The organism is Xanthomonas sp. WHRI 1810A (genome assembly GCF_040202885.1).
GTDB lineage: Bacteria > Pseudomonadota > Gammaproteobacteria > Pseudomonadales > Pseudomonadaceae > Aquipseudomonas.
Genome location: NZ_JBEGED010000012.1, coordinates 169,103 through 216,408, shown reverse-complemented (window position 1 = coordinate 216,408; position 47,306 = coordinate 169,103). Strand labels below are relative to the sequence as shown.

The 47,306-nt window shown below is 58.6% G+C and carries 41 protein-coding genes, 2 tRNA genes and 1 pseudogene (1 of these 44 cut by a window edge); 19 read left to right on the top strand and 25 right to left on the bottom strand.

From position 1 onward, the window contains the following. Positions 1–77 (top strand) — tRNA-Pro (locus tag ABQX22_RS18675). Between the two features lie 110 nt (positions 78–187). Here ABQX22_RS18675 and pstS read toward each other — a convergent pair. The 5 genes from pstS to ABQX22_RS18650 all read right to left on the bottom strand — a co-directional run bounded on the left by pstS (position 188) and on the right by ABQX22_RS18650 (position 6,248). Continuing rightward, complete coding sequence (gene pstS, locus ABQX22_RS18670) at positions 188–1,207, bottom strand: phosphate ABC transporter substrate-binding protein PstS (protein WP_349801353.1); 1,020 nt, start codon at positions 1,205–1,207, stop codon at positions 188–190. A gap of 242 nt (positions 1,208–1,449) precedes the next feature. Then, positions 1,450–2,883 (bottom strand): aldehyde dehydrogenase, encoded by a 1,434-nt coding sequence (aldA, locus tag ABQX22_RS18665; RefSeq protein ID WP_349801350.1) that lies wholly within the window; start codon positions 2,881–2,883, stop codon positions 1,450–1,452. A gap of 27 nt (positions 2,884–2,910) precedes the next feature. Further along, a complete protein-coding gene (locus tag ABQX22_RS18660; RefSeq protein ID WP_349801349.1) occupies positions 2,911–3,711 on the bottom strand; it encodes an HpcH/HpaI aldolase/citrate lyase family protein in 801 nt (266 codons plus the stop codon). Between the two features lie 25 nt (positions 3,712–3,736). Further along, complete coding sequence (rhmD, locus tag ABQX22_RS18655) at positions 3,737–4,921, bottom strand: L-rhamnonate dehydratase (RefSeq protein ID WP_349801348.1); 1,185 nt, start codon at positions 4,919–4,921, stop codon at positions 3,737–3,739. A 28-nt stretch (positions 4,922–4,949) separates the two neighbouring features. Further along, positions 4,950–6,248, bottom strand: coding sequence for an MFS transporter (locus ABQX22_RS18650; protein ID WP_349801347.1), 1,299 nt, complete (start codon positions 6,246–6,248; stop codon positions 4,950–4,952). 145 nt (positions 6,249–6,393) lie between these two features. Here ABQX22_RS18650 and ABQX22_RS18645 point away from each other — a divergent pair, with 145 nt between their 5' ends. Both ABQX22_RS18645 and ABQX22_RS18640 read left to right on the top strand, forming a co-directional pair. Continuing rightward, positions 6,394–7,341 carry a LysR family transcriptional regulator gene (locus ABQX22_RS18645; protein WP_349801346.1) on the top strand — a complete coding sequence of 316 codons (948 nt, stop codon included), beginning with the start codon at positions 6,394–6,396 and terminating at the stop codon, positions 7,339–7,341. A 161-nt stretch (positions 7,342–7,502) separates the two neighbouring features. Further along, a complete protein-coding gene (locus ABQX22_RS18640) occupies positions 7,503–8,903 on the top strand; it encodes a diguanylate cyclase domain-containing protein (RefSeq protein ID WP_349801345.1) in 1,401 nt (466 codons plus the stop codon). A 134-nt stretch (positions 8,904–9,037) separates the two neighbouring features. Here the strand turns inward: ABQX22_RS18640 and ABQX22_RS18635 are convergent, their stop codons facing one another. The 5 genes from ABQX22_RS18635 to ABQX22_RS18615 all read right to left on the bottom strand — a co-directional run bounded on the left by ABQX22_RS18635 (position 9,038) and on the right by ABQX22_RS18615 (position 12,817). Beyond that, positions 9,038–10,336, bottom strand: coding sequence for an NAD(P)/FAD-dependent oxidoreductase (locus tag ABQX22_RS18635; RefSeq protein WP_349801344.1), 1,299 nt, complete (start codon positions 10,334–10,336; stop codon positions 9,038–9,040). 63 nt (positions 10,337–10,399) lie between these two features. Then, the gene (locus tag ABQX22_RS18630) at positions 10,400–10,573 is read right to left on the bottom strand and encodes a DUF3094 family protein (RefSeq protein WP_349801343.1); all 174 of its coding nucleotides are present in this window, start codon (positions 10,571–10,573) and stop codon (positions 10,400–10,402) included. Positions 10,574–10,602: 29 nt separating this feature from the next. After that, positions 10,603–11,142, bottom strand: coding sequence for an MOSC domain-containing protein (locus ABQX22_RS18625; protein ID WP_349801342.1), 540 nt, complete (start codon positions 11,140–11,142; stop codon positions 10,603–10,605). Beyond that, positions 11,139–11,768: a DUF1780 domain-containing protein gene (locus tag ABQX22_RS18620; protein WP_349801341.1), complete on the bottom strand. Its 630-nt coding sequence runs from the start codon at positions 11,766–11,768 to the stop codon at positions 11,139–11,141. Before ABQX22_RS18620 ends, ABQX22_RS18625 begins: the two co-directional genes overlap by 4 nt. Positions 11,769–11,914: 146 nt before the next feature. Next, positions 11,915–12,817 (bottom strand): helix-turn-helix transcriptional regulator, encoded by a 903-nt coding sequence (locus ABQX22_RS18615; protein WP_349801340.1) that lies wholly within the window; start codon positions 12,815–12,817, stop codon positions 11,915–11,917. 380 nt (positions 12,818–13,197) lie between these two features. Between ABQX22_RS18615 and ABQX22_RS18610 the strand changes: the two genes are divergently transcribed. The 5 genes from ABQX22_RS18610 (at position 13,198) to ABQX22_RS18590 (ending at position 18,052) form a co-directional block, all read left to right on the top strand. Beyond that, positions 13,198–14,541 (top strand): MFS transporter, encoded by a 1,344-nt coding sequence (locus ABQX22_RS18610; RefSeq protein ID WP_349801339.1) that lies wholly within the window; start codon positions 13,198–13,200, stop codon positions 14,539–14,541. A 176-nt stretch (positions 14,542–14,717) separates the two neighbouring features. Then, positions 14,718–15,413 (top strand): fumarylacetoacetate hydrolase family protein, encoded by a 696-nt coding sequence (locus tag ABQX22_RS18605; protein WP_349801338.1) that lies wholly within the window; start codon positions 14,718–14,720, stop codon positions 15,411–15,413. Between the two features lie 42 nt (positions 15,414–15,455). Then, positions 15,456–16,220 (top strand): SDR family oxidoreductase, encoded by a 765-nt coding sequence (locus ABQX22_RS18600; RefSeq protein WP_349801337.1) that lies wholly within the window; start codon positions 15,456–15,458, stop codon positions 16,218–16,220. A 30-nt stretch (positions 16,221–16,250) separates the two neighbouring features. Continuing rightward, on the top strand, positions 16,251–17,204 hold the full coding sequence (locus ABQX22_RS18595; RefSeq protein ID WP_349801336.1) for a 2-hydroxyacid dehydrogenase: 954 nt from the start codon (positions 16,251–16,253) through the stop codon (positions 17,202–17,204). 161 nt (positions 17,205–17,365) lie between these two features. Further along, positions 17,366–18,052: an energy-coupling factor ABC transporter permease gene (locus ABQX22_RS18590; RefSeq protein ID WP_349801335.1), complete on the top strand. Its 687-nt coding sequence runs from the start codon at positions 17,366–17,368 to the stop codon at positions 18,050–18,052. Between the two features lie 26 nt (positions 18,053–18,078). Here the strand turns inward: ABQX22_RS18590 and yacG are convergent, their stop codons facing one another. From yacG to pilB, 5 genes are read right to left on the bottom strand one after another with little or no spacing between them, the layout of a single operon-like run. Beyond that, on the bottom strand, positions 18,079–18,282 hold the full coding sequence (gene yacG / locus ABQX22_RS18585) for a DNA gyrase inhibitor YacG (protein WP_349801334.1): 204 nt from the start codon (positions 18,280–18,282) through the stop codon (positions 18,079–18,081). Then, complete coding sequence (coaE, locus tag ABQX22_RS18580; protein WP_349801333.1) at positions 18,279–18,902, bottom strand: dephospho-CoA kinase; 624 nt, start codon at positions 18,900–18,902, stop codon at positions 18,279–18,281. Before coaE ends, yacG begins: the two co-directional genes overlap by 4 nt. Continuing rightward, positions 18,899–19,771, bottom strand: coding sequence for a prepilin peptidase (locus ABQX22_RS18575; RefSeq protein ID WP_349801332.1), 873 nt, complete (start codon positions 19,769–19,771; stop codon positions 18,899–18,901). Before ABQX22_RS18575 ends, coaE begins: the two co-directional genes overlap by 4 nt. 3 nt (positions 19,772–19,774) lie before the next feature. Next, positions 19,775–20,992, bottom strand: coding sequence for a type II secretion system F family protein (locus ABQX22_RS18570; protein ID WP_349801331.1), 1,218 nt, complete (start codon positions 20,990–20,992; stop codon positions 19,775–19,777). A 2-nt stretch (positions 20,993–20,994) separates the two neighbouring features. Next, positions 20,995–22,689, bottom strand: coding sequence for a type IV-A pilus assembly ATPase PilB (gene pilB, locus ABQX22_RS18565; RefSeq protein ID WP_349801330.1), 1,695 nt, complete (start codon positions 22,687–22,689; stop codon positions 20,995–20,997). A 227-nt stretch (positions 22,690–22,916) separates the two neighbouring features. Here pilB and ABQX22_RS18560 point away from each other — a divergent pair, with 227 nt between their 5' ends. From ABQX22_RS18560 to ABQX22_RS18545, 5 genes and pseudogenes are all read left to right on the top strand, one after another. Then, the gene (locus tag ABQX22_RS18560) at positions 22,917–23,342 is read left to right on the top strand and encodes a pilin (RefSeq protein WP_349801329.1); all 426 of its coding nucleotides are present in this window, start codon (positions 22,917–22,919) and stop codon (positions 23,340–23,342) included. 74 nt (positions 23,343–23,416) lie between these two features. Further along, positions 23,417–24,838, top strand: a complete 1,422-nt coding sequence (locus ABQX22_RS18555) for an O-antigen ligase family protein (protein ID WP_349801328.1) — start codon at positions 23,417–23,419, stop codon at positions 24,836–24,838. Positions 24,839–24,880: 42 nt separating this feature from the next. Further along, a tRNA-Thr gene (locus ABQX22_RS18550) sits at positions 24,881–24,956 on the top strand. Positions 24,957–25,160: 204 nt separating this feature from the next. Then, positions 25,161–25,421 (top strand): annotated as a pseudogene (locus ABQX22_RS26975) (Arm DNA-binding domain-containing protein); the annotation flags it as partial. Between the two features lie 17 nt (positions 25,422–25,438). Next, complete coding sequence (locus ABQX22_RS18545; protein WP_349801327.1) at positions 25,439–25,855, top strand: tyrosine-type recombinase/integrase; 417 nt, start codon at positions 25,439–25,441, stop codon at positions 25,853–25,855. 120 nt (positions 25,856–25,975) lie between these two features. On the opposite strand, the gene ABQX22_RS18540 is transcribed toward ABQX22_RS18545, so the two are convergent. Together ABQX22_RS18540 and nadC are read right to left on the bottom strand one after the other, a co-directional pair. Beyond that, positions 25,976–26,596 carry a hypothetical protein gene (locus ABQX22_RS18540; protein WP_349801326.1) on the bottom strand — a complete coding sequence of 207 codons (621 nt, stop codon included), beginning with the start codon at positions 26,594–26,596 and terminating at the stop codon, positions 25,976–25,978. Between the two features lie 2,636 nt (positions 26,597–29,232). Further along, positions 29,233–30,081, bottom strand: coding sequence for a carboxylating nicotinate-nucleotide diphosphorylase (gene nadC, locus ABQX22_RS18535; protein ID WP_349801325.1), 849 nt, complete (start codon positions 30,079–30,081; stop codon positions 29,233–29,235). Positions 30,082–30,456: 375 nt separating this feature from the next. Here nadC and ABQX22_RS18530 point away from each other — a divergent pair, with 375 nt between their 5' ends. The 5 genes from ABQX22_RS18530 to ABQX22_RS18510 all read left to right on the top strand — a co-directional run bounded on the left by ABQX22_RS18530 (position 30,457) and on the right by ABQX22_RS18510 (position 38,324). Next, positions 30,457–32,697, top strand: coding sequence for a DUF1631 domain-containing protein (locus ABQX22_RS18530; RefSeq protein ID WP_349801324.1), 2,241 nt, complete (start codon positions 30,457–30,459; stop codon positions 32,695–32,697). 167 nt (positions 32,698–32,864) lie between these two features. Next, positions 32,865–33,431: a 1,6-anhydro-N-acetylmuramyl-L-alanine amidase AmpD gene (gene ampD / locus ABQX22_RS18525; RefSeq protein ID WP_349801323.1), complete on the top strand. Its 567-nt coding sequence runs from the start codon at positions 32,865–32,867 to the stop codon at positions 33,429–33,431. Further along, positions 33,428–34,264: a regulatory signaling modulator protein AmpE gene (gene ampE, locus ABQX22_RS18520; RefSeq protein WP_349801322.1), complete on the top strand. Its 837-nt coding sequence runs from the start codon at positions 33,428–33,430 to the stop codon at positions 34,262–34,264. The genes ampD and ampE overlap by 4 nt, the downstream gene beginning before the upstream one ends. Positions 34,265–34,632: 368 nt before the next feature. Beyond that, positions 34,633–36,042 carry a putrescine-ornithine antiporter gene (potE, locus tag ABQX22_RS18515; RefSeq protein WP_349801321.1) on the top strand — a complete coding sequence of 470 codons (1,410 nt, stop codon included), beginning with the start codon at positions 34,633–34,635 and terminating at the stop codon, positions 36,040–36,042. After that, complete coding sequence (locus ABQX22_RS18510) at positions 36,039–38,324, top strand: Orn/Lys/Arg decarboxylase N-terminal domain-containing protein (RefSeq protein ID WP_349801320.1); 2,286 nt, start codon at positions 36,039–36,041, stop codon at positions 38,322–38,324. Before potE ends, ABQX22_RS18510 begins: the two co-directional genes overlap by 4 nt. 146 nt (positions 38,325–38,470) lie before the next feature. Here ABQX22_RS18510 and ABQX22_RS18505 read toward each other — a convergent pair whose 3' ends face one another. The 4 genes from ABQX22_RS18505 to copM form a co-directional block, all read right to left on the bottom strand. Next, positions 38,471–38,743 carry a hypothetical protein gene (locus tag ABQX22_RS18505; protein ID WP_349801319.1) on the bottom strand — a complete coding sequence of 91 codons (273 nt, stop codon included), beginning with the start codon at positions 38,741–38,743 and terminating at the stop codon, positions 38,471–38,473. A 166-nt stretch (positions 38,744–38,909) separates the two neighbouring features. Continuing rightward, complete coding sequence (locus tag ABQX22_RS18500) at positions 38,910–39,191, bottom strand: hypothetical protein (RefSeq protein ID WP_349801318.1); 282 nt, start codon at positions 39,189–39,191, stop codon at positions 38,910–38,912. A gap of 397 nt (positions 39,192–39,588) precedes the next feature. After that, positions 39,589–40,770, bottom strand: a complete 1,182-nt coding sequence (locus ABQX22_RS18495; protein ID WP_349801317.1) for a sugar transporter — start codon at positions 40,768–40,770, stop codon at positions 39,589–39,591. A 285-nt stretch (positions 40,771–41,055) separates the two neighbouring features. Continuing rightward, a complete protein-coding gene (copM, locus tag ABQX22_RS18490) occupies positions 41,056–41,400 on the bottom strand; it encodes a CopM family metallochaperone (RefSeq protein ID WP_349801316.1) in 345 nt (114 codons plus the stop codon). 69 nt (positions 41,401–41,469) lie between these two features. Between copM and ABQX22_RS18485 the strand changes: the two genes are divergently transcribed. Beyond that, complete coding sequence (locus ABQX22_RS18485) at positions 41,470–41,787, top strand: hypothetical protein (protein ID WP_349801315.1); 318 nt, start codon at positions 41,470–41,472, stop codon at positions 41,785–41,787. Positions 41,788–41,894: 107 nt separating this feature from the next. Here ABQX22_RS18485 and ABQX22_RS18480 read toward each other — a convergent pair whose 3' ends face one another. From ABQX22_RS18480 to hsdR, 4 genes are all read right to left on the bottom strand, one after another. Further along, entirely contained in the window at positions 41,895–42,107 is a 213-nt protein-coding gene (locus tag ABQX22_RS18480) for a DUF6124 family protein (RefSeq protein WP_349801314.1), read from the bottom strand. Positions 42,108–42,690: 583 nt separating this feature from the next. Beyond that, positions 42,691–44,979, bottom strand: a complete 2,289-nt coding sequence (locus ABQX22_RS18475) for a restriction endonuclease subunit S (RefSeq protein WP_349801313.1) — start codon at positions 44,977–44,979, stop codon at positions 42,691–42,693. Then, entirely contained in the window at positions 44,976–46,445 is a 1,470-nt protein-coding gene (locus ABQX22_RS18470) for a type I restriction-modification system subunit M (RefSeq protein WP_349801312.1), read from the bottom strand. The genes ABQX22_RS18475 and ABQX22_RS18470 overlap by 4 nt, the downstream gene beginning before the upstream one ends. A gap of 88 nt (positions 46,446–46,533) precedes the next feature. Beyond that, positions 46,534–47,306 carry the final stretch of an EcoAI/FtnUII family type I restriction enzme subunit R gene (hsdR, locus tag ABQX22_RS18465; protein ID WP_349801311.1) on the bottom strand. Its footprint extends 1,594 nt past the window's final position, so 773 of the gene's 2,367 nt are visible here — the last part of the coding sequence; the start codon falls outside the window, past its right edge — the gene reads right to left on this strand; it ends in the stop codon at positions 46,534–46,536.

Genomic DNA, 47,306 nt, shown 5'->3' with positions numbered 1-47,306 from the left:
CGGGGTATAGCGCAGTCCGGTAGCGCGCCTGCTTTGGGAGCAGGATGTCAGGAGTTCGAATCCCCTTACCCCGACCATTTTCCACCCTGCTGTTTTTGGGTTGAAGACTGGCTCCAACGTCAACCGCGTTGAAGCAAATGAAAAAGGCGTCCTTCGGGACGCCTTTTTTATTGCCTCGGTTTTTACACTACGGCGCTTTCGGCGCGTCAGCCCAAGACGCTTCGATCTGATTCTTCAAGTCCACTGGAATCGGCGCAAAATCCAGTGAGCGAGCCTGTTCCTGTCCGTTTTCCAGTGTCCAGCGAAAGAAATCCTGCACGGCTTTCTGTCGATCCGCGTCCTTGGCTTGCCGATACATGACGATGAACGTCGCAGCCGTAATCGGATAAGCCTGCTCACCCGGCGCGTTGAGCATCGACAGATCAAAATCCTTGGCGTTTTTCCAGTCCGCCTTGGCCGCGGCCGCCTGGAAGCTTTCGGTACTCGGCGCAACAAAATTACCCGCCGCGTTCTGCAGCAGCCCGTAATTGAGCTTCTGCTGCTTGATATAGGCGTATTCCACGTAGCCGATCGAATTGGGCATCTGCTTGACGTACGACGCAACGCCCTCGCTGCCTTTGCTGGCCAGCCCCACCGGCCACTTCACCGACGTCCCTTCGCCCAGCCTGGTTTTCCAATCCGGGCTGACCGCTGACAAATAGCGGGTGAAGTTGAAGGTGGTGCCCGAATCCTCGGAGCGGTACACCACATTGATGTTGGCGTCCGGTAATTTTTGACCCGGGTTGAGCGCGACGAGCGCCGGGTCATTCCATTTGCTGACCTTGCCCATGAAGATGTCGGCCAGCAGCGGCCCGGTCAATTTGAGGCTGCCGGGGGCGATGGAGGCGACGTTGATGACGGGCACCACGCCGCCAATCACTGACGGAAATTGCTGCAAGCCCAGCGACTGCAATTCTGCGGACTTCATCGGCCTGTCGCTGGCGCCGAAATCCACCGCCGCTTCCTTGATTTGAGCGATGCCGGCGCCCGAGCCGATGGACTGGTAATTCACGCGAATGCCGGTCGTCTTGTTGTAATCGGTGGCCCACTTGAACAGCACCGGGAACACGAACGTCGAGCCCGCGCCGGTCACCTCGGTGGTGGCTGCGCTGGCAGCGGTGAACATCGACACATTAAGCGCAATGCCCAGTCCGGCGCTGAGCATCATTCGGGAGAGCTGAAGCATGGAGTGACTTCCTGTAATCGAGCGACATCGAGTGTGGTGCTCCATGGAATCACAGCAATCAGCACGTTTTTGTGACAGGAAGTGAACAGACCCGCGCACATTGATCGGACGTGGGAGGGAGCTTGCTCGCGACAGGCTGGCTCAGCTGCCAACGAGGTGATGAATGTACCGACCTCTCGCGAGCAAGCTCCCTCTCACAGATGTGTCCAGTGGCAATACCTGCCTTAACTCTGAATATAAACCGCATGCGTATGCGTGTACTCATACAGCCCATGCTTGCCATCCGCACCGCCGACACCGGATTTGCGCACACCGGCATGGAAGCCCTGCATCGCCTCGAAGTTCTCGCGGTTGACGTAGGTTTCGCCGAAATCGATCTCACGAATCGCATGCATCGCCTTGCTCAGGTCCCGGGTGTAAATGGACGACGTCAGCCCGTATTCGCAGTCATTGGCCAGCGTGATGGCCTCGTCCAGGTCGTCGATGATCTGAATCGGCAGGACCGGCCCGAAGATCTCCTTGCGCATGATCTCCATGTCGGCGCGGCAACCGGTCAGCACAGTGGGTTGATAGTGAAAGCCTTGCTGCATATCCGCCACTGAACCGCCCGTGACCAGTTCTGCGCCTTGGGCCAGCGCGGTCTTCACCTTCGCTGCGACGCTGTCCAGGCCCTGACGATTGATCAGCGGCCCCATCTCGGCATCCGCCTGGGCCAGCGGGTCGCCGTAGCGGGTGGCGGCCATTGCCGCCGTGATCTTGCCGATGAATTCGTCGGCCACACGCCGTTCCACGTACACCCGTTCAGCGCAATTGCACACCTGCCCGGTGTTGATGATCCGAGAGTCGCGGATTGCCTTCACCGCGAGGTCGATGTCGGCGTCGCCCAGCACGATGGCCGGTGCCTTGCCGCCCAGTTCCAGGTTCAGCTTGGTGATGTTGCTGGCGGCCGCGGCCATGATCCGCGAGCCGGTCTCAACGCTGCCGGTGAAGCTGATCATGTTCACCTGCTTGTGTGCGCTCAACGCCGCACCCACCCGGCCGTCACCGCTGACCACGTTGAACACGCCCGGTGGCAGGTCGATCTCGGCCACCAGTCTGGCGAACTCGAAGCAGTTGTTCGGGGTTTCTTCGCTGGGTTTGATCACGATGGTGTTGCCAGTGATCAGTGCGGGCGCCATTTTCCGGGCGATCAGAAAGAACGGGAAATTCCACGGCAGAATGCCCGCCACCACGCCCAGCGGCTTGCGGAACAGGAAGATGTTCTCGCCGGGACGGTCGCTGGTGATGATTTCGCCTTCGATACGGCGCGCCCACTCAGCCATGTAGTCCAGATAATCGGCGGTGAAATTCACTTCCACTTCGGCCAGACCGCTGATCTTGCCTTGCTCCAGCGTGATGGTGCGCGCCAGCCGAGGGGCGTTTTCCCGCAGTTTGCTGGCGATCCTGCGCAAGTAGCCGGCACGTTCGATGGCCGGCTTGCGGGCCCAGTCTTGTTGGGCGGCGCGGGCTGAGGCCAGGGCGCGATCAACTTCACTGCTGTCGCTGGCCGGGACTTTCGACAGCACGGCGCCGGTGGCTGGATTGGTCACCTCAAAGTGCTCGGCACTTTCGGTGAACTGGCCGTTGATGTAGTTCTGATAAACCGGAACGGAGGACATGGGCAGGCTCCTTCTATGAATGAGCAATCAATAAGTGCGCGACGGGGCGGCAGTGGTCGGGGCTTCGCGATACAGCGCGAGATTGGCCTTGGCCGCCTGGCGCAACAGGCTGATGTCGATGCCCACCGCCACAAACTGGCAACCCCAACTCATGTAGCGCCGCGCGTCTTCTTCGGCCGGGGCGAGGATGCCGCAGACCTTGCCTGCCGCCAGCGTGGCGTCAACCGCGCGACGAATCTGCGCCTGCACTTCGGGGTGCGAGGGGTTGTTGATATGGCCCAGCCCTGTGGATAAGTCCGCCGGGCCGATGAATACGGCATGCACGCCCTCGACCGCCGCGATGGCTTCGACGTTTTCCACGCCTTTGCGCGATTCCACCTGCACGATCAGGCACAACTCTTCATGGGCGGTGTTCAGGTAATCCGGCACGGCGTCCCAACGGGTGGCACGGGTCAGGCCGCCGCCGACGCCGCGAATGCCGTGGGGCGGATAGCGCATGGCCTGCACCAGGGCGCGGGCCTGCTCGGCGGATTCGACCATGGGCACCATCAGCGTCTGCACGCCGACGTCGAGCAATTGCTTGATCAGCACCGCATCGCCCGTGACGGCGCGGACCACCGGCGCGGTGGAGTAGGGCGCCACGGCTTGCAGCTGGGAAAGAATGCTCGGCACGGTGTTGGGCGCGTGCTCGCCGTCGATCAGCATCCAGTCGTAACCCAGGCCGGCGACGATCTCCGACGCATAGCCGGTGGCAAAACCGGCCCAGATTCCATACTGCGGCTCGTTCCTGGCCAGTGCGGCCTTGAACGCGTTGTGAGGCATTTTCATGTGCAGTTCCTGTTTGATGAAGGAATCAGTGCATATACGGGCGGTGTAGCTGGCATTCCGGATTGAGCGTCACGCCAAACCCCGGTTGATCGAGTTTCGACAGGCGCATGCGACCGTTTTCCGGCACCGGTTCGCCCAGCAGTTGCGGATGGAACATCGGCACCACCTCGTCGGCCTTGGGCGCCATCATCAGGAACTCGGCGAACGGGCTGTTAGTGCGCGTGGCGACGAAGTGATAACTGTAGACCGAGGATCCATGAGGCACGACCATCGCGTTGTGCGCGTCGGCCAGCGCTGAAATCTTGATCAGTTCAGTGAGGCCGCCGCACCAGCCTACGTCCGGCTGGATGATGTCGCAGCAGCCCATTTCCAGCAGCATGCGAAAGCCCCAGCGTGTGGCTTCGTGTTCGCCGGTGGTGACCAGCATGCCTTTGGGCACGTTCTTGCGCAGGTCCGCGTAGCCCCAGTAATCGTCGGGGGACAGCGCTTCTTCGATCCATTTCAATCCGAATTCGTGAGCGCCGTGGGCCAGTTTTGTGGCGTAGTTCAGGTCCAGGCTCATCCAGCAATCGAGCATCAGCCAGAAATCCTGGCCGACCCGCTCGCGCATCCCAGCCAGTTCCTCAAGATTCTTGCGCAGGCCTTCTTCACCTTCAGACGGGCTGTGGTGCAGTGGCAGCTTGCCGCCAATGAAGCCCATTTTTTGCGCCAGATCCGGACGCGCGCCGGTGGCGTAAAACTGCAGCTCATCGCGAACGGCGCCACCGAGCAGTTGGTGAACCGGTTCCTGGCGGACCTTGCCGAGCAGGTCCCACAGCGCCAGATCGATGCCGGAAATGGTGTTGATCACCAGCCCCTTGCGCCCGTAGTACTGGGACGACAGGTACATCTGGTCCCAGATTTTCTCGATGTCTGTGACCTTTGCGCCCTCCAGGAAGCGCGCCAGGTGCTTCTCGACGATGTACGCCGCAGGCTCGCCGCCGGTGGTGACGGAAAAGCCGACATTGCCCGCCGAATCTTCAATTTCTACCACCAGTGTGCCCAGTACGTTGATGCCGAAACTGCGGCGGCTCTGGCGGTATTCCGGGTATTTGCTCATGGGCGTGGAGATGTGGTCGTCGATCCAGTGGCCATCGCCCTGGTCGTGATAATCGGCGCCACCGCCCCGCAGGACGAAAGCGCGGACGTGTTTGATGGTGGGCGTGCTCATGGAGACTCCTTGGGTTCAGAGGCAAAAATCAGTGCTGCCAGGTCGGTAGCTTTTGGGGCGCGGCTTGTTTAGGCGGTCGGATGCCCATGACGAGCGCAGCAGCGATCAGGGTCGTGCACGCCAGCAGATAAAGACCGGCCGTTGGGGAGTGGAAGGCCCCCTCAGCCCAGTTCTTGAGCACCGGCGCAATGAAACCGCCCAGCGCGCCAAACGAGTTGATCAGGGCGATGGCGCCTGCGGCGGCGCTGCCGGCCAGGAAGCTGCCGGGGAAGGTCCAGAACACCGGTTGCACGGCGATGAAGCCTGAGGCGGCAAAGCAAAGCGCCAGGATTCCCAGCAGCGGATTGGCAAACGAGACCGATGCGGCGATGCCGAGGCTGGACACCACCAGCGTGAGCGCCGCGACCAGGCGACGCTGGCCGGTTCGATCAGCGATTGCCGGCACCTGCCAAGCGGCAATCAACGCGCAAATCCATGGAATCGCACTCACCAGCCCGACCATGAGCCCCACCTTGGTGCCCAGCAGCCCGGCAACTTGCGTGGGCAGGTAAAACACCACGCCATAGACGCTGGCCTGAATCAGCAGATAAATCACGCACAGGTACAACACCGCCGGTTGGCACATTGCTTTGAGCAGGCTGCCGTGCCCTTGTTTGCGGGCGTCTTCTGCGTCCAGCACCGCTTGCAGTTGCTGGCGTTCGGCGAGGCTCAGCCATTTCGCGTCGGCGGGGCGGTTGTCCAGATAAAAGTACGCCCAGACGCCGACGACGGTAGCCATCAGCCCTTCCACCGCAAACAGCCATTGCCAGCCGTGGCTACCGAGCACGCCGTCCAGTTCCAGGAGCAAGCCGGAGAGCGGGCTGCCGAAGATGAACGCCAGCGGAGCGCCGAAATAGAAGAACCCCATGGCCTTGCCGCGCGCGGCCTGGGGGAACCAGTAGGTGAGGTACAGAATGACGCCGGGGAAGAAACCGGCTTCGGCCACGCCCAGCAAAAAGCGCAGCACGTAGAAGGTGGTTTCGGTGTGGGCGAAGACCATGGCAGCGGACACCAGGCCCCACGTCACCATGATCCGGCACATCCACAGGCGGGCGCCGATCTTGTGCATGATGAGGTTGCTGGGCACTTCGAGCAGCGCGTAGCCGGCGAAAAACACCCCGGCGCCGAACGCGAACGCAGCGTCACCGATGCCGGTGTCCGCCTGAAAGGCTTGTTTGGCGAAGCCGACATTGGCGCGGTCGAGGAACGCCATGATGTACATCAGCAGGAGGAAGGGGAGCAGCCGCCATGAAATCTTGGCGAGCAGAGACGCGGGGAGTGTGTTCACGGCAGTTTCCTTTTTGGAATTATTGACTGCGTCGACCAGCGCCTGGCTGGAATGGCTGCGAATGTACTGCCGTCAAACGATGCGTGACCAATCGTTTTTAGCTTAAGATCGATACCCTCAGGGTATCGCTGGCAGGAAAGCGCTCATGTCCGACAACAGCTCGCCGCACCATCTGTTCAGCCGGCTGCGCTACAAGCATCTGCAAATGCTGGTGGCGCTGGGTTCGAGCCTGAACCTGCACCGGGCGTCGATGAACATGCATATGTCTCAGCCCGCCGCGACCCGGATGTTGCACGAAATTGAAGACATGTTCGGCTGCGAGCTGTTTGAGCGCCTGCCTCGGGGGATGCGCCCGACGGTGCTGGGCAAGGAGCTGCTGCGTTTCGCCGAGTCCGCCCTCAGTGGCCTGGACCGCTGCGCGGCTGACATTCAGGCGCGCAAACAGGGCGGTTACGGTTATCTGGCCATCGGCACCATCATGGGCGCTGCGCCGGATCTGGTGATGAACGCGGTGGCTGAGATCAAGGCGCTCAACCCGCAGTTGCGCATCCGGATCATGGGGGACACCAGCGATCAGGTGATTCAGTTGCTGGAGCAGGGGCGCATCGATCTGGCCATTGCCCGGCGCAACGCTGCCACCGACCGTGAGCACTACACCTTCGAGCCGCTGGGCAATGAGCGCTTGATGGTCGTGGTGCATCAGGGCCATCCGCTGGCCACACGGCGCGAGCTGGACTGGGCCGAACTGGTCAGCGACTGGCCGTGGATTCTGCAGCCGGACAGCAGCCCGGCGCGCATTGCCTTCGATCAGGCGCTGGAACGACTGGCACTGCCCCTGCCTGCCGATATCATCGAATGCAGCTCGGTGTATTCGATGCAGCAGCTGATACAACTGACTGACGCCATCATGGTGCTGTCCGAATCGGCGCTGCGCGATTACTTGAAGATGGGGCTGGTGAAGGCCTTGCCGGTGAAGATCGAAGAGCGCATGGCGCCATTTGGGTTGCTGACACGCAAGGGCGAAGCGATGAGTCGGGAGTTGGCGCAGTTCATTGAGCTGTTGCGGGCACGCAGTGATGCGGCGCGTTTGTAAGAGCGCGCTCGCCCGAATGCGCCAATTCAGATGTATATATGTCGCCTACGGCACCGTTTCCCGGGCAAAGACGCTCCTACAGGGGGCTTTGGACAAGACAGGTGTGCGTCAGCCAGCACGCGGTATAGACTCCGAGTTGTAATGTAGTCTCGGTTGGTCTTATGAAAGCACCTCTTGCGCTTTACGAAACGGAACGGCTTCAGGCGCTGCACACGCTTGAAATTCTCGACAGCCCCGCTGATGCCTCCCTCGACCGGATCACTCGTCTGGTGGCCCGGGTGCTGGATGTCCCGATCGCGCTGGTAACGCTGGTCGATGAAGACCGCCAGTGGTTCAAGTCTCGGGTCGGCATCGAAGTCCAGGAAACTTCCAGGGACGACGCCTTTTGTGCCCACGCCATTCTCCAGGACGAGCCTCTGGTGGTGCCCGATGCGCGACGTGATCAGCGCTTCGTCGACAACCGCATGGTGACCGATTCACCCAATATCCGCTTTTATGCCGGGGTACCCATCCGCACCAGCAAGGGCTTTGCCGTGGGGACGTTGTGCGCCATCGATGACCGGCCGAGGGTGCTGACCGAAGATCAGATAAACACCTTGAATGACCTGGCCGACATCGTCAGCCGCGAGATTCAGCTGCGGGAAAACCTGATGCAGGTCCGCAGCCAGGCGAAAAAAACCGATGACCTGTTCGAAGCCAGTGAAGCAGCGTATCGCTCGATGTTCGAACTGGCGTCGGTTGGCATTGCGCTCGTGGCGCCGGACGGCAGCTGGATCAGTGTCAACCGGGCGCTGTGCGATCTGGTCGGCTACAGCGTGCAGGAATTGCAGCACCTGACGTTCCAGGACATCACCATCCCCGAGGATCTCAACGCCGACATGGACTTGTTGAGCCAGCTGGTCGCAGGCGATATCGATCATTACCAGATGGAGAAACGCTATCTGCACAAGACCGGCGGGCCAGTGTGGGCGGACCTGAGCGTCACTAAAAAGCTCTCGGCAGACGGTCAGGTGGAGTATTTCATCTCCATCATCCAGAACATTCAGGGCCGCAAGGAGTTGGAGCAGGAAGCCAAGCACGACGCCTTGACCGGGCTGCTCAACCGCCGCGCGCTGGATGCCTTGCTGCCCATCGCCCAGGCTCGGGCCGATCGTTCGCAGATGCTGCTGGCGTTGATGTTTCTGGACCTCGATGGCTTTAAAGCCATCAACGACACGTATGGCCATGACGCTGGCGATGAGCTGCTGTGTACGGTGTCTGCGCGTTTGAAAGCCAGCATCCGGCGCACCGATAGCCTGATCCGGCTGGCGGGGGACGAGTTCATTGTGATTTTGGAAGGCATCGTGCCCCACGCCGATGAAGCGCGAGAGGTCGCGAGGAAACTGCTGAAGACCATTGCCGAACCGATGACCATCCAGGGGAATGCGATCACGACACAGGCAAGCATCGGGTTCTCGATCTACGAGCCCAACTCCGACAAAGCGCCGGATGAGCTGATTCGCGAGGCCGATCGCTGGATGTACAAGGCCAAGCATTCGGGGAAGGGGCAGGTGTTGCCGTGAGGGCAGAGACGCCGCCGGTTGCGCTGTGGTGTAGGAGCTGACGAGCCGCCGAAGGCTGCGATGCAATCTGTCTGACACACCGTAATCGCAGCCTTCGGCAGCTCGTCAGCTCCTACAAGGGGACGACCTGAAGCTTAGTGCAACTTCATCCTCGGCTCTGTCCCACGTCCGATCCGGCTGCCGAGCATCAGCATCGCCGTGCGGAACGCGCCGTATAGCGCCATTTGGTGCATGCGGTACAGCGACACGTAAAACATCCTCGCCAGCCAGCCTTCCAGCATCACGCTGCCGGTCAGGTTGCCCATCAGATTGCCTACCGCCGAGAACTTGGACAGGGAAATCAGCGAACCGTAATCCTTGTAGCTGTACTCCGGCAGGCTCTGGCCTTCGATGCGCAACTTCAGGGATTTAACCAGCAACGACGCTTGTTGATGCGCGGCCTGAGCCCGGGGCGGCACATTGCGGTCGGTGCCTTTCATCGGGCAGGACGCGCAATCGCCGAAGGCAAACACGTTGTCATCGCGCGTGGTCTGCAGCGTCGGACGAACCAGCAGCTGGTTGATCCGGTTGGTCTCCAGGCCCGCGATATCCTGCAGGAAAGCGGGCGCGCGAATGCCGGCCGCCCAGACTTTCAGCGTTGCCGGGATCACCTGGCCCGAGGCGGTGATCAGGGCGTCTGCCGTCACTTCACTGACGGCCGAGTCGGTCAGCACGGTCACGCCGAGTTTTTCCAGGGTCTTGTGCACCGGCCCGCCAATGCGTTCCGGCAAGGCTGGCAACACGCGCGGGCCTGCTTCGATCACGGTGATGCGCAGGTTTTCCGGTTTGATCTGGCCCAGTCCGTATGCGGCCAGTTCCTGCGCGGCATTATGCAGCTCGGCCGCCAGTTCGACGCCTGTGGCGCCGGCACCGACGATGGCGACGTTTATTTCCTCGACCACGTCCGTCTGGCTGGCGTGGGCCCGCAGATAACGATTGAGCAACTGCTGGTGAAAGCGCTCGGCCTGCTTGCGAGTGTCGAGGAACAGGCAGTGCTCAGCCGCGCCCTTGGTCCCGAAATCATTGGTCGTGCTGCCCACTGCAATCACCAGCGAGTCGTAATCGAGGCTGCGTTCCGGGACCAGCTCGTTGCCATCCTCGTCCAGCGTCGCCGACAGATGAATCTGTTTCTGCTCGCGGTCCAGACCGGTCATGCGGCCGAGCTGGAAGGTGAAGTTGTTCCACTTGGCCTGGGCCACGTAGTTGAGCTCGTCCTCGTAGGAGTTCAAAGAGCCTGCGGCCACTTCGTGTAACAGCGGTTTCCAGATGTGGGTCAGGTTGGCGTCAACCAGCACCACGCTGGCGAGGGCCTTTTTGCCAAGGGTTTTACCCAGACGGGTAGCCAGTTCCAGACCACCGGCGCCTCCGCCGACGATCACAATACGATGAGTCATGGGGATATCTCATAAGGCTTAAGGAATTCTTGGGGGCGTCTACCCGAGCGAGCGCAAGGCAGCTCATAGCGTCAGGTAGCTCAGCAATCGGCTCAACAGGCCCAGCCCGATCACCACTGCAAGCACCACCGCCAGGAGCAGCCATGGCCGAAAAGGCCGGCGCTCGACTTGGCGTTGGGGGGCTTGAAGGTACTCTTCGACCCGTCTTTGGTCGTCGGGGTTCAGGCGGCTGGTCATGTGAGCCTCTTCATGGACGTCGGTCTTTGTCAGGAAGCTACGTAATCGGCGGAATTAAATGGGCTGTCGAGGAGGTCCAGCGGTTCGATGCGCAACTGATCATCGAGGCGGATGATTCCGCTTTGTAGCACTCGCACGGTGATTCCGCCATGGCCGCGCACGGCCTGAAAAATGCCGTGGCCGAGACGCTGTTCGAGCCGCGCGCAGGGCTGGCACCAACCGGTGGTTTCGAAGACGGCCTGACCGATGCGAAAGCGCCTGTTTTTGAGGCTGAACAGGTTGATGCCACTGATCACGATGTTGCGCCGCAGGTCCTGAGGCAGGATCGGGTTGTCGGCCGCGCGGCCCATCAGCGCGCTGACCACGGCCAGGTGCTCCCACTGAATCAGCGTCACCTGGCGTGCATTGCGTGGGCCCGGGCGGGCGTGGTCGCCGGTCAGCCCGGCTTCGCGACGCGCTTCCACCGCGTCCAGTTCGACCATCTCGCCACGGGACTCGGGCCGTACGCCGATCCAGCGCACCCGACCGGTCTGCGGCACGTCTGCGATCAATTCCTGTAACGGGCTCATAAGCTGATTCCTACGTCGAACACGACACTGCGGCCCAGGTTGGTCCTGAGAAAATCCGGCGCGTCGGGGTGCGCAAACAATACACGGGCGAAGGTCGGGCCGACCAATGACAACGAGCGCCAGCCCTGACGCAGGTACTCAGTGGGCGGCGGGAAATGGCTATTGAGGTCCAGCACTTCGCGCTTGAGGCTGGCGAAGGCGATGATGTCCAGCTCACTCAGGTCCAGGCCGCGCTCCTGGTAGTTATGGGCTTTCTTTTTTAACGTCGGCGCCAGCCTGCGCAGCAGTTCGGAGGCGGGAATGCGCTTGGGTTTGGCTTCCCGGCGGACCAGCTGGCTGAGGGAAAACGCGCTGCGCCGACGCTGCAATTCCTCACGCCATTCATCGTTCAGGCGCCGGCCCTCGTCGAGCACGAAAAACACCTCGAAACACGCGTCGCGAAACAGCACGTCGGGCGGTTCCTGGCCTGCGGGCAGAAAGTCTTCGTTGCGGTGAGGGATGTTCAGGCCTTGCAGCAAACGCTGGCAAACCCAGCGCTCACGTTCCCACTTCCGCGCATTGGAAAGGAACGCGTTGGCTTGTTCGGCCTGGATCGTCAGCAGACGCAGGTAGTCGGAGTCATCCATGGGGCCAAGCTTAGCGTTCCAGCCGACACAAATACCAAAAATTTTCCACGCCCCTGTAGGAGCGTACTTGTTCGCGAAGCGTTATGACGGATACACCGCAGTGGATGCTTCGCCAACAAGTTGGCTCCTACAGAGCTGCGCGCAGGTTACACATCCCGCTGTTTCCTGAACTGCCCCGGCGGCATGCCGTGGGCATTGCGGAAGCGTCGGGAAAAGTAGGCTTCGTCGGCGAACCCGCACAGCCGGGCGATCTCGCCTACCGGCTTGACCCCATTGAGCAGCAGGGTGCGGGCCAGATGCATTCGGCGTTCGAGCACCAGTTCGCTGAACGTTTTCCCGACTTCCTTGCGCAACCAGTGGGTCAGGTAATTGGGCGAGAGGAACGCGGCGGACGCAGCTGTTTTCAGGTTCAGGTCTGGATCGCTGAGGTTCTTGCGCACGTATTCGGACATCCGCGCCAGGGCGTCGCGACGGCTGCGCTCGGCAGCATTGTCGTCGGCCAGGGTTTTGATCGGCTCGGCGAAGCGCTCGCACACGGTTCCAATCAGCTGCAGCAGACAGCCTTTGAGAATCTCCCGCGTCCCGAACTGACGTTCCTGATCGAGCCTGCGCATGCGTTGCAACAGCGCGTGAACCTCACCGAAATCAGCCTCATCCAGGATGTAGTCCAGACTTTCCTGAAAGCGGAACGGCGACAACTCCGGCGCCAGGGCGATGGGCACGTCTTCCAGGTCCAGCGGGTCGCATTGCAATTGCGGCAACAGGAAGGTCTGGGCGAAGTTGATCAGCAGAAAATTGCCATCCTCCGGGTGCGGAATCAGGTGCAGTTTGTGCGGAAGAATGAACGCCAGCGCATGCCGCGGAAACGGTCGCACCACACCGCCAATGTGCTGCACCGTGTCGCCGCCCAGGTTGATCTGGATCTGAAAGTATTCGTGACGATGGGGCCCGGTTTCGGCACTGCGGGCACTCTTGTCGCGGATGTAAAAGTCGGGCCGTTCGCTGCGTTGCTGCATGCCATAGGTCGGCACTTGAGTCGCTGAGTCCATCAAATTGCTACCTCTTCAAAGCCTGGCCATTGGCAGTGTCCCTTGTTTGGCCTGCCTGCGCATAGCGCGATTGTCCCTCGACTGCGCATGAATGATCAGTTGTCCTATGACTATCAGCGTGAAGATGACTCGCCAGGATCGATCGTGGCTGTCCAAGAATCAGGCTCGGGTCGAGATTTTCGCGAGCGCTCTAAAACGGACGTTTTACGCGGTTTTTCGGTAGGGAGGCCCGCCGCTCGTGCTCGGCGAATTTCTTGGACAAATATTAAGCGCGCCGGATTGAAATCCAAAAACGTTCTAAGCATCCGGTTGTATTTGCGTGGTTGTACGATAACTTGGGGTGGCTTCTCCGAAACCAATAAAAACAATGAGGAATTCTCATGTCGAGCACCCCTGACATTCAGGCGGTCGACGCTCGTGTCGCCGCACCCGCTGCAGCCACACCGGCGCGGCTTCCTTCCCGTCGTCGCTGGTTCATGCTTTCCCTGTTGCTGATCGCCACCATCATCAACTACGTGGACCGCGTGAACATCTCCATCGCCGCCCCGTTCATGGCCAAGGACCTTGGTCTGGACAAAGTCGAGATGGGCCTCATCTTCTCCGCTTTCGCCTGGACCTACGCTTTCGCGCTGGTGCCCGCAGGCTTTCTCGCTGATCGTTTTGGCTCACGACTCACCTACGGCGCTTCGCTGATCTCCTGGTCGGCGGTAACCGTGTGCCAAGGCATGGCGGGCGGCTTCGCGTCCCTGTTTGGCCTGCGCCTGGCCATCGGCGCCATGGAAGCCCCGGCGTTCCCGGCCAACAGCCGAGCGGTGACGGTGTGGTTCCCGGCCAAGGAACGCGGCATGGCCAGCAGTATCTACGTGTGCGGCCAGTACCTGGGCACGGCGTTGTTCACCGGCGGCTTGCTCTGGCTTGCGACCACCTACGACTGGCGCCACGTGTTCTACAGCACCGGCATCGTCGGCATCCTGTTTGGCGTCGCCTGGCTTTACCTGTACCGCGATCCGATGTTCTGCAAAAAGGTCAGCAAAGAAGAGCTGGCTTACATTGAATACGGCGGCGGTCTGGTCAAGAGCAGCAAGGACAAGAACAAATTCAAATGGGCGCAGATCGTCGAGCTGATGAAGTATCGCCAGATCTGGGCCATCTGCATCGGCAAGTTCGCCAGCACCTCGGCGCTGTATTTCTTCCTGACCTGGTTCCCGACTTACCTGATCGAAGAGCGGCATCTGACCATGGTCAAGGTGGGCATCTTCGCGGTGCTGCCATTCATTGGCGCGACCGTTGGCGTGTTGCTGGCCGGCTTCATTGCGGACTGGATGATCCGTCGCGGCTTCTCCCTCTCGTTCTCCCGCAAGTTGCCGCTGGTGGTGGGTTCGGCGCTGGGCATGTCGATCATGCTGGTCAACTTCACTGACTCCAACGAAGTGTGCATCGCGCTGCTGACGATTGCCTTCTTCGCCCAAGGGATCGCGTCGTCGTCCTGGGCGGCAGTGTCGGAAATCGCACCCAAGGAACTGATCGGTCTGACCGGGGGCGTTACCAGCCTGGCGGCGAACATCGGCGGGATTGTCACGCCCATCGTCATCGGGCAAATCCTGCACGTCACGTCGAGCTTCGCTTACGCCTTCTGGTTTATCGGTGGCATGGCGCTGATCGGGACGCTGTCGTATTCGCTGTTGCTGGGCAAAATCTATCGCATCGAATTGAAAGCTCAGTGACGCAAAAAGGGTGTGTGTGACTTTATGCCCCCATGGGCAAAGGCGTACGCAAGTACGCCTTTTTTATGGGCCGCATCCGCCGTGTTTACTCCAGTTTGAACACCGCTTTGTCCAACTTTGGGCAGCGCCGTTCCCGTAGGCTGGGTCAGTAGCGATTCACCTTTCAAGGAACAGTCATGATCAATTACGTATTCGAGCCGAGCCTGCTGCGCAGCCTGCCGGTCAGCAACAGTGACGCGCGGTTTCCGGTGGGTCGGGTGTTTTGCCTTGGGCGCAATTATCACTGGGGCGACTCATTGAGCGAGGCCAGGGTCATGCCTGCGTTCTTCATGAAGCCGGCCACCTCGGTCATCGATGCCAGCGGCGAACTGGACTTCCCGCCACTGACCGAACAGTTCTGCCACGAGATCGAACTGGTGGTCGCCATCGGCAAGGACGGTTTCGAGATTTCAGAACACGACGCGCTGGATCACGTCTGGGGCTACGCCGCCGGGCTGGACCTTACCCGTCGCGACCTGCAGATGGCCGCCAAGGCAGAAGGGCAGCCGTGGGAAGCGGCCAAGGCGTTCGACGGCTCGGCACCCATCAGCCCGATTCAGCCGGCAAGCCTGTTGGGGCATCCCAGCCAGGGCGCGCTATGGTTGAGCGTGAACGGCATTGAACGTCAGCGCTCGGACCTCGAAAGCCAGATATGGACGGTGGGCGAAATCGTCAGCCGACTCTCGCGCTCCATTCGCCTGATGGCCGGCGATTTGATCATGACCGGCACGCCGCCTGGCGTTGACGCGTTGCAAGCGGGTGACGTGATCACCGCGGGCATCGCTGGTATCGGCCAATTTGAAGTCCGCGTGGGCTGCCGTCCCGCCGCCTGACGCACTCCGTACGACCCCAACTTGAAGAAAGGAGACATAACAATGACTGACAATTCCCTCCCTAAAGTCGCTTTGGTTACCGGTGCCGGCAGCGGTATCGGCCGTGCGGTTGCCCTGGGCCTGTTGGCCGATGGCTACAAGGTCGTCGCCACTGGCCGACGGATTGAGCCGCTGCAGGAATTGGCCGCGCTGGCCAAGGAGCAAGGCGGCGAAGTGCTGCCGGTGTCCACCGACGTACGCGACCCTGCCAGCGTGGACGCTTTGTTCGCCACGATTGAAGAGGTCTACGGCCGCGTCGATGTGGTGTTCAACAACGCCGGCGTCAACGCGCCCGCCGTGCCGATGGATGAACTTCCGGTGGATAAATGGCTGAGCGTGATCGAAACCAACGTCACCGGTGTGTTTCTGTGCAGCCGTGGCGCGTTTGGCCTGATGCGCAAACAGTCGCCCCAGGGCGGTCGGATCATCAATAACGGCTCGATTTCCGCGCACACACCGCGCCCGTTCACCGCGCCTTACACCGCCAGCAAACATGCGGTGTCCGGTATCACCAAAGCCCTGGCGCTGGATGGCCGTGAGTTCAACATCGCCTGCAGCCAGATCGACATCGGCAACGCGCTGACCGAACTGTCGGTGCGCATGACCAAGGGCGTGCGCCAGGCCAATGGCGAGACCGCCGTGGAGCCGATGATCGACGTCAAGCACATCGCTGATGCGGTGCGTTACATCGCCAACCTGCCGCTGTCCGCCAACGTGCTGAACATGACGGTCATGGCGACCAACATGCCGTTCGTTGGCCGTGGCTGATGGCTTGAATTCTGAATAAGCGAGAACGCGATGAAACCTGAAATCCTGCAACTCAGCCCGATCCTGATCCCCGAGATCAACGCGCGTTTGAACGCGCTGTACACCGTGCGTCCTTACTTCCAGCAAGCGGACAAGGCGGCGTACTTGCGTGAACACGGTGCAACGATTCGTGGCGTGGTCACGGGAGGCCACACTGGCATTACCCGTGCGGTGATGGAGCAACTGCCCGCCGTGGAAGTGATCGCGGTGAACGGCGTGGGCACCGATGCCGTGGACCTGGCCTACGCCCGGGACCGAGGCATTCACGTCACGGCCACCATCGGCGCATTGACCGAGGACGTGGCGGACCTGGCCATCGGCTTACTGATTTCTGCTGCGCGGGGCCTGGGCACCGGCGACCGCTACGTGCGCAGCGGCGCGTGGCCGAAAAGCCCGACGCCGCTGGCGCCGATCCCCCTGGCCCGGCAGTTTAGCGGTATGCGTATCGGCATCGTCGGGTTGGGCCGGGTAGGGCGTGCCGTCGCCACCCGGGCCGCTGCGTTTGGCTGTCCGATCAGCTACACCGATTTGCGCGCCATGGACGACGTGCCATACACCTTCGTCGCCGATTTGGTTGAGCTGGCGCGCCAGAGCGATGCGTTGATCATCGCGGCGGCGGCCGACAAGGCCAAAGGGATTATCAACGCCGAGGTGCTGGCGGCATTGGGCACCGAGGGTTACCTGATCAACGTCGCCCGGGGCAGCCTGGTCAACGAGCCGGATCTGGTGGCAGCGCTCATGACCGGCTCCATCGCCGGCGCAGGGCTGGACGTGTTCGTCGATGAGCCCAACGTGCCGGCCGAGCTGTTCGAGCTGGAGACCGTGATCCTGCAACCGCACCGCGCGAGCGCCACCGTGCAGACCCGCACGCGGATGGGTGAAATGGTGCTGGCGAGCCTGGCGCAGGGGTTGGCCGGCGAACGGCCGAGCGCTGCGGTTCAGTAACCTAGTCTGATGGTTCCCACGTTCCGCGTCCTGCTGACGCGGAGCGTCACGGTCTGCATTCCCACGCAGAGCGAGGGAACGATCAAGCCAGGGCGCGATGAGGTCATTACGGGGTTCGCGGTCTAAACTCCTCAAACCCAAGCCCAATAAAAACCACCATCATGATCGGCCCCGACGTGCTGACCCTGTCCACCATGACCCTCGCCTGGCTCGTGTATGCCGTGGTGATGGGCTGGGCAATATGGCGTTCGCCGTGGGTCGAGCTGTTCAGCGATGTCAGGCGTCAGCACATGTTGTTCGGGACCGTGTTTGCGCTGTTTCTGCTGTGGCTGGTGCGGCGTGATTTCGACACCGGCGTCTCGTATCACTTCATCGGCATGACCGCTGTCACGCTGTTGCTCGACTGGCCGCTGGCGCTGGTGGGCGGTTGTGTTGCTCAGTTGGGGTTGCTTGTCCTTTGTCGCCAGGACTTGGCCGCGATGGGCGTTAACGGCCTGCTGTTCATCGCGCTGCCGGTGCTGATCACAGAGGCCTGTTCGAGGGTTGTCGAGCGGTTGCAGCCGAAAAACCCGTTCGTGTACATCTTCTGTTCAGGCTTCTTTGCGGCTGCGTTGTCGGCGTTGCTGTGCCTGGTGGCGGCGTTGGGTGTGCTGTGGTGGGAGGGTCTGTTTGCGATGCCGGAATGGCTGGAGGATTTTGTCGGTTATCTGTGGCTGATCATCTTCCCCGAGGCGTTCATCAACGGGGTGGTGATCACGGCACTGGTGGTGTTCTGCCCGGAGTGGCTGGAGACGTTCAACCGCACGCGCTATCTGTCGGCGCCTTGGAAGGATGATGGCGGTGCCTGAGTTTGGGCATTAGGCACCGCAAGGAATCAATGGTGACGGGGATCGAGGTCGCCGGAGAACAGTTCGTCTTCAGCGTCCGGCGCGACCGGTATCGCATGCTCTTCGGACGCCCAGGCGCCCAGGTCGATCAATTTGCAGCGATCGGAACAGAACGGCCGGAAGGTGCTTTCGGGTTTCCACTCCACCGGCGCGCCACAGGTTGGGCAGTCGACGGTCATTGGTTGGCTCATGATTGGCCTCCACGCAAAGTTAAATAAAAATGATGCAGTCGCTCGACTTCGCTTTTCAGCCAGGCCGGGTCGCGGTCGTTGACGATCACGTCATCGGCTCGGCTCAAGCGGTATTCCCGCGTGGCTTGCGCCTTGAGAATCGCCTGTACCTGCTCGGCGTTGCTGTTGTCCCGGGCCACCGTGCGCTGAATCTGGATCGCTTCGGGCACATCGATCACCAGCACCCGTTTGGCCATCTCGTGCTGGGTGGTTTCCAGCAGCAGCGGCGACACCAGAATCGCGTACGACGATTGGGCCTTGGCCAGATACGCCGTGATTTCCTCGCGGATCAGCGGATGCAGCAGGCCTTCAAGCCACAGGCGTTGCTCCGGCTCTTTGAAGATCAGCTCGCGCAACGCGCTGCGGTTCAAGGTTCCGTCCCCTTGCAGCACACCGTCACCAAAATGCTCGGCTATCCGGGCCAGGGCAGGGCGCCCGGGTTCAACTACCCAGCGCGCGGCCTGATCGGCGTCCACCAAGTGCACGCCCAGATCGATGAAGACCTGAGCGGCCGCACTCTTGCCGCTGCCGATGCCACCGGTCAGGCCGAGAATCCAGGGTTGTGAAACAGCGTGTGTCATCTGAAACCGGCGAATTGTAGATACGAAGCGGTTATTTGATCACCCCAGAGCAAAGCGATCCACCCCGCAATGGCCAGATAAGGACCAAAGGGGATCGGCGTGCTGGTTTCGACGTTGCGCAGGCGCAGCATGATCAGGCCCAGTACGGCGCCGACCAGTGACGACAGCAGTATCGTCAGCGGCAGAATCTGCCAGCCGCCCCACGCGCCGAGCATTGCCAGCAATTTGAAATCGCCGTAGCCCATGCCTTCCTTGCCGGTGACCAGCTTGAACAGCCAGAACACCAGCCACAGCACCAGATATCCGAACACCGCGCCCCACAGCGCATCGGTCAGGGACGTGAAAAGCCCGAACGCATTGACGATCAGGCCCATCCACAGCAGCGGCAACACAATGGCGTCCGGCAATAACTGATGATCGGCGTCGATCAGGCTCATGGCGAGCAATCCCCAACTCAACACCAGCATCGCCCCGGCCTGCCAGCCAAAGCCGAAGTGCCAGGCAATGAACGCCGACAACACCCCGCACGTCAGCTCAACCAGCGGGTAGCGTTTGCTGATCGGCGCCTTGCAGCTTGAGCACTTACCGCCGAGGGCCAGATAACTGATCACCGGCAGGTTTTCCCAAGGGCGGATCTTGTGCGAGCAGTGGGGGCAGCGGGAGTGGGGGAGCAGCAGATTGAAGGTTTCGGTGGGCGGCTCGGGCGGCAGTTCCAGCATCTCGCGGGACTGCGCTTTCCAGTCCCGCATCAGCATGATCGGCAGGCGAAACACCACCACGTTGAGAAAACTGCCCACCAATAGGCCCAGGACAAGCGTGCACAAAACGAAGGCCAGTGGGGAACTGGCCAGGAGGTCGAGGAGGGGCATGGGTTAGACGACGTTTCCGAGTTGGAAAATGGGGAGGTACATGGCGATGACGAGGCCGCCGACGATGACGCCGAGGAACGCCATGATCATAGGTTCCATGAGACTTGTAAGGCTGTCGACCAGGTTATCCACCTCGTCTTCGTAGTAGGTCGCAACTTTGTCGAGCATATTGTCCAAGGCACCCGATTCCTCGCCGATCGCAGTCATCTGAATCGCCAGCATCGGAAATACGCCTGTGCTGCGCATAGAGAAGTTCAGCTGCATGCCAGTTGATACGTCTTGCTTGACTTTATGGACAGCGTTTCGGAATACGACATTGCCGGTCGCGCCCGCTACTGAGTCCAAGGCCTCAACTAAAGGCACGCCTGCTGCGAAGGTTGTGGACAGGGTTCGGGCGTAGCGCGCGACGGCAGACTTGTAAAGCAGTGGGCCGACGACAGGAAACTTTAATAAGGCTCGGTCTACTCCGTTCCGAAATTTTTCGGAGGTTCTATGGGCACGTTTGAACGCCCAAAATGCAAAAACAATCGCTCCCAAGAACATGTACCAATAGGCCTGAACCGCTTCTGAGAGACCAATTACCATTAGGGTGAACGCCGGGAGTTTGGCCCCAAAGCTGGAGAATACTGACTGAAACTGTGGGACGACTTTGATCAGTAGAATCCCGGTCACTATGAATGCAACTACGACAACCGCAATCGGGTAGGTCATCGCCTTTTTGATTTTTGCTTTCAAAGCCTCGGTTTTTTCCTTGTAAGTCGCAACCCTATCGAGCAGCGACTCAAGCGCACCTGCTTGTTCACCGGCATCCACCAAGCTGCAAAAAAGATCGTCGAAGTACTGCGGTTTTTGACGAAGAGCAGTGGCGAAACTATGGCCTGAAGCGACCTGCTGTTTTATGTCATCAACCAGAACTCGCATGTTCGGATTGTCAGTGCCCTCAATAATGATGTCGAAGGACTGCAGCAACGGTACGCCGGCCTTCATCATCGTCGCCATCTGGCGGCTGAAGAAAGCTATATCCAGCGGCTTGATTTTCTTGCCTTTGCTAAAAATCGAAACCGATTTCTTGCGCACCTTGGTAGGGTTGATTCCCTGTTTACGGAGCTGCGCTTTGACCAGCGGCGGGTTGTGGCCGCTTATCTCTCCGCTGACTTTGGTCCCCTTCTTGTCCAGGCCTTCCCAAGTAAAGACGCTGACTTTAACTACCTTGGTCGCCATGCTTAATCCTTGGTCACCCGGTTGATTTCCTCAAGGCTCGTCACACCTTGCATCGCCTTGATCAGGCCGGACGTTCGCAAGTCATTGAACCCGTCCTTGCGCATCTGCTCAGCAATCTCGATAGAGTTGCCTTCTTCCATGATGATGCGCTCCAGTGCCGGGGTGCTTTTTACCACCTCGTAAATACCCACGCGGCCTTTATAGCCCCCGTTGCAACTTTCGCACCCTACTGGAGAGTAAAGCGTGAACGTGCCGATTTTCGACTCGGGGAAACCTTCTGCAATCAAAGTTTCACGAGGAATGTCCGCCTCTTTCTTGCAGTTCGAACACAGCTTTCGGGCCAACCGCTGCGCAATGATCAGGTTGATCGCGGTCGCAATGTTAAACGCCGCCACGCCCATGTGATGCAGACGGGTCAGGGTTTCTGCCGCGCTGTTAGTGTGCAGCGTGGAAAGCACCATGTGACCGGTCTGGGAGGCTTTGATCGCGATCTCAGCGGTCTCAAGGTCTCGGATCTCACCCACCATGATCACGTCAGGGTCCTGACGCAGAAACGCCCGAAGCGCCTGGGAGAAGTCCATGCCCTGGCGCGGGTTGACGTTCACCTGGTTAATCCCTTCCAGGTTGATTTCCACGGGGTCTTCGGCGGTGGAAATGTTGATGTCCACCGTGTTGAGAATATTGAGCCCGGTATACAGCGAAACGGTTTTCCCCGAACCCGTCGGGCCAGTGACGAGAATCATGCCTTGAGGCTGGCGCAACGCTTCCAGGTACAACGCCTTCTGTTCCGGCTCATAGCCCAGCGCGTCGATGCCCATCTGCGCCGTGGTGGGGTCAAGAATCCGCATGACGATCTTTTCGCCCCACAGGGTGGGCAAGGTGTTGACCCGGAAGTCGATGGCGCGGTTTTTCGAAATCCGCAGCTTGATCCGGCCGTCCTGTGGCTTGCGTCGTTCGGAGATGTCCAGGCTGGCCATCACCTTCAGCCGCGCCGCGATTCGTCCCGCCAAGTGAATGGGAGGCTTCGCCACTTCATGCAGAATCCCGTCGGTACGCAGCCGCACGCGGAAGATCTTTTCGTAGGGTTCAAAGTGCAGGTCGGAGGAGCCCAGGCGAATGGCGTCCATGAGCATCTTGTTGACGAACCGCACCACGGGCGCGTCGTCAGCGTCCTGTCCGCCAATGGAGCGTTCTTTGCTCTCGTCGACTGCTTCGATTTCCAGGCCGAGGTCAACGTCGGCAAGATCACCCATCCCGCTGTGGCTGTCGAAGAACTTGTCGATGGCGCTGGTGAGCTTGTCGTCCTCGACCAAAATGGCTTCAGTCGTCAGCCCTGTGCTGAACTGGATGTCGGTAATGGCTTGGTGATTGGTCGGGTCGGAAATGCCCACGAACAACTTATTACCGCGACGCCACAGGGGCATGGCGTTGTGTTGTCGTACTAGCTTTTCGCTTACTAATCCCTTGGGCTGGCTCTCTTTGTCCAGCACAGACAGGTCGAGAAATGGAACACCAAATTGTTCCGAGGCGACTTCAGCCAGCGTCAGGCTTTTGACCAGCTTGTTCTGGACGAGGTAATTGACCAGCGAGACTTTGTCGCGACGCGCCTGTTGATAGGCCTGCTGCGCGGTTTTTTCATCGAGCAGTTCGGCGACAACGAGTTGCTTGGCCAAACCGGTTAGGACGACATCAGTCATTACAGCCACCACCTACAGACAATGAATGGTTTATATCGCAGTAAGGCGTGGCTGCCAAACTGGAAGAGTCCGTGTGACAAAAATTGTCAGTTAATGTCCAGTGGGGTACGCCTTTCCTAAGCCGCCTAACACGAACTATCCCGTGACCATCAGCTTTGTTTGAATTGGCACGCCGCATGCTTATGTCTCATCAAGGCAACACTACTTTGACGCCTTGGAGAAATACTATGAATTTGCAGAAAGGCTTTACCCTGATCGAATTGATGATCGTGGTCGCGATCGTCGGCATCCTGGCCGCCGTCGCGCTGCCGGCTTATCAGAACTACACCATGCGCGCTCGCTTCGCTGAAGTGACATCGGTAGCAGATACATACAAAACCGCAGTGTCGTTATGCATCCAGACACTTGGAACCCCAACCGGGTGCACCAATGGAGCTAACGATATACCTGCGTCCACTTCTACTCCGTATGTAGCAAGTGCCACAGTAACGAATGGTCAGATTGTTATTATTCCACAAGGTCAGATTCCGGCTGCGTCTACGTATACTCTGACTCCGACATTAACTGCTGGATCTACAAATTGGGCCATTGGTGGCGGTTGCTTGACCGCTCAGGCTCCAGCTCCAATTCTGTGTAAAGCAGCAGGCTCTTGATTCAATAGTCAATGAAAAGGCGCTTAACGGCGCCTTTTTTATTTCTGAATACCGACTCTCCAGGGCAGGATTCTATGAGTGCGCTGACATCTTCAATTCCCAGGTTCATGTTGGGCGGATGTCTTCTTTTACTCTTTACTTCGGTTGTCTTTATTTCCCTATCAGGCCATGACTGGCAACGCGCTGCTCAAAGCGCGTTGGCTTTTATCTGCTTCTTGGCCATTACCTTCTATTCGACAACCCAAACTGACGTCCCTTTCTTGAACCCCATTGCACGCAATGCGTGTGTGCTGATTGTTGGCTTGGGCATATTGTCCGTGTGGGATGCTCATTGGCAGGAATGGGCCGTAATTGAGTTTTCCGTGCTGGTGGCCTGCTGTTGCATCGCATGGGCAGTCGCGCTTGGACGAAGAAACCACAGCGACACTTTTGACCGGCTTATCATTTCTTTCGTGGTCTTTCTGTGTGGCGTCAAGGTTGCGCAATTCATTGCTGCGTCTACCGCTGCTTTCACTCAAGGGTTGTCCACACTGGACACCGGCCTGTTGCTTGAAGGCTTTTCCAATCCGCGTTTCTACGGCCAATTCCAGACATTCACCCTACCGCTGCTTGCACTGCCTCTGCTTCTGACGACGGTCAAACGTTCCGCCAAAGCCTGGTTATTCGTCCTCTTCGCCTGCTGGTGGATGATCGCCATTTGCGGTGGCACTCGGGGGACGTGGCTCGGTGTGAGTTGTACGGCTGGTGTGATGTTTTTCTGCGGCCCATATGCCCGGCGCTGGGTAGCCTGGCAACTCTGTGCAGCGGCCAGCGGATTATTGTTGTTTTGGTGTTTGTTCAGCCTGCTGCCTGACTACCTTGGCATCAAGATCGTCAACTTCGCCGGTGACCGGCTGACCACCAGTCTGTCTGCCCGCGACATCATCTGGCATCAGGCGTGGGAAATGATTAAAGAGCGGCCATGGTTGGGTTTCGGCCCGATGCATTTCGCCGATATCCACAACCCCATTGCCGCCCATCCCCATCAGGCGATATTGCAGTGGGCCTGCGAATGGGGTGTTCCATCGACGTTGCTGGTGGGAGGTCTCGCGGCTCAAGGACTCTTCGCGACATTGAAACTGGTCCGATCAAAATCAATGTCCAGCGAGCCGGTGGACCTGCTGCGCATCTGTCTGTTCGCCAGCCTGCTCGGCGCGCTGACGCAATCGATGGTCGACGGCGTCATTGTCATGCCGTATTCCCAAGTCTGGCTCGCTATTGTCGTGGGCTGGTTGTTGGGAATCCATGAATGGTCCGCCAAGCCCCAAGCCAGCGGCGCGGTTCTACGATGGAGCTGGATGGCGACAATGGCGTTGGCGATAGGCTTTTTGATGTACGTCGTGGCTCGGGACTTCCCGCATTTGAATGAGCGCGACCGCCAGTATGCCCACGACTTCGGAGGCAACTTGCAGCCACGCTTCTGGGAGCAAGGCGTCATCGCGGTCAAACCCCAGTAACTTGAAGGCGCTCGACGCTGCTGCTAGCGTTGCCACATGAACGCCGAAATAGCTCAGCCGGTAGAGCAGCGCACTCGTAACGCGAAGGTCGTAGGTTCGATTCCTATTTTCGGCACCAAACACGTTCTTTTCAGTTGCATTCTGTTCTTCGCTTTAACCCTCTACAACGCCTGATACGCCAGCCCCGCTTATGCGGTGTTGTGCGTTTTTGCGTTCTGTTAATTTCTATTGTCACGCGTTTTAGGTATATGCGTAGGTATATCAGCGGTTCGATTTCGAGACGTATACCAATGGCGCGCACCGTAGCCCTCTCACAGAAACCAAATGCGAAGCAGCCAGGGCTCAGGAGAAGGACAGCACTCTCTTTGACGGCCAGGGCCTTTTCCTGCTGGTGAAGAAAAGCGGGGTGAAGGTCTGGCGGTTCAAGTACAAGCACCCTGATGGTCACTGCGCCAGCGCAGACGACGCACTGGCCCGCTCTTCCGCTGAGCCGGTTGCCTGGGCTGCTGCAGAAGACGGAAAGCGACACCGGCAGGCCGCTCACACGACTGGCGCTGAAAATGACACTGCTGGTCTTTATTAGGTCGAGTGAGCTGCGCTTTGCGCGATGGCGAGATCGATCAGCGTAGAGCCATGTGGGAAATACCGGGAAAGCGCGATGCAATCCAAGGCGTGAAACATTCGGTTAGAGGCTCGAAGATGAAGGCCGCGCACTTGGTACCGCTCAGTCGCCAAACCCTGGACGTCATTGATCAATTGAAAGCTCTCACCGGCAAGCATGAGTTGGTTTTCACTGGCGACCATAAATCATGGAGGGCGATGAGTGACGCTACTGTCAATAAAGCGCTTCGCCGCATGGGCTACGACACGAAGGTCGACTTGTGTGGGCATGGCTTCAGGACAATGGCTTACTCTGCACTGGTCGAGTCGTGTTTATGGTCTCGCGATGTTGTAGAGCGGCAGATGAGTCACAAGGAGCAAAACTCTGTCCGCGCGGCCTATGTTCACCGTGCCTAGATGATCGATGAACGCCGGCTAATGCTTCAGTGGTGGGCGGACTACATCGACGCCAACCGGGCCGGCAGACCGCTATAGCTGTGCGGCTTTTTCTAAAAACAATGGCCTAGCGTACGTTGGTCAGTTAATACCGCACTGCCGCAGTGCGACTTCCAGAGACTGATCAAGGACATACTCTCCGGTAGTGCTCGCCGCCTGATTCAGTCCAACTGTTCGGTAGATCAAGCTATGGCCGGTTTTCATCTGATTCAGGATAGAGCGTGCCTTCTCGCCGGTTGCGGCGGTGAAGGGGGACATTGATCGAGCGGCCGCTTCCATCGCCATGGTGTACGCGTTAGCCACGATCTGCTGCTGCTTAGGATCATTAGGCACTGCGGCTTGCATTGCCTTCAGCTGTCCCTTTGGCACGTAGTCTAATGGCGTCTCGCTCGAGCTAATCGTCCACGCTGGGTTCTGATCGATGCGGACCTGTACATCGCCGACGGGAATCAGGTAACGACCCCCACTCCTAACCCCAACGCGCAGGTCTCCATTTACGGATTCAATGTAGGGGTAGTAATTGTTTGAGACTGTGTAGACGCCGCTCCGGGTGTAGAAGCTTCCTACGGTAACCGCACAGGTCGACCTGTCGGTGAACTTGTCAGTGCTTTTGACAGTAATCCACTCAACCTTCGGCGCAGTGAGACTAGTACCGCATCCAGAAATCGATATCACTACAGCCAAACCCAAAAACCTTTTCATCACACGCTCCCTGTTGAAGGCTGGCGAATTGCCGCCGGCACTATACCAGCCTGCCTCAAGCACATAACCAACACCTGATCCTACTTGCTAGGTTTGCGATACAGCATCACATTCGGAAGCGGTACCGATAAAATCGGAACGGCTCGCGATTCTTCACTACCCCGAAACAGGGTGGTGTTCGACATCTGCGTCGCTCCACTAAGCCGAGACCCCGGCCCAGAGGTGTGAGCACATCTATTGGCTCTCATTGAGGATGGACCATCCGGCGCAGCAGGGGCTAGAGCTGACCTCCCTTGTCTGTATGGCAGATGCCATTGCGATACACGCCCCCGCACTGTTTTGGGGATGGGCCGCAAATATGGGGAAATCCCATATTTAAAAAGGAGCGGAGTTAGGGATCGATTTCATGCCTCGCCCTCCTGGATCTCAAATCCGAAACTACCCGGATTCTGGGTAGATACCGGCAAACCTCCCGGCATCCCAAGGCGTGACCTAGGTAGTGTCTGGCACCTGGCTGGGTTAGTCAGCCGGAATTGAAAGCTCTTGGATGTTTGCAATGCTCATAAGCATTTGTTGCACCCACGCACGAAGCGTGACCACACGTTAAGGAACCGAGCTCTAGCTGGGCTAATGCGGCGCTCTGCATGTGCTCAGCTACCGCGCCCCGATTTCCGTTCACCGAACGGATTAGGCAATACTGCGTATGCAGTGGCAGGCGGTTCGTCAGTTGCAGTGGGTTCCGGAGGTTTGGCAGTGATAGGGAGCAAAATAAAAACAACAATCCTTTTGGTTGGGCTTGCTCTGCTGGGAAGCTGGGCATTTAGAAATTACGTTAACAATGACCCCAACGTAACCAAGGTCTATTCGTACATCCGCGAGAGCAATTCGATACAGGCGCGTTTGGGGCATGTGCAAACGATGCAAGTTACTGGGGTTACTTCTGTTAGTCCAAAGGAATCAGAAGGTCCATACAAAATCTATCGGGTTTCAGTACAAGGCGTTCTTGAGTCCGACGTTGTGCGCGTTGTCGTCACTCAGGAGTCCGGACTGGAAGTGATCAAGGAAAGGATTGGCTCCCCGTGTCGAAAGCCTCAATTACCCTCATGTGAGAGTAAGCCGTAGGTGAGTTCGTCGGCTGTCACCGATTCTAGAATTCAACTGCATGCCGCGAAATTACCAATTTCTGTCAAGTCGGACACTTCCGGACTGCGAATCTAAAAGGGTTGGCAGTTCCTATCGGTGTCTAGTCACATATACCTAGCCCTATCACCGGCATTGGGGCCGACTATGTACGACATCATGAATCAATCTTGCATTTGTGCTGCAACTACCCCAGTTTGCGTGGCGGGCGAGACACGCACAGCCCAGGAGTGGGCGACGATCCACGGAATCAAATGACAGGCGCTCAAGATGCGCTGATATCGTGGCATGGTCCGGAGAGACGCTTTCGCCCAGCCCAGCCCAGCCCCGGCGAGGACGCAGGCCCGCTCAGCGCGCCGCATAAAACAACCACTGTCCGGTTGCCCGCCCCGACAAGCGGCCGGTTGGTAAGCACGTTTGGCAACCGGTGGGCGCGAAGATTTTGGGCGTCGTCACCCGGAAACCAGTACCGGAGGACTGAGCGTTATGGTCGCGTGGGTAAAGTTAGAAGTGCTTGCGTAGAATAGAGAACGGTTGGCTAATTACCGCAGGTATGATGAGCGATAATTCACTAGGTTGACTAAAGGAATAGAGAATGGACCTTGCCAGCTGGATATCGATTTTTATGGCGCTGATTGCAGTAGCGACCGCCATTGTCACCTACGCCGTTTTCCGCTCCGCTACAGATCCAGCGGTGATCGTATGCACAGCCAGATCTGGCTAGGCCATCATTGGTAAATCTCATCATCGAAAATATTGGCCGTGGGCCTGCACACTCAATTTCCTTCAAATTGAGTCGCCCTCTCCCACAGAAGGCGTTCGGTATCGGGGTGCCGATACGGCCACCTGAGCAGATGTCTTCCGGCCCCATCCCTGATGGCCTCCCTTTTCTGGCTCCTGGACAGCGGATCACGATTACCTGGGGGCAGTACGGGGGGCTGCAGAGCTACATCGGGGACACACCGATCCAGATAGACGCATTTTGCTATAGAGGCCGATCGCAGCGGATGTGGGCAAGACGTCTTACCTCAGCGTCTTGCGTTAATATAAAAATGTTCAGACTTGCAGAGTCGGCCGAGCATGGCTACGGCCCAAATCTTGTGAAAGAGTTAAAAGCGTTGAATGCGACTATGAAATCTATAGAGGTTCGCTTGGATAGGGCGGAAGGCGATCAGGGGAGTGCCTCGGCAGAAGAACTGTTTGCCATGCAGGAAGACCTCGATAAACCAAAGCGGACTGAGGTTTAGGTATACAAATGGGTATACGAGGTTGGTAGCCTTTCAATGGTTTCCCTGATATCACTGACTTATATGTTGTAAATCGATTCCTATTTTCGGCACCAGAAATACAAGAAAGCCCGGTCCTCAAGACCGGGCTTTTTTTGTGTCTGCCTTGATACGACCCCCTGTAGGAGCCAACTTGTTGGCGAAGCGATCAACGCGGTATGTCAGTTGAGCCACTTCGCGAACAAGTTCGCTCCTACAGAAACGCCCCCGTCAAATACTCAACCGCATCGACAAATCAACCGCCTTCACGTCCTTGGTCAGCGCCCCGATCGAGATGTAGTCGACGCCGGTTTCGGCGATGGTGCGCAGGGTGGTGTCGTTGATGCCGCCACTGGCTTCGAGTTTGGCTTTGCCTGCGGTCAGGCGGACGGCTTCGCGCATGTCGTCCAGGCTCAGTTCGTCAAGCATGATGATGTCGGCGCCGGCGTCGAGTGCCTGTTTGAGTTCGCTCAGGCTTTCCACTTCGACCTCGACCGGTTTGCCGGGGGCGATTTTGTGTGCGGCGTTGATGGCTTCGGCAATGCCACCGCAGGCAGCGATGTGGTTTTCCTTGATCAGGAAGGCGTCGTGCAGGCCGATGCGGTGGTTGTGGCAGCCGCCGCAGGTGACGGCGTACTTCTGGGCCAGGCGCAGGCCGGGCAGGGTTTTGCGGGTGTCCAGCAATTTGACCTGAGTGTCGGCAACCATGTCGGCATAGTGCTGCGCGCGGGTGGCGACGCCTGACAGCAATTGCAGAAAGTTCAGCGCGCTGCGTTCCCCGGTCAACAGCGAGCGCGCAGGTCCTTCGAGACGAAACAACGTTTGATCAGGTCTCACCCGGTCACCGTCACTGACCTGCCAATGCACGGCAACACGCTGGTCCAGTTGCCGAAACACGCTGTCGACCCAAGCGGTGCCGGCGATCACGGCTTCATCGCGGGAGATCACGGTGGCAGTCGCGAGTCGCTCAGCCGCAATCAGCTGTGCGGTGATGTCCCCGGTCCCGACATCTTCAAGCAACGCACGTCGTACGTTGGCTTCGATTTCGGCGGTCAGCGACGCAAGGCGTAAATTGGGCATATCGGGCTCCGCGTACTAAGTGCTTCGAGTATAAGCCAGGGCGAATTGCTTACATTCGCCGTTCGACAAGCCGTGTAAGCGTTTTCACTACACTTGGTCGGTTTTTTCGCCGTTGGTGCGATGAAACGCCTTTTTCGCGGTCTATCGCAGCACATGTCACTTTGCCTCTCCTATATTTACAATAAGGCAAAGCCTCCGGTAGCAAGCGGACACGTTTTGAAAGATACTTGCTTTATATTTGACGTCATAGCTTTGACGTTTTGCCTGCTTTATCCCATGGACTTTTGAGCTCACTCCGCAATTTAGGTGCGTCGCGCGCCGGTTGCGTAGCGTTCGTTGTGTTGTGTGCAGTAGTTGAGTTGAATGGAGGCCTTGATGCAGAACGACGGTAAAGTGGTGCCCTTGAACAAGGCGGGTCCGGAATCATTGGGGCCTTCGCCAGTGGCGCGGCTGCCTGTCGTTCTCCTGCAAGTGCGTGATAAAGCTGCACAACTTTTGAAAGAAAGCCTGCAGACTCTGTTTGATAACGCTGACGACACGCTGTTTGAAATGGCGGATCGCGCGCACAACAACGTCGAACAGAATATCTTTTTCGAAGCCATGCGCGACCTGCGTCTGAAACGCAAAAGTATCGAACGTAATTTTCTCGACAAATTCTTCGAATCCTTCCTGCGCCTGGGTCAATACCAGATCACCGAACCGACGTTCACCGAGCCGGTCTCCTTCGACAAACTCGCCTTGGTCCATAACGACGATCTGGAAAGAACCGTTGCCGTGGACGCGATGGTGACCAAGGTCATGAGCCGTGACGGCGTGGCCTTGACTCAAGTGACAACCCGGCTGAACGAGCTGATCCCGCAGCCGCTGACCGATGAAACCAACCCTCTTGGCCCCTCGCGCCTCTGCGAGTGCTTCCTGCAGGCCGGGCAAAATCTGGGCGTGGAGATCAAGGTCAAGCTGATCATCCTCAAGCTGTTTGAAAAATACGCCCTGAGCAACGCCGATCAGTTGTATGAAGAAGCCAACCAGTTACTGATTGCCGCCGGTGTACTGCCGGAGTTGAAGGTGTTGCCGTCGCGCCGTGCGACCGACCGTGCGGCGACCGCCCGTTCGAGCGAAGCACAGCGTGCCGAAAACGTGGTGCTGATCCAGGCCACCGCGAGCCTGGATCAAAGCGTTCAGGAAGTGTTCGGGGCGTTGCAAGAGTTGCTGGTCAATGTGCGTGGCAGTTTGACCCCTCGCAAGGACAACAGCGGCGAAGCCCGTCCCATTTCCAGCCCCGATCTGCTGCGACTGCTGTCCCACCTGCAGCAGTACGTGCCGACCTCCGATGCGCCCGACGACTTCGACCTGCGCATGCAGCTGGAACAGCTGATTAACCGTGTTAGCGTGAAGAGCGGCAAATTCCGCGTCGTGGGCGTGGTGGACGAAGACGTGATCAACCTGATCGCGATGCTGTTCGAGTTCATCCTGGATGACCGGAATCTGCCCGGTTCGCTGCGTGCCCTGATTGGTCGCCTGCAGATCCCGATGCTGAAGATCGCGGTCATCGACAAGAGCTTTTTCAGCCGGGGTAGCCACCCGGCGCGCCGTCTGCTCAACGAGATCGCGTCGGCCGCGCTGGGCTGGGGCGGTCGTGACGACAGCCAGCGTGATTCGCTGTACTCACGCATCGATCAGATTGTTCAACGGCTGCTGCATGACTTCGTCGACGATCCGCAAATCTTCACTGAATTGCTGGTCGACTTCCTCGCCTTCATCGGTGATGAACGCCGTCGCAGCGAACTGCTCGAGCAGCGCACGCGCGATGCGGAGGAGGGCCGCGCCCTGGCCGAAATGGCCCGGCAACGTGTGCAGCAAGCGCTGAACGAGCGGTTGCTGGGCAAGACGCTGCCTGAAGTGGTGGTGCGTCTGCTGCAGGAAGCGTGGAGCAAGGTGCTGCTGCTGACCTGCCTCAAGCACGGTTATGAATCCCTTGAGTGGGAGGCCGGCCTGAAAGCGATGGATGACTTGATTTGGAGCGTTGAGCCCCATGAGGAGCCCGAAGCGCGCCAGCATTTGCTGAGTCTGGTGCCGGGGCTGTTGAAGTCACTGCGCGACGGCCTGAGCAGTGCGGCGTTTGATCCGTTCGCCACCAGCGATTTCTTCAGTCAGCTGGAAGTGCTGCACGTGCAGGCGTTTCACCACGTGACCCGGGCGTCGGACGAAAACGCCGAAGCGCCGAACCCGGACGTGGCGGACGGCATGCCCATGATGGCGGTCGTGGAAGAGATCGTGCTGATCGCCCCCGGCGAGCAAATGCTCGGCGAGCCTGCGACACAGTTGCCTTCCGATGATCCGGGCCTGCAGCAGGTGGACACCTTACGGCTGGGCAGCTGGATCGAAATCCAGGAAGACGAAGAGCACAAGCTGCGGTGCAAGCTGGCTGCCATCGTTGAGCCGAGCGGCCGTTACGTGTTCGTCAATCGGACTGGCATGAAAGTCCTCGAAAAAACCCGGATGGGCCTCGCTGTCGAGTTTCGTCGTGGCGCTATTCGGGTGCTGGACGATGCGCTGTTGTTTGATCGTGCGCTGGATTCAGTGCTGGGCAACTTGCGCAAGCTCAAAGGGGCGTAATACCCGTACTTAGGACCGGCTTCTGCCGAAGGCGTGGGAGTCCGGCTTGCCGACGATCTGCCGGGAAAGCGCCTTCGGCCAGAAGCAAGACAGTGACATTCCCCCGCCACAACACCTCCCATCGCGGGCATACTGGCCGCTGTCGATTTACCCGTTCAAGGAACCTCATGCAATTGGACTCCGCCACGGGCTGGTGCCACGGCGCGCATCATTGCCCTTCGCCCAATTTCAATGCCCGGCCTGACGCCGAGATCTCGCTGCTGGTGATCCACAACATCAGCCTGCCACCCGCCCAATTCAAGACCGGCAAGGTCCAGGCCTTCTTTCAGAACACGCTGGACGTCACAGAACATCCCTACTTTGAAACCATCGCGGACCTGCGCGTTTCTGCGCATTTTCTGATTGAGCGCGACGGCGATCTGACGCAGTTTGTGTCCTGCCTCGATCGCGCCTGGCATGCCGGGGTGTCGCGCTTCGAAGGGCGCGAGACCTGCAACGATTTTTCCATCGGCATCGAGCTTGAGGGCACTGACGATCAGCCCTTCACTGACCACCAGTACCGCGCGCTGATCGAACTGACCCGACAGCTGCAATCCGCCTACCCCCAGATCACGGCGCAACGGATTTGCGGCCACAGCGACATTGCGCCGGGACGCAAGACCGATCCGGGTCCATGCTTTGACTGGGTGCGGTTTCGTTCGGCTTTGAAGATTGAAATGAGGAACAGTGAATGAGTTTTATGGTGTTGCTGTTGGCGGTGTGGATCGAGAAATTTTCCGCCCTGCGCCAACGTGTCCAGCATGACGGACCCTGGTTGCGGCAGTTGGGGCGGCTTGAGTCCAATCCCCGAACGGCCAAACAGCCGTGGATGATGCTCGCCGTGATGGTGCTGTTGCCGGTATTGATTCTGGCGCTGGTGCTGGCGGTACTGGGTTCCGTCGCCTACGGCTGGCTGGCATTGCCGGTTCATCTTCTGGTGCTGATTTACAGCCTGGGCCGAGGCGATGTGAAAGGCGACCTGGGCCCCTTTCGCGACGCGTGCCGTCGCGGAGACCAAGAGGGCGCGGTCCTGGTGGCTGAGCGGGATATGGGCGTCGCGGCAGATGACAGCGAGCAATTATTGCAGGGCGTGCAGAGTTACCTGTTGTGGCAAATCTATCAGGGCTTCTTTGCGGTTATCTTCTGGTATTTCCTGCTCGGCCCGGTGGCCGCCTTCAGTTACCGGCTGCTGGCGCTGGCCGCCGAACACGGCAAGACGCCCGCCCTGGTCGAGCGCGCGTCGCAGCTGCGTCATGCGTTCGACTGGATACCGGTCCGGCTGCTGGCCGCCAGTTTTGCGCTGGTGGGTAACTTCGTCGCGGTGGGGCGAGTGATGGTGCACGAGCTGCTCAACTGGAATATCAGCGCGGCGGGCCTGATCACCAAAGTGGGCTGCGTGGCAGGTGAAGTGCCTGCGCCGGTGATGGGCGTTGCAGGGGTCACCAGTCTGGACGTGCTGTGGGAATTGCTGATCCGCGCGGCCATCGTGTGGTACGCAGGCTTTGCGTTGTGGACGTTGTTGGTTTGACTCATCCCCTGTAGGCGTGCGCTTGCCCGCGATGACCTCGGTGTGTCCGATGCATCGATGGCGTCTGCCCCATCATCGCGGGCAAGCGCGCTCCTACACATGATGCTGCTTCCAATATCGCCGTGATCTGCTGATTTTCTGATGCAGATCAATATCGGTACCTGTTTAAAGTCCATTCTTCGTCGGTCATTTTTCTGCGCACTGAGCATGAGTGCAGCCGGTATGGAGTGTGTCGGCCGCTTCATATTTCAAGTTTAATCGTTCAGAAAGATGGCGGTAGGCTAGCAATTAGTCTGCCGGTCATTCCTTGATACATCCCAAACATTTGCTATAGCTAACACTCTTACGCCGTACATGAGGGCAATGGAATGTCAGTCGCAAAGAAAATGAGCGTGGGCCAGTTGACGATGTTGACGGCCGTGAACATGTTGGGTTCGGGCATCGTGCTGTTGCCTTCCAAACTCGCCGAAGTCGGCGCCATCTCGATACTGTCCTGGATCATCACCGCCACCGGCTCGCTGGCTCTGGCGTATGCCTTTGCCCGCTGCGGGATGCTCAGCCGGAAGACCGGCGGCATGGGCGGTTACGCCGAATACGCCTTCGGGAAAGGCGGCAACTACATCACTAACTACACCTACGGGGTCTCGCTGTTAATTGCCAATGTGGCGATCAGTATTACCGCAGTCGGTTATATCCAGGTGCTGTTTGATGTGCAGCTCAATTCCCTGCAAGTGGGCCTGGCGACCATCGCGTTATTGTGGATAACCACGTTCGCCAACTTCGGTGGCGCGAGCATTACCGGCAAGATTGGCGCCGTCACCGTATGGGGCGTTATCGCGCCCGTGGTGCTGGTCTCGACCATTGGCTGGTTCTGGTTCGACAGCAGCGTGTATGCCGCGGGTTGGAATCCGCACAACATGGGCTGGTTCGAAGCGGCCGGCGCATCAGTGGCCATCACGTTATGGGCATTTCTGGGCCTTGAGTCGGCGTGCGCGAACACCGACGCGGTGGAGAACCCCGAGAAAAACGTGCCCATCGCCGTGCTGGGCGGAACGTTGGGCGCAGCAGTGATCTACATCGTGTCCACCAACGTCATCGCCGGCATCGTCAGCAACCCGGAACTGGTCGCTTCCACCGCGCCGTTCGGGCTGGTCTTCGCCAAGATGTTCAACCCCATGGTGGGCAGCATCGTCATGGGCTTGATGGTACTGGCCTGCATCGGTTCGTTGCTGGGTTGGCAGTTCACCATCGCCCAGGTCTTCAAAAGCTCGGCCGACACCGGTTATTTCCTGCCGATCTTCGCCAAGGCCAACAAGGCCGGGACGCCGATTGTGGGCATGCTGATTTTGTTGGCGGGGCAGACCGCGCTGGGGTTCCTGACCATCAGCCCGAACCTGAGCAAGCAGTTCGACATTCTGGTGAACCTGGCGGTGGTGACCAATCTGGTGCCGTACATCCTGTCCATGGCGGCGCTGATGACCCTGCAAAAAGTCTCCAACGTGCCGCCGCGCAAAGCGCTGGCCACCAACATCATCGCCTGGATAGCGGCCGCCTACAGTTACCTGGCACTGTACAGTTCCGGCGAGCAGGCGCTGATGCTGGGCGGTGTCGCGACCATCTTCGGCTACACGCTGTTCGGCTTCGTCAACAATCGCCTCATACGCCTGGAAGCGCTGAATAACAGCGTACCGGTGCAGACGGTCAGTGCGCAGCACATTGAAGGTACGCCCATCCCGGTGAACAGCTTGAATTCGCCCACTCTGGAGGTTCGACCATGACGGAAAACAGACATCTGCTTGGCATGCTGGCGTTATTGGTCAGCAGCCCGCCAGACAAGCGCACCGTCTTCGGCCGCGCCCTGAATCAACTGATCGCTGACGTCGAAGAGCGCTCCATCAGCGTGCTGGTCTCGGAAAGCCTGAGCGACGCGACCTCGATCCTGCATTCCGATCCCGCCATTCAGTGTGTGCTGTTGAGCTGGGAAATGGACAAAAGCGAGGGGCACGAGGAGTGCATCAAGCTGCTGACCAATTTGCGCGAGCGCAACACCCGCGTGCCGGTGTTTTTGATCAGCGACCGCAGCACGGCGTCCGGCATTCCGCTGGTGGTCATGCAGCATGCCGACGACTTCATCTGGCTGCCGGAAGACACCAGCCGCTTCCTCAGCGGCCGAATCATGGCCGCCATTGAGCGCTACCGTCAGGCGGTGCTGCCGCCGATGTTCGGTGCGCTGCTCAAGTTCGCGCGTTCGTACGAGTATTCGTGGCACACGCCGGGGCATGCAGGCGGCACGGCCTTTTTGAAGAGCACTGCGGGCCGGGCGTTTTACGAGTTCTTCGGAGAAAACCTGCTGCGCTCGGACCTGTCGATTTCGGTCGGCGAACTGGGCTCGCTGCTGGATCACAGCGGCCCGATTGGCCAGGGCGAACGCTACGCGGCCAAGGTATTTGGCGCTCATCGCACCTATTACGTCACCAACGGTTCATCGATGTCCAACCGGGTCATCCTCATGGCCAGCGTGACCCGTGACCAGATCGCCCTGTGCGATCGCAACTGCCATAAATCCGCCGAGCACGCGATGACCTTGTCCGGCGCAATCCCGACCTATCTGGTGCCCACTCGCAACCGCTACGGCATCATCGGCCCGATCCTGCCGCAAACGTTGAGCGCCGAAGCGGTAAAGGCCGCGATTGCCAACAATCCGCTGGTCAAGGACGGCATCGACCCGACCCCGATCCACGCCATCGTCACCAACTCCACCTACGACGGCCTGACCTACAACGTCACGCGGGTGGAGCAATTGCTCGGGCAGAGCGTTGATCGTCTGCATTTCGATGAGGCCTGGTACGGCTACGCGCGGTTCAATCCGCTGTACAAGGACCGGTTCGCGATGCACGGAGACCCTGCCGACCACGACGAATCACGGCCAACGGTGTTCGCCACGCAATCGACCCACAAACTGCTGGCGGCGCTGTCCCAGGCGTCGATGATTCACGTGCGCAACGGGCGTAATCCGATACCCCATGGGCGCTTCAATGAGTCGTTCATGATGCACGCCTCGACCTCGCCCAACTACGCAATCATGGCATCGTGCGACGTCAGCTCGGCGATGATGGAAGCGCCCAGCGGCCAGATTCTGACCAACGAATCCATTGAGGAAGCGGTCGCCTTCCGCCAGGTGATTTCGCGCATGAAGAGCGAGATGCTGGGCCACGACGACTGGTTTTTCACATGCTGGCAGCCGCCGTCGGTGCAAGTGGACGGGGAGTCGGTGCCGTTTCATCAGGCCGATCCGCTGACCCTCAAGACTGACCCCAATTGCTGGGTGCTGCACCCCAACGAGGTGTGGCACGGTTTTGGTGACATCGAAGACGGCTACTGCATGCTCGACCCGATCAAGGTGTCGGTGCTGAGCCCCGGCATGGGCGACGACGGTCATCTGCTGGATTTCGGTATCCCGGCCTGTGTGCTCACGGCCTACCTCGGGCGGCAGGGGATCGTGGTCGAGAAAACTACCGACTTCACCATCCTGTTCCTGTTCTCCATCGGCATCACCAAAGGCAAATGGGGCACGCTGGTCAACGCGCTGCTGGATTTCAAACGCGATTACGACACCAACCTCGAGCTGGAACTGTGCCTGCCTGACCTGCTGACCGCCAATCAACAGCGTTACGCCGGCATGGGCCTCAAGGATCTGGCGCAGGACATCTTCGCCGCCATGAAGCAGAACAAGACCACATCGACCATGGCCCAGGCATTCGGCATGTTGCCGCAGGCGGAATACAGCCCGGTGGAGGCGTACGAAAAGCTGGTCAAAAATCAGGTGGAGCAAGTGACCCTGGAGCAGGCCGCCGGGCGCATCGTCGCCACCGGTATCGTGCCGTATCCGCCGGGCATTCCGCTACTGATGCCCGGCGAAAACGCAGGCCCGGCCGATGGCCCGTTGCTGGCCTACCTCCGGGCGCTGGAAAGCTTCGACAAATCCTTCCCCGGCTTCACCCACGACACCCACGGCATCGAGAGCGAAGCGGGTGAGTATCGGTTGTTAGTGCTGAAATAACGCCAAACCCTGTAGGAGCCATTCACCCAACCCGAGGCGGACCAAAACCCGTTGGAGCGAGGCTTGCCCGCGAAGAGGCCGCCACAGTCAATAAAACTCCTGTGGCTGAACGACCTTCACGGGCAAGCCTCGCCCCTATAGGTCAATCAGTTGCTCTGAATCTTCTGCAGCGCCTGCTGGGTCAGCGACACGCATTCCCGCGCGCCGTCGTCGTTGTGGCGGCCGCGGGCAGATTCGGCACGGTGAACGGTGGTGTCGACGTCACTTTTAACGGCATCGCTCAGGTTCGGTTTGGCGACTTTGGCGTCTCGGATCTTGCTCAGGTTCATCTGGCACTGGCTGTCGTCGTCATTGGCGAAAGCAGGCAGCGGCAGGATGGCGGCGGTCAGCAGGAGACCAGCGAGCAGGGCGTGTTTCATTGTTGTTTTCCGGATGGCTTGAAGGGCGGCGCCGACGGGGCGCGACCCTGTCATCAGACAGCGAATCGCGACAGGGCGCCATGTCTATTTTGCGCCGTCAGCCTGCGATAGCTTTTCCGGAAAATAAAAAAGGGCCCGAGAGGCCCTTTTTCTGTCAGCACCGGCGTTATGAAACGCCAATGCGTTGCGCCGTGCGCCGCTTCTTCTGCGCGGGCCGGCTGCTTTGCGCCTCCAGCAGATGTGACACCAGAACATCGTTCAAGAATCGAAACTGATCCGTCAGGCCAATCACCTCGTTGCTGAAGTGATGAATGGCCGCGGGCATCAGGAAGTCATCAAAGCGATTATCGCTGATCAACGCTCCTTGCTTGCGGGCGATGACATGCTGTGAGTAGTAGTTTTTGCCGAACGCAGGGAATCTCACGTGCAAGGTAACTTCTCGGGTCATGTCTAGTGCTCCGCAGTGCAAGGATGTTGTCGTGAAAGGTGCTGATAAGTGTCAGCTACTAGGCCCTCAATGGGCCCGTGCCATTACACAGTTTTCATTTTCGTCAGCGGGTCCTGAGGCCTTGGCCGGTTCGAAAAACCTGAGGGCGACGACGTAAGTGGTAAACGCCGACAGTGCCAGGCAAGTAAACAGATGAATCAACATTTTCTGGCCCTCAGTTCGTGTTTGGGTGTGAGGCGATGGTACGCCCCTGAGTTTCAGGCGGAAGGCAAACACACGAATGGTGAATATCAACAGGAATGATGGTCGCCGGCGCCGCGCATCGTTGCGCAATGGCGGACATGAAAAAGGCGCCGCAGCGTGGGCTGTCGGCGCCTTCGTGTGAAGCGCGTGGCACTTAAGCCGGCAGCGATTCGCGGAACCGGTAAGTGGCCAGCCAGCACAGGAGTAACCCTGCGCACGCCAGCAGTCCACCCACCAGCCCGATGTTGGCAACGCCCAATTGACTGATGACCATGCTGCCGAGCAGTGCGCCGCCGCCGATGCCGATGTTGTAGATGCCCGAGTGCAAGGCCATCGCCACGTCGGTGGCATCAGGCGCCATGGCCAGCACCTTGGACTGCATGACCAGGCCGAAGCACATGATCGCAATGCCCCACGCGATGCTCAGCGTACCCAGCCAAGAGGCGTGGCCAGAGAGAGGCCACAGCAACAACAGGCTCAGCGCCAGGGCGCCAATCGAGGTGATCAGCATGCCTCTTGGGAAGCGGTCGTTGTAACGGCTGAAGATGAACGAACCGAGGATGCCGGCGCCGCCGAACAGGAGCAGCAACAGCGTCGTCATCTCGCCGCTCATGTGCGCGACGTTCTGTGCGAACGGTTCGATGTAGCTGTAGGCCGTGAACTGAGCCGTAACCACCAACGCGGTCAGCAGATACAGTGTCATCAGGGCAGGGCGTTTGAACAGGATCGGCAAGCTGCGCAGCGAGCCGGAGTTCTGGCTCGGCAACAGCGGCAACGATTTGATCAGGCACAGCACAGTGATGGCCGCAGCGGCGGCGATGCCCAGGAACGTCATGCGCCAGCCCAGTGCCTCGCCCAAAATTCGACCCAGCGGAATGCCCAGCACCATGGCCAACGCAGTCCCGGTGGACAGCAAACCCAGCGCCTGCACGTGCTTGCCTTCCGGCGCCACGCGCACGGCCAGCGAGGCCGTCACCGACCAGAACACCGCATGCGCAAACGCGATACCGATACGGCTGATCAGCAGCATCACGAAGCTTGACGACAGGCTGGACATGACGTGGCTGGCGATAAAGATCGCGAACACAATCGTCAGCAATCTGCGCCGCTCGATGTTTCGCGTCATCAGCATCATCGGCAGCGAGGTTAGCGAGACGACCCAGGCATACACCGTCAACATCAGGCCGACCTGACCGATCGACATGTCAAAGCTATTACCGATGGCGCTCAGCAGGCCAACGGGCACGAATTCTGTGGTGTTGAAAATAAAAGCCGCGAGGGCCAGAGCGATGACGCTAATCCAACTTCCGGTGCGGACGTCCTGAGTGCTGTTCATTTACAAGTCCGAACTTAAGTAATATCGACGGCCACTGACACCCCTCCAAAAGACCCGCACACAAAAATGCCGCCGAAGGCCAGGGCCTGGGCAGTAGATGAAGTGAGCAAATTATTATGAGTATGAGGAGGTGCAGCGTGATGGGGCGGAGTCTACGCCGCTGTTAACGTTGTCACAACACACCGCTCTAGCCTGCGGGCTACAGAGGACGAATGGCGACGAACGGTAAATCAGCGGTTGAAGGGGCAATCTGGCCGGACCGCCCCGTCACGGCTTTTACTCCGCTTACTTCTTGTCCGGATGCGCGGCCAGCCAGGCTTTCATCTGCGCCATCTCGGCGTCCTGCGCCTTGATGATGGTCTCGGCCAAGGCGCGCATTTCCGGGTCCTTGCCGTACTTGAGCTGAACCCTGGCCATGTCCACCGCGCCCTGATGATGCGGCAACATGCCCTGGGCAAACGCCACATCCGGGTCATTGCTCATGACCCCGTGGTGCATGTCATCCTTCATCCCGCCCATCAACTGCATGTAGTCCTTGTGCATCTGCTGAACAGTGGCGTCATCCGCCGCCAGCACAATCGAAGAGCTGAGGGCGAAGGCGAGGGTCGTGATAGCCAGGATCTTCTTCATAGGGGACTCGTCTGTTTTTTAGTAGGAGTACGCCAGGCGACGCTAATGCTTGCCATTGTGGGAAGGTCAATGGGCAAAGATCAACGGCTTAACGGCCCATTCGATCCGTTACTGCCGCTCATCCAATTGCGGGCACTACCGATGACCCAACGGCCTCTCATCGTCATGCGCGGAAAACCTGCGCCGGACCGGAGAGCAATGATGATTGACGACAACGGACCAGGAAATGCCTACCAAGGCCCAGCCGAGCCCGGTAGCGAAGAAGATGTTTACGATGATATCGGCGAGGACGGCGACAAGGATGGCAATCGGAGCGACGACATTGATATCCCGCAAAACCCACCGGTAGACGAGGCTGAAGAGCCGTCGCCGGGGAGCAGTGCCTGATCGTTTTGTGTTGGATGAGACCCCGCTGATGAGCGGGGTTTTTTTATGCGTCTTGCTTGAGGCGTTTCGCTTTAGTAGGGCAGACAGTGATCTCCCTGTTTGACTCGTCAGCGTGTGGGACCACTCACTTGATGCTGAGAGATTTGTTCAACCTTCCCGCGCGCAACCTTGATCAAATGAAAGACTGAAAACGCATGGTCGCGTTGGCTGCCACTCAACGCATCGGCACTTTCATATGCGGTGGCTGAGGCGCAGCGAAGCAAGTCGTCGACTTCATCGAGCAAGGTTTCAAGGGTTTGGGTTGAAGAATCGTTTTTCATGGTCTCACTCCTAGAGTCATGGAGCTGCCATCGGCCTTCCTACGAGCTTTGGGTGGCAGCTGTGCGCGGGGTAGGAATACCGGAACTCTAGGAACCCGGCCACGCCGAAGCATGCCCGCGCACAGCCACCATGACTGACTGCGAAGCGAATGAACGCTGACAGTCGATACAGGTTGGCACATGCGCACCTAGATAGTTCCGGGTTCCTACGCCCAGGCCGCTGATTTGGCAGCGGCGGGCGCAAGGGTAGCGGCGGCGTGATTGACCTGCAAGCGGCGAAGTATTTCAGAGGGAGCTTCGCGGGCAAGCCTCGCTCCAGCAGGCTGTGCGAAGCCCAGAGAAAATAATTGCGCTTGAAGTCATCAAATTTCAGACAACAAAAAGCCCACGATCAACGCGGGCTTTTCGTAGGGTTTTGGTGGGCCGGGGTAATCTGAACTGGGCTTTTAGCTATTTGATTTAATTGATAAATGTGAGTTCGTAATTTTCTTTGGAATACCAACTGGAATACCGCGAGAAGTTGGATTGAGCGATATGCGTCGTATCCGTATCTTGCAGAGGACGGCCAAAAAGGATCATCTGTTTACTCGAAACCGGGCAAGCTGAGCATGCCGCCTGTGGTGCGTTTGCCAAAGCCGGTGGGCATCAGGAATTTGTGCTTCTTCATCTCTGCGAGTACCGCCAACCATTCGGTTTTGCCAAAGCGCAGTTTGGTGTCGTTCCAGCTATGCATGACTTCGTTCACGATGGCTTCATCGGAAACCGGGCGGCCCTCGAGAATAAAGTCGTTCCATGCGGCATAGAGCGTCACTGTCATTTCGCAACGATCCGTATCCCAGTCCCGCATTAACTCGATGACCTGCTCAATGGTGGTACGTTCAGCGGCCGACCAGGCGCTGCTATACGCCAGCCGATGCTGTCCTGCATGGGAAAGCGGGCGGTAAGCATGGCCAACAGTCTCGCGCTCGATGCGCTCATACCACTGATGGATTTGCATCTCACCTTCGACCTTAGTCATCAACTGGCGATCGTGGGGGCCAGCGGCGTCGCGCAGGTAGTTACCTTGGATCGCGGCGAGCCTGGCCGTGTGTTCGGCCAAATAAATCACCTTCTGCAGCTTGCGTTGGCCGAAGGTGCGAATGCTATGTAGCTGATGAGTGATTTCTGCGGCGAGCAGGGTGCGGGCTACTTGCCGATCCGTGGCGATGGAACCCTGCTGGGCATCTTCAGCGAGGGAGCGTTCGACCAGGGTGCTAGCCAACTGTTCGTTCAACTGGCGGACCTGGGTGAGACGGGTTTTGAGTTGGTCGCAGAGGGCCATTAGTTGGTCGACTTTGGTGACGATGCGCAGTTGTTCTCCGAGCGGTGGTAATGGGAACGCGCATGCTCGAAGTTGGGTCATGTTGATGGAAGCAAGGTTGGTGGTCTGCTTTGATGAGCCCGCGAAATACTTTCTTGCTGAGGCCGAGTTCAGATACATCTCTGCCCAGCGTGGCTCCCAATCCTTAACCACGGCACGCGCCCGGAAAACATGGTTTTGGTTAAGGCACTCGGGCAACTCATCACGCCAAATTGCCGTACGTCCGACTTTGTCCCAATCACCACCTTCTGTAATCAACAGGTCACCGTTCCGAAGTAGGTACTTTTCGACTTCGTCTTCTGGGACTTCGACTTCCTTAATCTGCTCCATTTCCAAGCGTCCACGCTGGACATTTGCCACGCGGAGGTAAGGCTTGGATAGCAGCTTGCGGCCGCTAAGTTTTCGTCCAAGTGTGATACCGCCGGATACATGCAAAACATCATTAATGGTTTGCCACTCCCAGCAGGTAGGGACTTCAAAAGGCGGCTCCGATCGCAAATCAGCAGCCAGATCCTTTTGTTTACGAGCCTTTGATTTTGCCAGATAGTGTTGTTTTTCGGCTTGGATGCGTTTTACAAACTCACTCGCCGGTTCATCGCGGGGATCTTGCGAAACCAATTTACCCATCACGGCCAGTTGCAGCAGAGTTTGTTTGAGGGCGTCGATGCTGGGTTCGGTGGTGAATAGGGTGTGAAAGTGTTCGGCCAGGCGCTGCCAGTTGGCGGCGAAGTCGGTGGCGTCGCTTGTTTGGGTCAGGCTGTCGAGCAGCGCTTGCACCAGTTGGGCGTGGGCGCTTTCGGCGTTGGTCTGCTGGGCTTCCAGGCGGTCGCACAGGGCCATCAGCTCATCGACTTTGGCAACGATGCGGTTTTGTTCTGGGAGCGGTGGGATAGCTACTACAAGCTCATACGCTTCGTTTCGGTTAAGGCCCGGCTTTATACCTTTGCCCAAGGTGTCCAAGCCGAGGGTATGTAAGAGCTTAAATACGTAATCCAGTGAGCAATCCGATGGTGGGATGCAGTAATAGGCTACATCTGTAACGCAGCATCCATTCGCAATACAAAGATTCAGTGCGCCTGCCGATCCTTTCCGGCCAACGACGATGCACGGTGATGCCACGAAGCACTTGTTGTGTGTACCTACAACGCCATTTGATCCGTAAACTGGATATTCGCCAGTATTTGAGCGCTTGTCAGCTGGTAAGTTGTCACCGTACTCAAGAGAGAAAACTTCACCGAACCGCTGCCACTCCCACCCTTCCGGTAACTCGAATGGTTTCTCCTCCTCATCAATTTCCGCCAACAACTTCTGTTTCTTAATTTTTCCTTCAGCGGTTAGCCGCGCCTTTTCCTCCGCAATCCGCTTGAGAAACTCACTAGCCGGCTCATCACTTGGGTCTTGCGGCACCATTTTGCCGCGCACTGCCAGCTCCAGAATCAGCTCACGCAGCTTTTTGATTCCATTTGGCGCACCGGCTAGTAGCGGTAGGTTATCGGTCAACAGCGCAGTCATACTTCGCGCTCCAGGGCTTCAGCTAACACCGCCTTAAGCTGGTCGCGCAGATCATTGATTTCGCCTTGCAGGCTGGCGTAGTTGCGCAGCAGCTCGTTCGGATCATGGCTGATCTGCTCGCCAATATGCGGGTTTTTGCAGTCCAGGTTCCAGTTGCGCGCTTTCAGGTCTTCGACGCTGACCTTCCAGGCAAATTCGCTCTCCGCCCGTGCGGCAAAGCTATCGGCTTCGTTGCCCCACCAGGCTTCTTCGACGGCGAACTCTTCTATGCGCATGGGGCGGGTCTTGGAGTAGTTCTTTACCCCTGTCGGGTACTGGTGTTCGTAGAACCACACTTGTTTGGTCGGTGTGCCTTTGGTGAAGAACAGCAGGTTGGTCTTGATGCCAGTGTAGGGGTTGAACACACCGTTGGGCAGGCGAACGATGGTGTGCAGGTTGCACTCTGTGAGCAGTTTTTCCTTGATGCGGCTTTTGATGCCTTCGCCAAACAGAAAGCCATCGGGCAGCACCACGGCGGCGCGGCCACCGTCTTTGAGCAGCTGCATGATCAGCACCAGAAACAAATCAGCGGTTTCGCGGGTGCGGAAGGCAGCGGGGAAGTTGGTTTCGATGCCATCTTCTTCCATGCCACCAAACGGCGGGTTGGCGACGATGCAATGCACGCGCTCGCTTGGCCCCCAACTGGTCAGCGGTTTGCTCAGGGTGTTGTCGTGGCGGATCTGGTTGGGCACCTCGATGCCGTGCAAGATCATATTGGTAGTGGCCAACAAGTGCGGCAGCGGTTTTTTCTCCACGCCGAAGATGCTGGCTTGCAGGGTACGTTCGTCTTCAGCGGTTTTTACATAGCGGCTGCGCTTGTGCTCGATGGCGCAGGTGAGAAAGCCGCCTGTGCCGCAGGCTGGGTCCATGACCTTTTCGTCCAGCTTGGGGTCGACCATGCGCACCATAAATTCTGTGACCGGGCGCGGGGTGTAGAATTCGCCGGCGTTACCCGCGTTCTGTAGGTCGCGCAGCAGCTGTTCATAGAGGTTGCCGAACTCGTGGCGTTCTTGGGCCTTGTTGAAGTCCACGCCTTCCTGAACCTTGTTTATCACCTGGCGCAGTAGTTGCCCGGACTTCATGTAGTTGTAGGCGTCTTCAAACACGCTGCGCACCACGAAGGCCGATGGCGTGTTGCTGTACTCGTGCAGGTTCTGCAACTGAGGGAATAGGTTGTTATCGATGAAGTCTTTGAGGGCGTCGCCGGTCATGCCCTCCGGATCGGCAGCCCAGGTACGCCAGCGGCAACTGTCGGGAATGGGCGAGCGGTAGTTGTCGTCCATCAGCTCCCATTCCAGCTCGCGGTCATCGAAGATTTTCAAGAACAGTAGCCAAACCAACTGGCCGATGCGCTGGGCATCGCCGTCTACGCCGACGTCTTTGCGCATGATGTCCTGAATGGACTTGATGGTGGAGCTAATGGACATGAAGTTCTCTCAACGCGTACCGCAAGGGGGGCGAAATTCTACAGGATAGCGTGGACGGGTGCTTTGGCAGGTTGTCGGTAGTTGGCCGTTAACTTGCGTAAAGCTCGTCTTCCAGTTCGTGGATAGCCTGGTTGTAGGCAGCCTTGCCGCCGAAGGCCTTCACCAACTCCATAGGCGCACCGAACTGGCTGAAAGGGTCGAGCTGAAGGATTTTGATGTCCTCGATATGCTCGATGCCGGTATCTGCATATTTATCCAGCAACGCTTCCAACACCTGGCGGGCGGCGCCGGAATACTTGGCGAAATAGTTGCGCTTCTTCACCTGATCGGCTCGCTCGCGGCGTGACATGGCAGGCTGATCGAAGGCAACGTGGCAGATCAGATCGAACGGATCGAGCGGTTTGCCCTGTTTCTTTTCCACTTCTTCTGCCAAGGCTTCCCACATCACGCCCTGGAGGGCCATCTCCTCGATGATGACTTTCTTTTGCTCGGCATCACTCCAGCGCCGGAGGAAGTCATCCAGCGAAGTGAACTGCTTTTTTACACAAGTGCGGGTGTAGTCGTGGAGCGATTCGGTTATCAGTCGGCCATCCGGGCCGTAGTACTGCACGCGCTCGGCAACGACGTAAATCGGGACGGTATCAATCACGTACTTAATTCGTTTTTTGCCATCATCCTCGCCGGTGAATTCCAGTCCATCGCCATCCGTATTGTCGCCAGCGCTGATGCCGTCTTCATCTGCAAGTGGATCATCCGGAGGTACGGGCGAGTCATTGGCATCGGGGGCGTAGATCACCACCGGATCACCGTCGAAGGCCGGGTCGGCAAACAGCTCGGTGGCCTTTTTGAAGTCCATGATGG

Bases quoted from the DNA above. Each gene is read 5' to 3' on its own strand.
- pstS (WP_349801353.1), bottom strand. From the start codon at position 1,207: ATGATGCTCAGCGCCGGACTGGGCATTGCGCTTAATGTGTCGATGTTC.
- aldA (WP_349801350.1), bottom strand. From the start codon at position 2,883: ATGTCCTCCGTTCCGGTTTATCAGAACTACATCAACGGCCAGTTCACC.
- ABQX22_RS18660 (WP_349801349.1), bottom strand. From the start codon at position 3,711: ATGAAAATGCCTCACAACGCGTTCAAGGCCGCACTGGCCAGGAACGAG.
- rhmD (WP_349801348.1), bottom strand. From the start codon at position 4,921: ATGAGCACGCCCACCATCAAACACGTCCGCGCTTTCGTCCTGCGGGGC.
- ABQX22_RS18645 (WP_349801346.1), top strand. From the start codon at position 6,394: ATGTCCGACAACAGCTCGCCGCACCATCTGTTCAGCCGGCTGCGCTAC.
- ABQX22_RS18640 (WP_349801345.1), top strand. From the start codon at position 7,503: ATGAAAGCACCTCTTGCGCTTTACGAAACGGAACGGCTTCAGGCGCTG.
- ABQX22_RS18635 (WP_349801344.1), bottom strand. From the start codon at position 10,336: ATGACTCATCGTATTGTGATCGTCGGCGGAGGCGCCGGTGGTCTGGAA.
- ABQX22_RS18630 (WP_349801343.1), bottom strand. From the start codon at position 10,573: ATGACCAGCCGCCTGAACCCCGACGACCAAAGACGGGTCGAAGAGTAC.
- ABQX22_RS18625 (WP_349801342.1), bottom strand. From the start codon at position 11,142: ATGAGCCCGTTACAGGAATTGATCGCAGACGTGCCGCAGACCGGTCGG.
- ABQX22_RS18620 (WP_349801341.1), bottom strand. From the start codon at position 11,768: ATGGATGACTCCGACTACCTGCGTCTGCTGACGATCCAGGCCGAACAA.
- ABQX22_RS18615 (WP_349801340.1), bottom strand. From the start codon at position 12,817: ATGGACTCAGCGACTCAAGTGCCGACCTATGGCATGCAGCAACGCAGC.
- ABQX22_RS18610 (WP_349801339.1), top strand. From the start codon at position 13,198: ATGTCGAGCACCCCTGACATTCAGGCGGTCGACGCTCGTGTCGCCGCA.
- ABQX22_RS18605 (WP_349801338.1), top strand. From the start codon at position 14,718: ATGATCAATTACGTATTCGAGCCGAGCCTGCTGCGCAGCCTGCCGGTC.
- ABQX22_RS18600 (WP_349801337.1), top strand. From the start codon at position 15,456: ATGACTGACAATTCCCTCCCTAAAGTCGCTTTGGTTACCGGTGCCGGC.
- ABQX22_RS18595 (WP_349801336.1), top strand. From the start codon at position 16,251: ATGAAACCTGAAATCCTGCAACTCAGCCCGATCCTGATCCCCGAGATC.
- ABQX22_RS18590 (WP_349801335.1), top strand. From the start codon at position 17,366: ATGATCGGCCCCGACGTGCTGACCCTGTCCACCATGACCCTCGCCTGG.
- yacG (WP_349801334.1), bottom strand. From the start codon at position 18,282: ATGAGCCAACCAATGACCGTCGACTGCCCAACCTGTGGCGCGCCGGTG.
- coaE (WP_349801333.1), bottom strand. From the start codon at position 18,902: ATGACACACGCTGTTTCACAACCCTGGATTCTCGGCCTGACCGGTGGC.
- ABQX22_RS18575 (WP_349801332.1), bottom strand. From the start codon at position 19,771: ATGCCCCTCCTCGACCTCCTGGCCAGTTCCCCACTGGCCTTCGTTTTG.
- ABQX22_RS18570 (WP_349801331.1), bottom strand. From the start codon at position 20,992: ATGGCGACCAAGGTAGTTAAAGTCAGCGTCTTTACTTGGGAAGGCCTG.
- pilB (WP_349801330.1), bottom strand. From the start codon at position 22,689: ATGACTGATGTCGTCCTAACCGGTTTGGCCAAGCAACTCGTTGTCGCC.
- ABQX22_RS18560 (WP_349801329.1), top strand. From the start codon at position 22,917: ATGAATTTGCAGAAAGGCTTTACCCTGATCGAATTGATGATCGTGGTC.
- ABQX22_RS18555 (WP_349801328.1), top strand. From the start codon at position 23,417: ATGAGTGCGCTGACATCTTCAATTCCCAGGTTCATGTTGGGCGGATGT.
- ABQX22_RS18540 (WP_349801326.1), bottom strand. From the start codon at position 26,596: ATGAAAAGGTTTTTGGGTTTGGCTGTAGTGATATCGATTTCTGGATGC.
- nadC (WP_349801325.1), bottom strand. From the start codon at position 30,081: ATGCCCAATTTACGCCTTGCGTCGCTGACCGCCGAAATCGAAGCCAAC.
- ABQX22_RS18530 (WP_349801324.1), top strand. From the start codon at position 30,457: ATGCAGAACGACGGTAAAGTGGTGCCCTTGAACAAGGCGGGTCCGGAA.
- ampD (WP_349801323.1), top strand. From the start codon at position 32,865: ATGCAATTGGACTCCGCCACGGGCTGGTGCCACGGCGCGCATCATTGC.
- ampE (WP_349801322.1), top strand. From the start codon at position 33,428: ATGAGTTTTATGGTGTTGCTGTTGGCGGTGTGGATCGAGAAATTTTCC.
- potE (WP_349801321.1), top strand. From the start codon at position 34,633: ATGTCAGTCGCAAAGAAAATGAGCGTGGGCCAGTTGACGATGTTGACG.
- ABQX22_RS18510 (WP_349801320.1), top strand. From the start codon at position 36,039: ATGACGGAAAACAGACATCTGCTTGGCATGCTGGCGTTATTGGTCAGC.
- ABQX22_RS18505 (WP_349801319.1), bottom strand. From the start codon at position 38,743: ATGAAACACGCCCTGCTCGCTGGTCTCCTGCTGACCGCCGCCATCCTG.
- ABQX22_RS18500 (WP_349801318.1), bottom strand. From the start codon at position 39,191: ATGACCCGAGAAGTTACCTTGCACGTGAGATTCCCTGCGTTCGGCAAA.
- ABQX22_RS18495 (WP_349801317.1), bottom strand. From the start codon at position 40,770: ATGAACAGCACTCAGGACGTCCGCACCGGAAGTTGGATTAGCGTCATC.
- copM (WP_349801316.1), bottom strand. From the start codon at position 41,400: ATGAAGAAGATCCTGGCTATCACGACCCTCGCCTTCGCCCTCAGCTCT.
- ABQX22_RS18485 (WP_349801315.1), top strand. From the start codon at position 41,470: ATGGGCAAAGATCAACGGCTTAACGGCCCATTCGATCCGTTACTGCCG.
- ABQX22_RS18480 (WP_349801314.1), bottom strand. From the start codon at position 42,107: ATGAAAAACGATTCTTCAACCCAAACCCTTGAAACCTTGCTCGATGAA.
- ABQX22_RS18475 (WP_349801313.1), bottom strand. From the start codon at position 44,979: ATGACTGCGCTGTTGACCGATAACCTACCGCTACTAGCCGGTGCGCCA.
- ABQX22_RS18470 (WP_349801312.1), bottom strand. From the start codon at position 46,445: ATGTCCATTAGCTCCACCATCAAGTCCATTCAGGACATCATGCGCAAA.